The organism is Nesterenkonia haasae (assembly GCF_010119385.1).
In the GTDB taxonomy this organism is placed as follows: Bacteria; Actinomycetota; Actinomycetes; order Actinomycetales; family Micrococcaceae; genus Nesterenkonia; species Nesterenkonia haasae.
Genome location: NZ_VFIE01000026.1, coordinates 55,880 through 99,074, shown reverse-complemented (window position 1 = coordinate 99,074; position 43,195 = coordinate 55,880). Strand labels below are relative to the sequence as shown.

41 protein-coding genes and 1 tRNA gene (1 of these 42 only partly in view) are annotated in these 43,195 nt (G+C 61.3%); 14 read left to right on the top strand and 28 right to left on the bottom strand.

Annotated elements, in window-relative coordinates; translation table 11 throughout:
- Nucleotides 1–195: 195 nt before the first annotated feature.
- Nucleotides 196–1,419: a glycosyltransferase family 4 protein gene (locus tag FH975_RS13775; RefSeq protein WP_162321842.1), complete on the top strand. Its 1,224-nt coding sequence runs from the start codon at nucleotides 196–198 to the stop codon at nucleotides 1,417–1,419.
- A gap of 32 nt (nucleotides 1,420–1,451) precedes the next feature.
- Here the strand turns inward: FH975_RS13775 and FH975_RS13770 are convergent, their stop codons facing one another.
- From FH975_RS13770 to FH975_RS13755, 4 genes are all read right to left on the bottom strand, one after another.
- Entirely contained in the window at nucleotides 1,452–2,609 is a 1,158-nt protein-coding gene (locus tag FH975_RS13770) for an App1 family protein (RefSeq protein ID WP_153078405.1), read from the bottom strand.
- Nucleotides 2,610–2,677: 68 nt separating this feature from the next.
- Nucleotides 2,678–4,144, bottom strand: coding sequence for an MFS transporter (locus FH975_RS13765; RefSeq protein WP_162321841.1), 1,467 nt, complete (start codon nucleotides 4,142–4,144; stop codon nucleotides 2,678–2,680).
- Nucleotides 4,145–4,174: 30 nt separating this feature from the next.
- Nucleotides 4,175–5,287, bottom strand: coding sequence for a VIT1/CCC1 transporter family protein (locus tag FH975_RS13760; protein ID WP_162321840.1), 1,113 nt, complete (start codon nucleotides 5,285–5,287; stop codon nucleotides 4,175–4,177).
- Nucleotides 5,288–5,378: 91 nt separating this feature from the next.
- Nucleotides 5,379–6,254 (bottom strand): inositol monophosphatase family protein, encoded by an 876-nt coding sequence (locus tag FH975_RS13755; protein ID WP_162321839.1) that lies wholly within the window; start codon nucleotides 6,252–6,254, stop codon nucleotides 5,379–5,381.
- 139 nt (nucleotides 6,255–6,393) lie between these two features.
- Between FH975_RS13755 and FH975_RS13750 the strand changes: the two genes are divergently transcribed.
- Nucleotides 6,394–6,846, top strand: coding sequence for a pyridoxamine 5'-phosphate oxidase family protein (locus tag FH975_RS13750; protein ID WP_162321838.1), 453 nt, complete (start codon nucleotides 6,394–6,396; stop codon nucleotides 6,844–6,846).
- An 84-nt stretch (nucleotides 6,847–6,930) separates the two neighbouring features.
- On the opposite strand, the gene sucD is transcribed toward FH975_RS13750, so the two are convergent.
- The 5 genes from sucD to FH975_RS13725 form a co-directional block, all read right to left on the bottom strand.
- Nucleotides 6,931–7,935: a succinate--CoA ligase subunit alpha gene (gene sucD / locus FH975_RS13745; RefSeq protein ID WP_162321837.1), complete on the bottom strand. Its 1,005-nt coding sequence runs from the start codon at nucleotides 7,933–7,935 to the stop codon at nucleotides 6,931–6,933.
- 18 nt (nucleotides 7,936–7,953) lie between these two features.
- The gene (gene sucC / locus FH975_RS13740; protein ID WP_162321836.1) at nucleotides 7,954–9,117 is read right to left on the bottom strand and encodes an ADP-forming succinate--CoA ligase subunit beta; all 1,164 of its coding nucleotides are present in this window, start codon (nucleotides 9,115–9,117) and stop codon (nucleotides 7,954–7,956) included.
- 65 nt (nucleotides 9,118–9,182) lie between these two features.
- Entirely contained in the window at nucleotides 9,183–11,648 is a 2,466-nt protein-coding gene (pcrA, locus tag FH975_RS13735; RefSeq protein ID WP_162321835.1) for a DNA helicase PcrA, read from the bottom strand.
- 35 nt (nucleotides 11,649–11,683) lie between these two features.
- A complete protein-coding gene (locus FH975_RS13730; protein WP_162321834.1) occupies nucleotides 11,684–12,631 on the bottom strand; it encodes an epimerase in 948 nt (315 codons plus the stop codon).
- 9 nt (nucleotides 12,632–12,640) lie between these two features.
- Nucleotides 12,641–13,921, bottom strand: coding sequence for an endo-1,4-beta-xylanase (locus FH975_RS13725; RefSeq protein WP_162321833.1), 1,281 nt, complete (start codon nucleotides 13,919–13,921; stop codon nucleotides 12,641–12,643).
- A gap of 225 nt (nucleotides 13,922–14,146) precedes the next feature.
- Between FH975_RS13725 and FH975_RS13720 the strand changes: the two genes are divergently transcribed.
- Nucleotides 14,147–15,382 (top strand): MFS transporter, encoded by a 1,236-nt coding sequence (locus FH975_RS13720; RefSeq protein ID WP_162321832.1) that lies wholly within the window; start codon nucleotides 14,147–14,149, stop codon nucleotides 15,380–15,382.
- Here the strand turns inward: FH975_RS13720 and FH975_RS13715 are convergent.
- The 3 genes from FH975_RS13715 to FH975_RS13705 form a co-directional block, all read right to left on the bottom strand.
- A complete protein-coding gene (locus FH975_RS13715) occupies nucleotides 15,379–15,837 on the bottom strand; it encodes a hypothetical protein (RefSeq protein ID WP_162321831.1) in 459 nt (152 codons plus the stop codon). The genes FH975_RS13720 and FH975_RS13715 overlap by 4 nt on opposite strands.
- Complete coding sequence (locus tag FH975_RS13710; RefSeq protein ID WP_162321830.1) at nucleotides 15,834–16,037, bottom strand: hypothetical protein; 204 nt, start codon at nucleotides 16,035–16,037, stop codon at nucleotides 15,834–15,836. The genes FH975_RS13715 and FH975_RS13710 overlap by 4 nt, the downstream gene beginning before the upstream one ends.
- Before the next feature lie 265 nt (nucleotides 16,038–16,302).
- Complete coding sequence (locus FH975_RS13705; RefSeq protein ID WP_162321829.1) at nucleotides 16,303–16,557, bottom strand: hypothetical protein; 255 nt, start codon at nucleotides 16,555–16,557, stop codon at nucleotides 16,303–16,305.
- A gap of 67 nt (nucleotides 16,558–16,624) precedes the next feature.
- Here FH975_RS13705 and FH975_RS13700 point away from each other — a divergent pair, with 67 nt between their 5' ends.
- The 3 genes from FH975_RS13700 to FH975_RS13690 all read left to right on the top strand — a co-directional run bounded on the left by FH975_RS13700 (nucleotide 16,625) and on the right by FH975_RS13690 (nucleotide 18,168).
- Nucleotides 16,625–17,392 carry an aminoglycoside adenylyltransferase domain-containing protein gene (locus FH975_RS13700; RefSeq protein ID WP_162321828.1) on the top strand — a complete coding sequence of 256 codons (768 nt, stop codon included), beginning with the start codon at nucleotides 16,625–16,627 and terminating at the stop codon, nucleotides 17,390–17,392.
- 30 nt (nucleotides 17,393–17,422) lie between these two features.
- Nucleotides 17,423–18,058 (top strand): hypothetical protein, encoded by a 636-nt coding sequence (locus FH975_RS13695; RefSeq protein ID WP_162321827.1) that lies wholly within the window; start codon nucleotides 17,423–17,425, stop codon nucleotides 18,056–18,058.
- Nucleotides 18,059–18,095: 37 nt separating this feature from the next.
- Nucleotides 18,096–18,168, top strand: a tRNA-Arg gene (locus tag FH975_RS13690).
- 258 nt (nucleotides 18,169–18,426) lie between these two features.
- On the opposite strand, the gene FH975_RS13685 is transcribed toward FH975_RS13690, so the two are convergent.
- The 4 genes from FH975_RS13685 to FH975_RS13670 form a co-directional block, all read right to left on the bottom strand.
- Nucleotides 18,427–20,616, bottom strand: a complete 2,190-nt coding sequence (locus tag FH975_RS13685) for a DGQHR domain-containing protein (protein ID WP_162321826.1) — start codon at nucleotides 20,614–20,616, stop codon at nucleotides 18,427–18,429.
- Nucleotides 20,617–20,710: 94 nt separating this feature from the next.
- Nucleotides 20,711–21,577 (bottom strand): DNA adenine methylase, encoded by an 867-nt coding sequence (locus tag FH975_RS13680; protein ID WP_162321825.1) that lies wholly within the window; start codon nucleotides 21,575–21,577, stop codon nucleotides 20,711–20,713.
- A gap of 1,128 nt (nucleotides 21,578–22,705) precedes the next feature.
- Complete coding sequence (locus FH975_RS13675; protein WP_162321824.1) at nucleotides 22,706–23,503, bottom strand: SDR family oxidoreductase; 798 nt, start codon at nucleotides 23,501–23,503, stop codon at nucleotides 22,706–22,708.
- 41 nt (nucleotides 23,504–23,544) lie between these two features.
- Nucleotides 23,545–23,766 (bottom strand): hypothetical protein, encoded by a 222-nt coding sequence (locus FH975_RS13670; protein ID WP_162321823.1) that lies wholly within the window; start codon nucleotides 23,764–23,766, stop codon nucleotides 23,545–23,547.
- Here FH975_RS13670 and FH975_RS13665 point away from each other — a divergent pair.
- Nucleotides 23,765–24,220, top strand: coding sequence for a MerR family transcriptional regulator (locus tag FH975_RS13665; RefSeq protein ID WP_235928739.1), 456 nt, complete (start codon nucleotides 23,765–23,767; stop codon nucleotides 24,218–24,220). The two genes, FH975_RS13670 and FH975_RS13665, sit on opposite strands and share 2 nt — an antisense overlap.
- 26 nt (nucleotides 24,221–24,246) lie before the next feature.
- Here FH975_RS13665 and FH975_RS13660 read toward each other — a convergent pair whose 3' ends face one another.
- On the bottom strand, nucleotides 24,247–25,179 hold the full coding sequence (locus FH975_RS13660; RefSeq protein WP_162321822.1) for an SDR family NAD(P)-dependent oxidoreductase: 933 nt from the start codon (nucleotides 25,177–25,179) through the stop codon (nucleotides 24,247–24,249).
- A gap of 52 nt (nucleotides 25,180–25,231) precedes the next feature.
- Here FH975_RS13660 and FH975_RS13655 point away from each other — a divergent pair, with 52 nt between their 5' ends.
- The gene (locus FH975_RS13655; RefSeq protein ID WP_162321821.1) at nucleotides 25,232–25,576 is read left to right on the top strand and encodes a MerR family transcriptional regulator; all 345 of its coding nucleotides are present in this window, start codon (nucleotides 25,232–25,234) and stop codon (nucleotides 25,574–25,576) included.
- Between the two features lie 614 nt (nucleotides 25,577–26,190).
- On the opposite strand, the gene FH975_RS13650 is transcribed toward FH975_RS13655, so the two are convergent.
- From FH975_RS13650 to FH975_RS13640, 3 genes are read right to left on the bottom strand one after another with little or no spacing between them, the layout of a single operon-like run.
- Nucleotides 26,191–26,616 carry a CoA-binding protein gene (locus FH975_RS13650; protein WP_153078421.1) on the bottom strand — a complete coding sequence of 142 codons (426 nt, stop codon included), beginning with the start codon at nucleotides 26,614–26,616 and terminating at the stop codon, nucleotides 26,191–26,193.
- Nucleotides 26,617–26,663: 47 nt separating this feature from the next.
- The gene (locus FH975_RS13645; RefSeq protein ID WP_202923266.1) at nucleotides 26,664–27,269 is read right to left on the bottom strand and encodes a DUF1349 domain-containing protein; all 606 of its coding nucleotides are present in this window, start codon (nucleotides 27,267–27,269) and stop codon (nucleotides 26,664–26,666) included.
- Nucleotides 27,244–28,311, bottom strand: coding sequence for a LacI family DNA-binding transcriptional regulator (locus FH975_RS13640; protein ID WP_162321820.1), 1,068 nt, complete (start codon nucleotides 28,309–28,311; stop codon nucleotides 27,244–27,246). The genes FH975_RS13645 and FH975_RS13640 overlap by 26 nt, the downstream gene beginning before the upstream one ends.
- 29 nt (nucleotides 28,312–28,340) lie before the next feature.
- Between FH975_RS13640 and FH975_RS13635 the strand changes: the two genes are divergently transcribed.
- A complete protein-coding gene (locus FH975_RS13635) occupies nucleotides 28,341–29,630 on the top strand; it encodes an MFS transporter (RefSeq protein WP_162321819.1) in 1,290 nt (429 codons plus the stop codon).
- 587 nt (nucleotides 29,631–30,217) lie between these two features.
- Here the strand turns inward: FH975_RS13635 and FH975_RS13630 are convergent.
- Nucleotides 30,218–30,997: an SDR family NAD(P)-dependent oxidoreductase gene (locus tag FH975_RS13630; protein ID WP_162321818.1), complete on the bottom strand. Its 780-nt coding sequence runs from the start codon at nucleotides 30,995–30,997 to the stop codon at nucleotides 30,218–30,220.
- A gap of 102 nt (nucleotides 30,998–31,099) precedes the next feature.
- Here FH975_RS13630 and FH975_RS13625 point away from each other — a divergent pair, with 102 nt between their 5' ends.
- Nucleotides 31,100–31,696, top strand: a complete 597-nt coding sequence (locus tag FH975_RS13625) for a TetR/AcrR family transcriptional regulator (protein ID WP_162321817.1) — start codon at nucleotides 31,100–31,102, stop codon at nucleotides 31,694–31,696.
- 278 nt (nucleotides 31,697–31,974) lie between these two features.
- Here the strand turns inward: FH975_RS13625 and FH975_RS13620 are convergent, their stop codons facing one another.
- The 5 genes from FH975_RS13620 to FH975_RS13600 all read right to left on the bottom strand — a co-directional run bounded on the left by FH975_RS13620 (nucleotide 31,975) and on the right by FH975_RS13600 (nucleotide 38,774).
- Nucleotides 31,975–34,269, bottom strand: coding sequence for a GMC oxidoreductase (locus FH975_RS13620; protein ID WP_162321816.1), 2,295 nt, complete (start codon nucleotides 34,267–34,269; stop codon nucleotides 31,975–31,977).
- A 14-nt stretch (nucleotides 34,270–34,283) separates the two neighbouring features.
- Nucleotides 34,284–34,706: a Dabb family protein gene (locus tag FH975_RS13615; RefSeq protein ID WP_162321815.1), complete on the bottom strand. Its 423-nt coding sequence runs from the start codon at nucleotides 34,704–34,706 to the stop codon at nucleotides 34,284–34,286.
- Nucleotides 34,707–34,766: 60 nt separating this feature from the next.
- Entirely contained in the window at nucleotides 34,767–36,167 is a 1,401-nt protein-coding gene (locus FH975_RS13610; RefSeq protein ID WP_202923265.1) for an MFS transporter, read from the bottom strand.
- Nucleotides 36,168–36,314: 147 nt separating this feature from the next.
- Complete coding sequence (locus FH975_RS13605; protein ID WP_162321814.1) at nucleotides 36,315–36,878, bottom strand: TetR/AcrR family transcriptional regulator; 564 nt, start codon at nucleotides 36,876–36,878, stop codon at nucleotides 36,315–36,317.
- Between the two features lie 879 nt (nucleotides 36,879–37,757).
- Nucleotides 37,758–38,774, bottom strand: a complete 1,017-nt coding sequence (locus tag FH975_RS13600; protein ID WP_162321813.1) for an NADP-dependent oxidoreductase — start codon at nucleotides 38,772–38,774, stop codon at nucleotides 37,758–37,760.
- 418 nt (nucleotides 38,775–39,192) lie between these two features.
- On the opposite strand from FH975_RS13600, the gene FH975_RS13595 reads away from it, so the two are divergent.
- Together FH975_RS13595 and FH975_RS16345 are read left to right on the top strand one after the other, a co-directional pair.
- On the top strand, nucleotides 39,193–39,810 hold the full coding sequence (locus FH975_RS13595; RefSeq protein ID WP_162321812.1) for a TetR/AcrR family transcriptional regulator: 618 nt from the start codon (nucleotides 39,193–39,195) through the stop codon (nucleotides 39,808–39,810).
- A gap of 289 nt (nucleotides 39,811–40,099) precedes the next feature.
- Nucleotides 40,100–40,372 carry a hypothetical protein gene (locus FH975_RS16345; protein WP_202923264.1) on the top strand — a complete coding sequence of 91 codons (273 nt, stop codon included), beginning with the start codon at nucleotides 40,100–40,102 and terminating at the stop codon, nucleotides 40,370–40,372.
- Nucleotides 40,373–40,405: 33 nt separating this feature from the next.
- Here the strand turns inward: FH975_RS16345 and FH975_RS13585 are convergent, their stop codons facing one another.
- Entirely contained in the window at nucleotides 40,406–41,257 is an 852-nt protein-coding gene (locus tag FH975_RS13585; RefSeq protein ID WP_235928738.1) for a helix-turn-helix domain-containing protein, read from the bottom strand.
- 125 nt (nucleotides 41,258–41,382) lie between these two features.
- Between FH975_RS13585 and FH975_RS13580 the strand changes: the two genes are divergently transcribed.
- Complete coding sequence (locus FH975_RS13580) at nucleotides 41,383–42,066, top strand: SDR family NAD(P)-dependent oxidoreductase (RefSeq protein ID WP_162321810.1); 684 nt, start codon at nucleotides 41,383–41,385, stop codon at nucleotides 42,064–42,066.
- A 38-nt stretch (nucleotides 42,067–42,104) separates the two neighbouring features.
- Nucleotides 42,105–42,806, top strand: a complete 702-nt coding sequence (locus tag FH975_RS13575) for an NADPH-dependent F420 reductase (RefSeq protein WP_162321809.1) — start codon at nucleotides 42,105–42,107, stop codon at nucleotides 42,804–42,806.
- A gap of 71 nt (nucleotides 42,807–42,877) precedes the next feature.
- Here the strand turns inward: FH975_RS13575 and FH975_RS13570 are convergent, their stop codons facing one another.
- Nucleotides 42,878–43,195, bottom strand: partial view of an MFS transporter gene (locus FH975_RS13570; RefSeq protein ID WP_162321808.1) — the 3' end only. 1,293 nt of this gene lie beyond the right edge of the window; the window shows 318 of its 1,611 coding nt (coding positions 1,294–1,611); its start codon lies beyond the right edge, outside the window — the gene reads right to left on this strand; it ends in the stop codon at nucleotides 42,878–42,880.

The window sequence follows — 43,195 nt, the reverse complement described above, 5'->3', positions numbered from 1 at the left end:
GGGAAACCCCGCCCACCTCTCGGCCGTGTACAGAGTCCACGACCTTCACCCCGCTAGTCCCGGTGGCAGGGAAACCCTGCCCACCTTCCGCTGGGTGTGTGCGAACTGTCAGGGTCCATAAACGTTCACGGACTGTTTACCCAGTACGCACCCCCGCGTCGGTCCACGGCTACCGGCAGCCTCCACTATGAAGATGTGAAGGTTGTAGTAGTCGCAGAGTCGTTCTTGCCCCATATGAATGGAGTGACCAACTCCGTTCTCAAAGTCCTCGCCCATTTGCGTCGCCGCGGCGACGATGTGACAGTCATTGCGCCCTCTGATTCCTTTCTTGAGTCCAATCCGCTGGCAGAACACCTGCCGCAGCAGCCGCAGCTATGCTCAGGCTTCCCCGTCGTAAGGGTTCCTTCCATCCCACTTCCGGACTACCCGAAGGTCCGAGTCGCCGCCGGGTTCGTGATGCGCATCAGGCACCTCCTGGAGCAGCTTCAACCAGATGTGGTGCATGTGGCCTCACCTTTCGTACTTGGTTGGCGGGCGATCCAGGCTGCCGACGCCCTGGGCCTTCCTACAGTGTCGATCTATCAGACTGAGGTCCCCACGTATGCGGCCAGGTACCGGGTTCCCTGGGCTGAGCAGTTGATGTGGCAACACGTGGAGCGGATGCACAACGCCTCCACTCTGACCCTGGTGCCCAGCTCCTTCTGTAAAAGGCAGTTGCGCGAACGCGGCATCCACCGGCTCAAGACGTGGCGGCGCGGAGTGGACTTGGACCTCTTCGCTCCCGAACGCCGCTCTGAGCGACTCCGCAAGCGGATCGCCCCCGGTGGCCAGAAGCTCATCGGATTCGTCGGACGGCTCGCGGCAGAGAAACAGATTGAGGACCTCGCAGAACTGGACACTATGCCAGGAACGCGCCTGGTCATCATCGGCACTGGCCCAGAGGAGAAGATGCTGCGCCGGCGGCTGCCCAATGCCTACTTCGCAGGTTTCCAATCAGGAGACGGTCTCGGATCACACGTGGCTAGCCTAGATGTGTTCGTTCATCCGGGTGAAGCTGAAACCTTCTGTCAAACCATCCAGGAAGCTTTCGCCGCTGCGGTCCCCGTAGTCGCTGTAGGGCGAGGCGGCCCTGTGGACTTGGTGGACCCGGGCCGCACAGGGTGGCTCTACCAACCCGGAGACCTCGAAGGCATGCGTGCAGCCGTTGAGCATCTCATCAATGACGACGACGCCCGCTTCCGCGCCGGCGCTGAAGCTCACCAGGAAGTCCAAGGACGCACCTGGGAAGCGATCTGCAACCAACTGATCGGCCACTACGCCCGTGCTGTCGATGTCAATGACAGGCTGCAAGCCAACCGGGCACGGCAGTACATCACATCCAGCTGGGTCTCTCGCGCCCTATTGCCCGGCGTGAACTAGTCGAAAACTGATCCGACAGGGATCCTCTCCACCTATAGCAGCCCGTACTCGGCAAGAGTCGTTGCGATGTCTTTTCCGTCGGGCCCGTAGATCCAGGGGATGCGGTGCTCACCGACCTTTTGGATACCCGGCAGGTGTTCGCCATCCTCAGAGACGCTCATCAGCTGCTCACCAGTAGGATGCTCCGCACGGCCACCAGCCAACACAGCCTCCGAATAGGTGAGTTCACGAATAATGACAGCCCGGACAGATCCCGGGTACCGACGAGTGAAGTCTGCGTAGATGATCGGATCGTGCTGGCCGTCATCCCCCATAAGAATCCACTTCACCTGCGGGAATTCCTCAGCCAGTCTGGCCAGCTGCTCCACTTTGTGCTGCTTGCCGGATCGGAACCAACGGTCTTGGGTTGGACCCCAATCCGTCAGCAACAGCGGCCCGTGCGGATATAGGTTGCGCGTTAGGAACCGGGTCAGCGTCTGGGCAACATTCCACGCCCCCGTGGAAACGTAGATCACCGCTGCACCTGGATTCTTGGTCAGCAAACGCTCCATCATCACTGCCATACCGGGGGTCGGGGTCCTGGCGTGCTCGTCGAGCACAAACGAGTTCCACGCAGCGAGGAACGGACGCGGCAACTTGGTGACCACCACGGTGTCGTCGATGTCGCAGATGACACCGGTAGTGACATCGTCACCGACAATCTGCACCTCAGCCTTGGTCTGCTCGGCTCCGGCAGCATTAAGCGTCACCTGCTGCCACCCGGGCTCCAGATGAGCTCCCGCAGGCAACTCGAGCACCTGGTCCACGATCCCGCCACGGTCAGCCGACATCCGGAACGTATGTCCAGCAACCTTCGCGGTCACCTCGGCGAACGGGACCGGCGCGGAAACAAAGTTTCGCCACCCGCGCACCCCGTCGGCGATGACCTTGGCCACCCTGCGACCGTTCTCAAAGTCCGAACTTGGCGCCATAACAATGCGTGAGAAAACCCTCACCCAACGGGGCGACCCATAGCCGGCCAGCGAAAGCACCGTTACGTGCTGGCCCCGCTCCCTGGCAAGGTTCAACCGGAACTGGTGCCATCGGTCTTCAATCTTCATGGCGCGGTTACGCGCCGAATGCGAGTAGTGCTCCCGCACCGCTGCCAAGTCCTGACGGATCTCGGTGGGCTGGGGCTTATCAGTCCTCATCGTCTCCCATAGTAATGAAGATGAGCGCGGACTGAGTCACCCGAGCACCGCGGCGTCACACGAGAAGCTCATATGGTGGTGCGCAGGGCGGCTTCTTTGATGAGGAGGTTGGTGACCACTGCCGGCAGAGTCAGGCATGCTGCGACCAAGAACATGGTGCCAGTAGCATCAGCGTACGTCGGTGAAGGTGAAGAACCGTTGACTTCCGCCACGGAGACTCCCACCACCTGAAGGGCCATCACTGATCCCAGAATGGACGTCCCAGCCGCGCCTCCGAAAACACGGAAGAAAGCAATCAGCGCACTGGCCTGACCAACCCGGGTGACAGAGACCGTGTTCTGCACAATCAGCATCAGGTTCTGCATCTGTGCACCGAACCCGAGACCGACCACGAGCAAGTACGTCAGCACCAAGGCGTAGGGCGTGCCCTGACCCACTGTGGCAAGAGCGAACATCCCGGAGCTCATGATGAACGATCCGGAAACGATGTAGACCTTCCAACGGCCGTAACGGGTGATCAGCCGTCCAGTGATGAGAGAGCCGATGAGGTTGCCCAGCACCAGGGGCAGGATCATGAGTCCGGACTCCGTGGGGCTCAGCCCCCGTCCAATCTGGAAGTACTGACCCAAGAAGGCCGGCATGCCGAACAGACACACCGCAATTGAAGCAGAAGAGACCGCCGCCAAGAAGGTGGTGCGGTCCATCAGCATACGCAGCTGAACGATCGGGTTGCGCACTTTGCTCTCCACCAGGACAAACACGGAAAGCAGAACCAGAGCTGCCGTCAGAAAAGCCGCCGACTGCCAGGACAGCCAGGCGAAGAACTCCGGTGTACCAGCAAATGAGAGCCAGACCAGCAGCAGCCCAGATGCGATCACCAGCAATAACGCGCCCAGGTAGTCAATGCGACCCGGGCTCCGAAGGACGGGGACCCGAAGGGTTCTTGCCACCATGATGAGCACAAACACCGACAGTGGAATGCCCACAAAGAAACACCACCGCCAACCGAGCGTGTCAACGGTGATGCCGCCGATCAGGGGCCCCAGCGCAGTTGCCGATGCCAGGCACGCACCGATGTACCCGGCGTACTTCCCGCGCTCCCGCGGAGAGACGATCGAGGCCATAATCGCCATAGCAAGCGCAGCCAAACCACCCAATCCGATGCCCTGAACGAACCGTGCCGCGATGAGGGTCTCCATATTGGGTGCGAATCCGGCACCCAGGGAGGAGAGGAAGAAGATCACGTTCGCCACCTGGAAGAGGACCTTCTTGCTCATCATGTCAGCGAGCTTGCCCCACACGAGGGTCGACGACGCATTCGCCAGCAGAGTGGCGGTGACAACCCAGGAGTACTGAATCTGTGTGCCGCCCAATTCCTGGGAGATCACCGGCAACGCGGTGACCACCACGTTCATCGAGACCATGGCGGTAAAGAAAACAGCCAAGATGCCAGCAATGGCCCAACCGAGGTCTCGGCGGGTCATACCTTCCGGCAGGCTGCTCTGCGCAGCCCGAGAACGTGATTTTAGTTGCATTTGCGAACTAGTTTACGGTTTGTCTAACAGCTATGCAACACCCACGCCGAGCAACGTTCCCAACATGTATGTGATGGCAGCGGCTCCGAACCCAATGGCCAGCTGGCGCAGTGCTCGCGTCAGCGGAGAAGCACCCGATAACAGCCCGACAGTTGCGCCGGTACACAGCAGGGCGATGCCGACCATTGCCGTGGAGAGCCCGACCGCCCACCAGCCGGTGGCGCCGAATAAGTAGGGCAGAACGGGTATCAGGGCGCCCACGGCGAAGAAACAGAAGCTGGAGCCAGCGGCGGTCCATGCCGAACCTACAGCTCGGTGTTCGTCCACCTCTTCCTCGGGGTTGTAGGAGCGCTCCGGGCGGCAGTCACAGTCGAAGGCGCCCAACCGCTCCAGGGCACGGTGTTCGGCGTCTTCTGTGCTCAGTCCTCTGGCGCGGTAAACGAGCACCAGCTCGTTATGGTCGAAATCAAGGTCTGGTGCTGCACGGATCGTCGCCTGGGTAGGACGAGTCGCGTCAAGCAGCTCGCGTTGGCTGCGTACAGAGATGAACTCCCCCGCAGCCATGGACAGGGCCCCAGAAAGAAGCCCCGCAATACCGGTCAGAAGCACCACGGTCGCTCCGACACCAGTGCCTCCCATGCCCATAATCAGTGCAAAGTTGGACACCAATCCGTCATTTGCGCCGAATACGGCGGCCCTGAAACCTCCGGAGAGCTTCTCCCGCCCCCGGGCGGCGAGGGCGCGGACGACCTCTTCGTGGACCTCTTCATCAGCCGCCATCCGGCGGGTCGCGTCCTGATCACGTTCGTAGGGGGACTCTCCCTCGGCCCGCTGGGCGAGCGCCAAGACGAATACTGAACCGAAGATGCGCGCCAGCCAACCCAACATGACGCGGTGGGCTGAAGGTGAGGGGAGGTTCTCCGCATGCGGGCCCAGCAGATCTCGCCAGTGCGTCTGGTGCCGACGCTCAGCTGCTGATAGTCCCAGCAGGATCTGCCGTTCCTGCCCGGTCTTGCGGTGAGCCAGTTGTTCATACAGCCTGGCTTCTGCGATTTCGTCAGCAAGGTATTTCCGCCAGCGCCGGATCTGCTTGGGCCGCGGCTCACCCCTTGCGTGGTCGGCTTCAGTGTTCACACTGTCCATACTGCCGTGCTCCTCGGCAGGCCGAGCAAATGGGACGTGGTGTGACAATTGTTCAGCACGCCTAAGCGTTTGCTGTGCCTAACTTACAGGTTCAGGCCCCGCGGCGAACAAAGCGCGCGACGACGTCTGCTGAAGTGGGTGCCTGCACCCCGGGGCCGAGCCCCACATACCCAGGGGCCAGGTGAAGATCTTCGGTGACGGAACCGGCCCAGGCCCTGTCTCCGCGGGTGCCGTAGGGAAGGAAGCTTCCACCAGCCCGGCGCAGAATCAGTTGCGCAGCCGCAACATCCCACGGACTGGTGCGGCAGTTGATGACCGCATCGGACCATCCGGCGGCCAGGTGGCACAGCTCCAGCGCCCCGGAGACGATCCTGCGAACGGTGGCGTAGGTGGTCACCAGGGTTCCGAAGGCTTCAAGGGCCTCCGCGCCGTACTTCTCAACTCCCCAGGCGCCTGGGAAGTTGGTCAGCAGAGAGAGGTTCTCCTCTGCCACACCTTCCTTTGAGGCGGGGCTGAGCACAGTCTCCGTCCCATCGCGGTGCATGAGGTAGGCGGCGTCGTCGTCTGCGGAGAACGTCCATTCGTTGATGGGGTCATAGACGACCCCGGCCAGCACGACATTGTCAACGGCCGCCGCCACCGAGACGCTGAACATCGCGAACCCGTGCGCGAAATTGGAGGTGCCGTCGATCGGGTCGATGATCCATTCAACGCAGCCTTCTCCATGCGATCCCCCTTCTTCTCCGGTAAACCGAGAGTCGGGAACGGCACTGTTCAGCAGATCGATGAGCGTGGTCTCGGTCTGGGTATCCCACACCGTGACCAGGTCATGTGCGGAGGTCTTCAGCTCCACATCCATCTGCGAACGGAAGGCAGTCTTCAGAGGGGACCCGGCTGTGCGGGCAGCGGTGACGGCGATGCTGCGCAGTTCGGCCGCAGATGGGAGGTGGGCACGGGAGTGAGTCATGCGTCCACTCTAGAGCTGGAACTGTTGAGTGTGGAAACTCTTCTTCACGGCTCTCCTCTAGCGCGGTAATTCCCCGCGAGTAGACTGGCAGTACCGGGCAAGGCGGCCCGGCAGACGACTCAGAGGGAGCGACTCCGCGATGTTTGATCACCCCAACAACGATCCGGTGCTGAAGCTGACCGAGGAGCAGTCTTGGGCGCTTATAGAGGGAACTCAGCATGGACGGCTGGTCGGCGTCGTCGGGGGGCGCCCTGACATCTTCCCGGTAAACATCGCTGTCCGCGACCGCCGAGTCTTCTTTCGGACGGCCCCAGGGACCAAGTTGGCCGAAGTGGCGATCAATGACCATGTCCTCATTGAGGCTGACGGAATCCTCTCGGATCAGGCGTGGTCAGTGGTGGTGCGGGGCTCAGCGAGACTCCTGCAAACCTCACGTGAGCTGGCGGTGGCCGAGTCCCTGAACCTCCGTCCCTGGGTTCCGGGACCCAAGGAGCAGTTCGTGGAAGTGACTCCCGTCGAAATCACAGGTCGGCACTTCCGATTTGGCCCCTATCGCGACCCCGAGCTCGGCGAGGGCTCCGAGGGCGGTTAGGGGTAGGCGCTGGTTTGAGGGCTTAAACGGGGAAACGCCGCCGCCTGTGACAACACTGGGCAGCGGCGTTTCCTCAACCGTGAATTACTTTTTGAACGTGTCCTTCACTTTTTCCACGAGGGTTTCAGCCTTGTCCCTGACGGTCTCAGCAGCACCTGCGACCGGTGAAGAGCCGCTGCCCTTGTAGATCTCGCGCAGCAGCTGGGCGGTCTCGGAAGGAGTCTTGCCAACTTTCACGCCAGCAGCTTCCAGAGCTTCCTTCTTAGCTTCAGCGGTTCCGGAGGAACCGGAGACGATGGCACCTGCGTGGCCCATGGTCTTGCCCTCCGGCGCGGTGAAACCTGCGACGTAGCCGACAACAGGCTTGGTGACATGAGCCTTGATGTATTCGGCAGCTCGTTCTTCTGCATCGCCGCCGATTTCACCGATCATGACGATCGCCTCGGTGTCCGGGTCGGCCTCGAAAGCTTCCAATGCATCAATATGCGTGGTGCCGATGACCGGGTCACCGCCGATGCCGATGGACGTGGAGAATCCGATGTCACGCAGTTCGTACATCATCTGGTAGGTCAGCGTCCCGGACTTGGAGACCAAGCCGACGGGACCCTTGTTGGTGATGTTGGCCGGAGTGATACCGGCCAGCGACTCGCCTGGGGTGATGATGCCTGGGCAGTTGGGCCCGATGATCCGCGTCCGGGGCTTACCGTCGACCCCGGTTTTGGTGAGTGAGAGGTTGTACAGCTCGGCGGAGTCCTGCACGGGGATTCCCTCGGTGATGATCACCAGCAGGCCGATTTCAGCCTCAATGGCCTCCACTGCGGCGTCCTTGGCAAACTTCGGCGGCACAAACGCCACGGAGACATCTGCGCCGGTTTTCTGCATGGCCTCGGTGACGGACCCGAAGACGGGCAGTTCGACGTCATGGCCGGTCTTGTCCTTATGAGCAACTGTGGTGCCGGCTTTGCGTGCGTTGACACCGCCGACGATGTTGGTGCCTGCTTTGAGCATCAGTGCGGTGTGTTTGGTGCCCTCACCGCCGGTGATGCCCTGGACGATGACCTTAGAGTCCTTGTTCAGGTAGATAGACATGTGTGTGCGCCTCAGTCCTTACTTGTTAGCCAGCTCGGCGGCCTTGTCGGCGCCGCCGTCCATCGTGTCAGCGGTGATGACCAGCGGGTGGTTGGCCTCTTTGAGGATCCGGCGGCCTTCGTCTACGTTGTTGCCATCCAGCCGGACCACCAGTGGTTTGGTGGCCGTGTCGCCCAGGATCTCAAGGGCTTTGACGATGCCTGTGGCCACGGCGTCACACGAGGTGATGCCGCCAAAGACATTGACGAACACGGACTTGACCTGATCATCACCCAGGATGACGTCTAGGCCGTTGGCCATGACCTCTGCTGATGCTCCGCCCCCGATGTCCAGGAAGTTGGCCGGGGTGACTCCGTCGTGGGCCTCACCGGCATAGGCCACCACATCGAGAGTGGACATGACCAGTCCAGCGCCGTTGCCGATGATCCCTACCGAACCGTCGAGCTTGACGTAGTTGAGGTCATTTTCCTTCGCCTTGGCCTCCAGTGGGTCCTCAGCGGACTCGTCGACCAGATCCGCGTGAGCTGGCTGGCGGAAGGCGGCGTTTTCATCAATGGTGACTTTGCCGTCCAGGGCAATGATGGCGCCATCGCCGGTTTTCACCAGCGGGTTGACCTCCACCAGGGTGGCGTCTTCGGCGGCGAAGGCTCCCCACAGCTTCTGGAAGGCCTCCACCAGTGCGGGCACCTCATCGGAGGAAAAACCTGCTTGGGTGGCGATCTCCGCGGCGGCATCAGCGTCGATGCCGGTGTTGGGATCGAAGTTGTACCGGACCAGCTTCTCCGGGGATTCGACGGCGAGCTGTTCAATCTCCACGCCGCCTTCTTTGGAGCACATCGCCAGATAGTTGCGCTCAGCGCGGTCCAGCAGAATTGAGAAGTAGTACTCCTCGGCGATCTCAGCACCCTGGGCGATCATCACACGGTGCACAGTGTGCCCCTTGATGTCCATACCGAGGATGGATTTCGCGTGCTCGTAGGCCTCATCTGCAGTTTTGGCGAGCTTCACGCCGCCGGCTTTGCCGCGGCCACCCACCTTCACCTGAGCTTTGACGACGACGACGCCGCCAATCTGCTCTGCAGCTGCCTTTGCTTCTTCTGGGGTTTGCGCCACGATGCCGGCGAGCACGGGTACCCCGTGTGCCTCAAACAGATCGCGCGCCTGGTACTCATACAAGTCCACGTGTGGTGTCCTTCTGCGTCGAAGTCAACTTCACTTATCGAATGCCGCCAAGGCCGTAGTTGGCCCTAGCTGACCTTCTCAACTGGAGCATATCGCAGGAGAAGCCGCTTCTCGGAGCCAGCGAAGCTCACTTTAGCCACTGATTTGTCACCCGAGCCTTCCACGGAGAGCACTTCCCCACGGCCGAACTTGGCGTGCTGGACCTGGTCCCCGGGCACCAGGGAGGGGACTTCCCGTTCTGGGTTGACGTGGGACCGAGGAGCACGCTTGGCAACGGGGCTGAATGTTACGTCCCGGGGGGACCCCCCGGTCAGTGTGGGTTCCGATCCCCAGCCCGAATCAGGGGAGCGTCCTAGGCCCGCGGATCCGCGGCGGGACGCGCCACCTGAGCCCCAAGTGGTCGACCCTGAGCCGCTGACTTCGACCAGTTCTGCCGGGAGGTCGGCGAGGAATTGGCTGGGCGGATTGTGCTGCGTCTGACCCCATAGGCTGCGCGATTCTGCGCGGGTCAGATAGAGGCGTTGCTCGGCACGAGTGAGACCCACATACGCGAGCCGTCGTTCTTCTGACATCTGCTCTGAGTCACCCATGGAGCGCTGGTGGGGGAAGACTCCGTGTTCCATACCTGTGAGGAACACCACGGGAAATTCGAGTCCTTTTGCCGTGTGCAGCGTCATGAGGGTAACTTGCCCCTGCTCGGCGGCAAGCCGTCGGGACTCTGCGTCTGCGCTATCCGGGATGGCGTCAGCGTCGGCGATCAGGCTGACTTGTTCCAGGAAGTCGGGCAAGCCGGGCTCTTCTTGTTTGGCTTCGTATTCCTTGAGGACTGCGACGAGTTCGCCGAGGTTGTCGGCCCGGGATTCGTCCTGCAGGTCCTTGGACTCCCGCAGAACAGCCATCATGCCGGACTGCTCCAACACAGCTTCTAGGACCACAGAGGGCTTCTCAGTGGTGGCGAGCGAGGCGACGTCGTCCATCATCCGCACGAACGAGTCAATACTCTTCACTGCCCGGGGGCCCAGCCCGGTGTCGTCAACCCGGCGCAGCGCTTCGAAGAAGGGCGTACGGTCCCGTGCTGCGAGCGCAGCAATGGTGGACTCTGCTTTGTCCCCGATGCCCCGCTTGGGCTCATTGAGGATCCGGCGGAGGTTGACGTCATCATCCGGATTGTTGATCACATGGAGGTAGGCCAGCGCGTCTTTGATCTCTTTGCGGTCGTAGAAGCGGGTGCCACCGATCACACGGTAGGGGATGCCCCGGTTGATCAACCGCTCTTCGAGCGAACGGGACTGCGCGTTGGTTCGGTAGAACACCGCCACATCTGCCGGACGAACCCCGTGGTCATCGCCCAGCTGGTCGATGGTCCGGGCGATCCACTCGGCCTCATCAGATTCCGAGTAGGCGGTGTGGACCGTGACTTTGGCACCGGCGCCATTGTCTGTCCAGAGCTTCTTATCCACCCGGGCAGGGTTCTGACTGATGACGGCGTTGGCCGCGGAGAGAATGTTCTGCGTAGAGCGGTAGTTCTGCTCCAGTTTGATGGTGGATGCTGCCGGGTAGTCACGCTCGAATTCCACAATGTTACGAATGTCGGCACCGCGGAACGCGTAGATGGACTGGTCGGAATCGCCGACCACGGTCAGCTGCGCGGCCGGGGTGTCCACCTCTGCGTCAGTCCCCGTCAGCAGGCGGATCAACCGGTATTGGGCGTGGTTGGTGTCCTGGTACTCGTCGACCAAAACGTGCCGGAACCGCCGGCGATAGTTGTCCAGCACCGCGGGGAAGGCCTCCAGCATGTAAACCGTCTCACAGAGCAGGTCATCGAAGTCGTAGGCGTTGGCCGCGCGCAACCGCTGAGTGTATTCCCTGTAGACCGTGGCGACGGCCTCGCTGAACGGCTCGTTGGGGGCTTTGATGCCGAATTCTTCGGCGTCAACCAGTTCGTTCTTCAGCGCGGAGATTTTGTTTCGAAGCGCCCTCGGGTTGAATCGCTTGGGATCCAGCTGATGCTCTTTGCAGATCTGCGTGACCAGACGCAGCGCGTCGGCGGCGTCGTAGATGGTGAACGTGGACTTCCGGCCGATGGTGGGCGCCTCGGCCCTCAGGATGCGCACACAGGATGAGTGGAAGGTGGAGATCCACATGCGGTCAGCGGTGGGGCCGATCAGCTCCGCAACCCGGTCTTTCATCTCCCGGGCAGCCTTATTGGTGAAGGTGATGGCCAGGATTTCGTGTGGCCGCGCCTGGCCAGTCTGGATCAGGTGAGCGATCCGGCGCGTGAGCACCCTGGTCTTCCCAGAACCCGCGCCGGCGACAATGAGCAGCGGCGCGCCACTATGGAGTACCGCCTCCTGCTGCTGCGGGTTCAGACCTTCCGTCGCCTGGGCCGAGGACACCGCCCCACTGCCCTGCAGCGCCGCGGCATCGGCTTCATCCCAGGGGGCACCTTCGCCCGAGGCGGGTTGGGGCACGCGGGGTGCCGAGGGCGTCGTCGTACTTCTCTCAGAAGGAGGCGTGAAGAGGAATTCCATATCCCCACTAGTCTACTTGGGGGGCAGGAAGGCACCTATGACGTGGTGCCCACCGCTTGGCCCACCGTGGGGTAGTCAAAGGTGAATCCGGTCTCTGCCAACACCTCGGAGGTGCAGTGACGGCCCGTCAACCCTAGGGCAGGGTCAGTGCGCAGCATGATGGCACCGAGTCTGAGCACTGGGGATGGCGTGGGGAGACCCACGGGCATTCCGGAGGCCCTGCGGATAGTGCTCATCAGTTCAGCATTGCGTACCGGTTCTGGGGCCGCGCCGATGACTACTCCGGCGGGCAGATCCACGCCGGGTTCTATCCCGAGGCCCGCACGTACGATCGCCAGCCAGTCATCGAGGTGTATCCACGAAACCCACTGCCTGCCGTGAGCGACCTTGCCCCCGAGCCCGAGCTTGGCCAGGAAAAACAGGCGGTCCATAGCGGGGAAGTCGGCTCCGAGGACGATTGAGGTGCGCAGAATGCTCAGGTACTCAGTGTGCGCATCCTGCACAGCCTCCTCCCAGGGCTGGGCAACGCCCGTCATCTGCGGCAGACCGTCTGCGGGAATCGGCGTGGATTCGGTCACCCGCTCTTCTCCGGCATCGGACCAGATCGCGGTGGTGGAGGCCTGCACCCAGCGGGCCACCGGTGCGGAGGCGCTGCGGCTCGCCTCCACGAGAACCCGCGTGGCGTTGACCCGTGAGTCCCGCAGGGCGGCGATGTTGCGCACAGTGGGGCGGCAGTCCACCAGTTTCCCGGCAAGATTAATCACCGCAGTCCCGTGTGGGGTGGGCTCCAATTCGCGGGCCCAATCCCCCAGAGTCTCGCCATCCCAGCGGACCTCTCGCAACGAGGCTTCACGGCATTGGAGGCCATAGCGCACCGATCCCGGCGACCTGGTGAGCACGACGACGTCGTGCCCGCTGTCCACCAGGTCCTTGGTGACTTTCCGCCCGAGTGCACCGGAGCCGCCAGCGATCACAACTTTCATGCCACGACCCTACCTCTGGGGTGTGACCACCTGATGGTGCGCTTCCCCGGGGCTGCGAAGCTGAAGTTCCGTGGAGGTATCTGCCACCGAGAGCTCGTAGTCGCCCAGGAAGCCTGAGAATCTCACCTCACCGTTCGCATCGCTGCGCAGGGTGGTCTCTGGGGTCCACCATTGGTCCCGGATGAGGTCCCGCAGACGGTGGTAGGCGGGCTTGGGTGTGCCGTCACGGCGAATCAGGCCGCCGGGCGCATTGAGCCACATGTTGCGGTCAGGCAGACCCCAATAGGTGAGTGCCTCGACCGCGGGGTGAGCGAACAGACGGCTGTAGTGGGCCTCGACTTCCTGTGCCTGGATTTCTTCACCCTCTTCGGTGGAGGGCCACTGCTCCGCGGTGACCTGCCAATCGTTGAGGTCTGAGAGTCCCGGGGGCACGGGCGTGCCGGAGAGGATCGTGGTCTCTGTGAAGTGGATGGGGATGTTGTAGCGGGAGAACCTCTCCAGGACGCGCTCCGTCTTCTCAGCACCCCAGGTGCCCTGGTGCATATGGGATTGGAGGCCGAGCCGGTCAATGGTGATGCCCGCTTCCAGTGCGGCTTCTATCAGACATTCGTAGGCTGTCGACATGTCGAAGTCGTTGAGCAGGAGGGTGGCGTGAGGGTTTGCCGCCCGCGCCTCATCGAACGCGATCCGCATCATCTCGACCCGGCCTTTAATGTGTGCGATGCGCGTCACGGCGTTGTCCTCGGCGGTGAAAACCGGCATGATGACGACCTCGTTGATCGCATCCCAGGTGTCGATGAGACCGGAGAAGTCACTGACCTCGCGGCGGATCCGCTCCCTGAGGAGCCGCTCGGCTTCTGCGGGGGACTTCTCCAGCAGCCAGGGGGCGCAGACGGTGTGCCACACCAGCGGGTGGCCTTTGAGCCGGATTCCCTGGTCGGCGAACCACTGGGCGGTCCGGCGCAGCGCTTCAGTCTTCGGAGCACCCTGCTCCGGTTCAAAAGTCCCCCAGTAGAAGGGGAGGGTGGCAGTGTCGAACAAGCCCAGCCACTGCTCGGCGAGCGCGGCGTCGTACTCCGGGTCTGCTGAACGTCCGTTGACCCAGTCGATGAGTTCGAACCCGATGCAGCCGAACTTAAAGTCATGCCGCAGCTGCCGAACGGTGACCTCCTGGTGCGGCAGCGGCTCGCCGTGGTGATCGGCGAGGTTGACCACGGCGTGGGTCTGGCGGTGGGCGAAGGTGGGGTCAGAGGTGTAGGCCCCGGCCGGCGGTGTGAACAGTGAGGTCATCGCACCAGCCTAAGTGATTTCAGTCACGCTTTGGGCTGGCTTCTGGAGATGATTGTAGGGTGGTCACAACCGACCAGCACAGGCGGCTAGGGTTCCGCCGGCACTTGCCGGGACTGGGTCGAGCGCCGCGATGTGCCGCCCTAGGCGGCACGGATCTTACGGGATAGAAACCTCCAGGAGCAGTGTCGGCATGTTGCCATGCCGTCATCTGATTGAGAGGTTTTCATGAGCTCACCCCCTGTCCCTTCCGTTTCTCCGCCTTTCCGCCGTCTGGTCTTCGCTCTGGCGTTCAGTGTGGGGGTCAGCTTCGGAGCCATTCTCTATGGCACCTCAGTGCTGATCACATCTGGCGCGGCAGGTGCCGATTTCTCTGTGGGGCTGCTTTCCGCGGCGTTCTCTGGCTCCGTGCTGACCGGAGCTGCCGTGGCGGTGCATGTGGGGCGTCGCGCTGATCGGCATGGGATTCGCGGAATGGTAGCCCTGGGCGGAATCCTGGTGTTTCTGGGGTTCTTAGGTTTCGCAGACAGCACTGCTGGGTGGCAGGTTCTTGCCGCATGGTGGCTCTTGGTGGGTCCGGGCAGTGCCATGGTGTTGTTCGAACCGGCATTCGTGGCGATCCAGCAGTGGTTCGACCGCGAACGCCGTAACCGTGCGGCGGGCACACTGACGTTGATCACGGGTCTTGCCGGGCCAATTTTCATTCCGTCCACGTCGTACATGACCGACCTTGTGGGGTGGCGTGTCACGGCGGGCCTGTTGGGCACATGCGTGCTGCTGGCCGCTTGGTTGACCGCAGGGTGGGCGTTGCGCACAGCGCCTGCGCCTGCACGCGCGCCACTCCAGGCGACAACTCCGATGTCCTCCGCCGAGCCTTCCAACGCTGCCACCTCCCGATGGCGGAAGACTCCGGCAGGTTTTATTTCACTGACTCTCGCAGTGGCACTTACCATGGCGGTGCTGGAGGCATTCAATGTGCACCGCATTGCCCGGTTTGAGGCGACGGGTTTCGACCCCACTGTGGTCGCGTGGTGGGCTGCGGCCGTCGGGTTGTTGAGCCTTCCGGCTCGGTTCCTGTTGCCATTGCTGGCCAATCGATTCGATTCGGCAAAGCTCTACATGACATTGACGGTGCTGATCATGCCTGCCATCTGGCTTGCCATCCGCGGAACCGAGGCCTGGGAGATGCATGGGCACTTCATCATTTTCGGGCTGCTGTTCGGGGCGTTCATCCCGCTGCGCGCGGTCATCATGAGTGACTGGTACGCCGGGGCCAGGTTCGGTGCTCTGATGGGAGTTCAGGCTGTGGCAATTGCGCTGGGTCGTGCAGCCGGGCCAGCTGTGGTGGGATGGCTGGCAGAGACCCCATTGGGCTATTCCGGTGGCATCACCCTGCTAGCGGTGCTCTTGGTCGTGACCCTGGTCCTGCTGCTGGTGGCCGTGGCGGGACGGCGGCGGGTTTAGCCCGAAGACAGCAGCGCAGCCCTGTCGTCGCGGCCGAGCAGGAGGTAGGCGACTCTCCATTCCTGAGCGCGTGCCATCCTGAGACCGCGCCACATACCGCCGCTCCGCGCAGGGATACTCACGATCCCCTCCGCCGATTCCACGGCGAATCTGACCAGCACGTCGATCTCGTGGTCCTCCGCCGACACTTTGAAGAGTGCTTCAGTACGGAAGATCCCGGACGCCTTGGCCTTTCCATAGCTGAGTCCAAGGTCATCGAGCACCTCTTGAACCGCCGCAGGCTCAGCGTCGGTGGCCAGATCCCAGTCGTTGACCATGTCCACCAGGCCAAGCGAGGCAAGCAGACCAGACCCTCCCACAACACTCGGGATGCCAGCTATGAACAGCCGCTCCTGCAAAAGTTTGACCACCTCCAACGGAGGCACTGTCACGGCTCCACTGTTGGAGCTGCTCATCCGACTTTGCGGTACTTGCGGTGGATGGTCTGCTTGGTCACCCCGAGGAGGAAGCCGATCTCACCCCAGGCAAGGCCGGCATGACGCGCTTTTCGCACCGCAACCTCCTCGCGGCGGGCGAGTTCTTTCTTGGTTTCAGCAACGGCCATCAGCTCCCGCAACACATTGTCGCCATCCTCAGTTCCCACCGCTGTCTTCATAATGTCAGCATATGCTGACTTCCGCCCCATTGCCAGGTCCGTATGCTCTCAGCAGAGATACCTGCAGTAGGCTCCGATGAAGCGGACGGATCTGGCCACCCTGCTCAAGTACCTGGAGCCATCACTACCCCATGGGCCGGGTTTAGGACGAGGACAACACCAGTGTTGTTACTGAGGGGTCCCGATCACCCAACGCTTTGTCCAGAGTGACAAGGGTGAACTTCCCGGACTGGCCGCCAACCAAACATTGACATCTGGGGATAGCTCATAGGCACAAGTGGTCGGCATCGTCAGCATCAAGGATCTCAGCAATATCGCCGTTGCTGAGATCTACTGAGGGTCTCAGTGTTTCACCGAGAAGGGGAAGCTGCATGCGGTGCTGCCCTCCCCGGGAGACCTGCATATTGACTTCCCTTTCCAGGACGCGGGCGAACATTTCTTTCAGCGACTCGCCTCGCTCGGCCGAACGCGCCTTTGCCTTTCGCATCAGCTCATCGGGCAGATCCACTGTGATGCGCATAAGACCATATTAGTGACTCTTGTTAGTGCACGATGGGCAGCAAGGGCATCTGCAGTAGGCTCCGAATGTGCGAACGGATCCAGCCACTCTGCTCAAGAACTTGGAGCCGTCACTGCCCCATGGGATCCTCGGTCTCTATCTGTGCGGATCGGCAGCTCGCGGGGCGCAGGGCCCGCATAGCGACGTTGACCTGCTGGCCGTGCTGCAGGAATCGATGACCCGCCAACAGCGCCAACAGTTGATCTCCAGCCTGTTGATCATCTCCGGCTGGCCCGGCCACGCCACGCTGTTCCCCGAAGCCGCAACGAGGCAACCACTTGAGTTCACTGCTGTGGTGCGTGGCGACGTCGCCGGTTGGCCTTATCCGCCACGAATGGACTTCCAGTTCGGAGAATGGTTGCGCGCCGACCTGACCACTGGGGACGTGCCGGAGTCTCGGCAGGAGCCGGATCTGGTGATCTTCATCGCCGATGCTTGGCAGAATCATGTCACCTTATTCGGGGAGCCACTGCCCAGATTGGTGGATCCCCCGCCCGCAGACATGATCCGTTTGGCCTGCCGGGAAGGTGCACCGGGACTGCTGCAGGAGCTCTCCGGGGACGAACGGAACGTCCTGCTCACCTTGGCCCGGATGGTCGCCACTCTGGAGACTGGAGGGATCACCCCCAAGGACCGGGCGGCACACCGACTCGCTGCAGAACTTCCACCAGGGGACGCCGCTGTCATGGAAGCCGCCGCGGCAGAGTACCTGGGCGAAACAGTTGTGGACTGGCCCGCCCACCGGGACCGGGTCGAGTCTCTCGCTCAGCGACTGGTGTCGGCAATCTGCAGCTGACGATTCTGCCGCGTCTGGGAAGATGGAGGTATGTCCAAGCGGCGGAAGAAGAACCGGGGAAACCCGCAGCGCAGCAGTAACGGCGGATCGGTGCCTCCGAGGCCCAACCGTGCCGCACCCAAGTCCCCTCCGCAGGATGAAGGGTCACCCCGGATTCTGGTGTACGCGCTGCTGGGCATCACGGTATTCATGGGGCTCTACCTCTACGCCTATGCGATGCCGCAACTGACCTATTTCGCGGATGGGCTCTCCATGCCAGGCACCCGGATCACTGGGTACGACGCCGCCGATATAGCAGCACTTCAAGCGGCCTTTGAGGACGATGCGGAAGGGCAGCTAAATTTCTTGCACAAGACCGCTGGGATCATCTTCCCTGTGGTCGTCTTCTTGGCAGCATGGGCGACACTTGGGCTGTTGGTCCGTGGCTGGTGGCGTTGGGTTGTGGTGGCTGGGGCGGCAGTCTTCGCCGCAATAGATATCACCGAAAACTTCCTTATCGATGGGATCGTCACCCAGCATCCGGTGGATGCGGAGGCCGTGGCGGTCAGCTCCGCGATGACCACACTCAGTTGGGCGCTTCTCACGGTGATCGGCGCGGCGGTTCTTGCGGTGATCCTGCGAGATTTCATTGTCACCGGCAAACAACCGCGCCGGAACGGCGCATAGCGGCTACCATAGACGGGTGCCGTTTCTGGCACGCCAAGCCTCAGTAGCTCAGGGGATAGAGCACCACTCTCCTAAAGTGGGTGTCGCAGGTTCGAATCCTGCCTGGGGCACAAGTTAATCCGCATCCTAAACTCGTGTCTTTCCCGGTTTGATCCGCCCCGTTCTACCCGTTGCCTGGCCGGCCAGAGCTAATATGGGGACTATTCGCCCAGTTTGCGGCTCTGCCTCAGCCACGGCGCCTTTCTCCTTATTTTCGGGCCCCACCACACAGGTCGCTCATGAGCGTACGGCCGAGGAGATGCAGTCCCTCTATGCCAAGCCGAAACAGCACCTCTGCACAAAGCGGTGGACACCAACAGCCACAGCTTTCAGAGATTCCCCCCGGTTCCGCTCAGCTGGAAGTGCTCGAAGATGTCAATGAGCTTCGCATACTGCTCTTCTGAGACACTACGAGAGTGCATGACGTCGTTCCTTACATTGATGAGAGAGCTGACCCACTCAACGCCTTCTTTCCAGCTCGACTTCTTAGTCCCCGCTGGAAACTCGAACTCGGCCGCGAAAACCTCGTTCCAGCGTTTTGCACCACCATGGCGAAGGACCTGGTCATAGTGACTCACTTGAAGACCTTCGGTCCACCAATCGCCCGGTGACTGGTTAGTGGAATCGTACTCACGTTCCGCCGTACGCAGAACCGCATCTTGGTAAACTTTTCGAGGTACACCTTCCTTGAACCACGTATCGCCGAAGTGGTCCATTAGGATCTCGCGGATCCGGGTATTCAGATACTTCTCAATGGCTGTGATCATAGTGAAGGACTCGCTGTTATAGCGGAGGGCCTGGTTTTCTACCCATTCTTCATACCCGGGCGGGTCAAAGGACGGATACCGCTTCTTCACCGCGCCCTGAAACTTCCGCAGGTAGGCATTTGGGGCACTCGAACCGTGCCTGTTGTGCAGGTCCTCGCGTTCTTCGTCATCAAGCTTTTCGACAAACTCGATGTATTCGTCCAGATACGGGCGTGCAAGTTGGAATACGACCTCAGGAGGGTCAGACCGAGAGTCGCACTTGTTCTCGTAATTCAGATGGTCGACGATGTCGCCGATAAGCCTTACAAGTGCCTCGAAACCTGGATTGTTGGCCACGATACCCCGCCTGCCAAGATTCCACTGCGTTGCTAGACCTTCGCGGACATAGGCGATGCATGAGGAGAGAAAATCAGTCACCGGGGGCAGGGTATCGTCGTTGGACGTTCGATAGAACGACCCCACCTTCTTTACGGCCGAGGCCGTGAAGTCGCCAATGAACCTTCCTCTCTCGATACCCCGCTGGATTGAGTCGAGGGTGATACACCGCGTCGGAGTAGATTTCTCTTCCCCGAGGATTACTCGATTGTAAAGCGGGGATCCCTTGCTTTCTCCGAGCGACTGAGAGATCTTGAGTTTGAGCGCCTTGGCACGCTGTCTAAGGTTCTCACTAGTCCAGAGCAAGTCAGCGTTCAGAGTATTCTGTAGGTTCTTAGGCACTGACTTCTGATTCTCGTTGATCTGCATGAAGAGCTTGAGTTGCTCTTCCCCTTTGAGATTGTGGAAGGCGATCACGGGGACGGCTTCAGTGGCGGCGCGCGGTGAATGAGAGAAACCGTAGAGTCGATGCTGCCCGTCAATGACATACGCGGAACGGTAGCGACGTGGCAATTGAAGCGTACCTAGGGTAGTGCCTCCTGCGTTCTTCTGTGACGCCGCAGGACTGAAATTCGGTGACCGTTTACCCGAATCAATGTTAATTATAATCGAATTCGGAAAGAATCCACCGTTATCAATAAATGATGATATATTTTTCAAGCGAGGAGCTTTGATGAGCCGCTGATAAGTAGGCATCCAGCGACTGTTGGCTGAATTTCTGTGCAGAACATAGGATATTTTGAGTAGTTTCTCCGGCTCGATAGAAAAGGAGTAATAGGTCTTCCCGCCCATCTTGCCTCGAATAGCAGGGACTGTGACGTCGAGGCCTTCGATGCGCTTCCCGTCTAGGATATTTCCAAGCAGTTGGTACTTGGATGCGGAGCCCAGGTGACGGCTTAGTTCCAGATAATATTCAACGGCAGTCTCGTCGAGGTAGGCCATATCTGCAGCCCGAATGCGCTCCTGAGCCCCTTCGCTGACGTGGACATTGTTGGCCGCGAGAATGAAACAGACTTTTCGTCCAGGGAACTCCTTCTTAATCCAGCTAATCATGCCGGAACGATAACCCTGGATTGCCTCAACTTCCTTCTTGAATGTCATGTGAGGTGGTTGCTCTGCAGCCGAAGACTTGCATTCAAAAACTAGCGCGATCTCGTCATCGACAGCAAACACATCGACTTGTTTCGTCGCTGTCTCATGCTTCCCGTAGGGGATGTGCATCTGGCGATCGTTATTGAGCGTTGAGAACCCGAGACTCGCACACATGGCCCACACTCGATCTTCGAATGAGGCGTCGTGTGACTTTGGCCTCTGAATCCAGTAGTGGTACGTGAGGGTCTTCGCATGTTCCCAACCTGCTTCAACGTACTCCTCCAAGCGATTCTTTGGGATCTTCTTGCGCTCGTGCGAATTGAGGCGGTTCTTGATCTGAGACTTGGCCTGCTGGGGAGTATAGGTACGGTGCATCGAATCAGTTCGTCGCCAGGTTAGTGAATAGGTATTCGTCTGCGCGGCCGCGGCTTGCACTGCGACCACCGATAGCGTTCTTCCGGTTAATCGTAAACCGGTTTCCTAAAGGGGAGAAGAGCGCCTCAATTGACTCGTGTGCGGCATTGGTCAATATGAAGTTAGCCCCCCTCAATAGCAATCGGTCAATGCATGATGCAAGGCGCTTCTGATCTGCCCAGCCGAATAGGTGCTGATTGTACTTAACAAAGCCGTTGTGGTTGTGGGCTACTGTATAAGGGGGGTCTAGAAACACCAAGTCGCCGACTTTTGCTTCGTTAATTGCCTCTTCAAAGTCTCTTGCTAATAATGAGCAGTTATTTAGTCTTTTACTAACAAGTCTAAGACTTTTTTGATTAGGAATATTGATTGATTTTCTGCGGCCATATGGAACGTTATATTTTCCATTTAAATTTACACGAAATATTCCATTGTAAGAAGTGTGGTTTAGATATATGAATCGGGCGGCGCGTTCAGTTGCGGTGTCGGGTTCCGTCTCTCGCTCTTGGTAGTAGTACGCCTCGGTGTTTTCTTTCCCCTCAAGGAGTTGTGCAATTTGGTCCGGCCGCCTCTTGACTTCTGAGTAGACTTCGATGAGTTCAGAGTTTAGGTCTGACAAGGAGCTTGGCCCCGGATTGAGACCTAGGAAGACGGAGCCTCCCCCGACGAAAGGCTCATGATACCTGCTTATGGGCGTGCCCTTCGCGAGCTCATGGATCGTGGGCAACAGCCAGCGTTTGCCGCCGGCCCAGCGAAGAAACGGGGCACATGTAGCATCCGTCGCCCGCGGGGCCTTGTCCTGAGCCCTTATACTGTTTGCCGTGACCGTCATATTCCACCCTGCATGTGTTGTGTTGACCCCGATTTTAGGTTTCAGTATTTCATCCTAGTGTGGTCCGAAGGTTTTGTGACGGTGCGCCACCTTGTAGTTTGAGGTGCCCAGGATTCGCAAAGGGCCTTCATGCGCCGGGTTCCGGCAACTTTTGGATTTCTTTGGTTGTAGTTTCTTGAACTGGGAATACCACAGGGAGCGAAAGGTTCAGTCGTGTCGATGTTTGGTTTATAGATGATGCACCCACAGCGGTAGGACACTAGTTGCCGCATACCCTTGGCTAGTAGTACCGCCGCCAGCCAGCAAAGCGTGACTCATCGGGGCGTTTGTTCTTGCCACTTCTCGCAAGATTAGTCCTTCAAGATAGCCATGCGGCCTCTGTTTCTCTTTCTGAGGCAGACATTACACAACGAAATTGAAGCCCTGCCTGGGTTACAACCCGGGTGGCTTTGGCTCTGTGGACTCCGAACCGCTCAGCAAGCTCCTTGACCGACCTGCGAGGTTTGAGTGAGACGGCCTGGGTACGTTTACCGGCAACTGGGATAGAACGCGTTCAATTCATGACAGCGGGCGACGTCGTCTCGACGATGCCGGGCGCAGCTATGGGCCCGGCAATTGGTGCACTTGAATCGCTGGGATCCAGCAGCAGTCTTCTCGCTCCGCTTCAACGCCCCACCTCAGAGATCATATAATCCAGAAGATCCAAGCATCCTTTATGGATGTACGGCTCCAGAGTATGCAGACCCCGATCCTGCCGCACCAGTACTGGCATGCAGGCCGACTCAGCACCGCGTTTATGACCTACAACCGAAACATCCGACTGCGTGCTCGGCGGCGAGCTGGCCCGCCATCATCTCCGCTCTGACCTCACTCGAGACCGGGGACGCCAACGAGATGCTCGCCCTCCGCGACACCTTCTGCTCCCGCACCGCGAACGGCGACTACGGCTTGGACCTCGACGCGAACATCGCCGTACGCTGCCTGGACGGGCCCCGTCTGACGCCCGAGGAGACCGCCGCGCTGGCAACCAAGATCGGAGAGGTCGCGCCGTTGTTCGCCCTCGAAGCACCGCCCACCAGGTTCAAATTTCGTTGCGCCGTGCTACAGGCCGATGTTCGATGTGGTCGTTTACGCAGCTGGGAATGAGCCGCCGTCGATGCGGAAGTCCGATCCGGTGATCCAAGCGGCTTGGTCGGAAACCAGGAAAGCGATCAGGTCAGCGACTTCGACAGGTTGTCCGGGACGGCCTAGGGGAATGCCGGCGACCCACTTTTCGAGCATCTGTGTCGCGGGGCCCGCTGGGCCGGTGTCGGAGGATTGCCCCAGCAGCGCGGAGATTGCGTCATTGGCGATCAGACCGGGGGAAATCCTGTTGACCCGGATGCCGCGGCTGGCGAACTCGTTCGCCAGCGCCTTGCTGTATGTGGAGAGTGCGGCCTTGGCCGCCGAATAGGGGGCGTCGGGGCCGATCGGCAGATGGGCGCCTACCGAGGTGACGTGGATGATCGCGCCGCCGCCTCGTGCGATCATCTCGGGGAGTATCGCGCGGTCCAAGCGCACCGAAGCGAGCAGGTTTAGCTGGAGTGTCTGTTCCCAGATGTCGTCCGATGCCGATAATAACCCGTCGGGTGGCGGGGTTCCGGCACCGACGTTGTTGATCAGTATGTCGATGCCGCCGACTAGATCGGTCGCGGTTGTTACCAGCTCGGCGCAGCCCTCTGCCGTGCCGAGGTCGGCTGCGACAAAATGCACCCCGGGGGGCAAGTTATCAGCATTTTTTCTGGCTGCCGTGACGACTGTCGCGCCGGCGGCGGCGAGCCGGGTGGCGACCGCACGCCCGATTCCTTTGCTGCCACCGGTGACAAGAACGCGGCGGCCGCGCAGGCCGCTCAACTCGATAGGGGTCGTCGTGATCGGTTCGGGCATGGCATTCCTTTTTCGTGGAGGGATAGGGTGGGGCTCGCGGGTCAGCGGTGGAGAATTGTGAGTTCGATGATTTGTTTCCCGGCACGGGCGGCGATCTCAGTCGGCAACAGACTGAGGGGGCCCAGTTCGCGGGCGGCGGTGTTGTTGACCAGCATCTCCACTTCGATCTCTGCCTTGACGGGTTGGTCCGCGATCTTGGCTGCGATGCTGGCCGTGGCACCGATCACGACCGTCGTGCGGCTCACGTGCGCTGCGGAGGTCATGTCCAGAACGCTAAACTATGAAATCAGTGTCAAGGTCAACATCGGAGATGTTCGGAGAAGCGTGATGCGGATCGGGGAACTCAGCGAAGCCACCGGCGTGAGCACACGCGCCCTGCGCTACTACGAGCATCAGGGCCTGCTGCGAAGCCACCGCAGAGCCAATACTTATCGGGAGTACGCGCCCAACGCGATAGAGCGGGTCGCGTTCATCCAGGACCTATTCAGCGCGGGCCTGTCCTCGCAGGTCATTCGGAACACCCTTCCGCTGGCCGGAGACACGGGCCCGGAGGCGGACTGCTCAGCGCTTCTGGCTCGTGTCCGTGAGGTTCGTGACGAACTCGCCCAGCAGGAACGGCGCCTGGCACAACGCCGGAAAACCCTCGACAGCTATCTCGCCGGTGAAGCTACACCCCGTGGCATGATGGCCACGCCTTCCCGGCAAATCGCGAACTGAGACGGAGGGTGCGCGTCCGTGTCAACTCAACTGAGGAAGCGGATGCCGGTCAGCCGCTCGGACGTGTTCCAGAGGGCCGTCGCAGTAGATAGGTCGGTAGCGATGGGCTTGAACGGTTCACCGAGCGCATCGGGCGCCGTCTTGGATCCGGCAGGTCCCCAGAACAGATGAGGGTCAGCTTTCGGGTGCAGGGCTGCGGTCAGGACGCCGATATTGGCGGGGTCGGGCTCACGGCCAATGGCGCGAGCGATGGCGCCGGTCAGGATTCGGGTGGCGGCTGAAGGGTAGGTCGCATGCAGGGGTGTGCGTGCCATGCCGGGATGAGCGGCAAAGCTGCGGATGGGACTTCCGGATGCAGTGAGGCGACGGTTGAGTTCGATCGCGAAAATTGTGTTGGCTAGTTTAGACCGGCTGTAGGCCCGACCGGGTGAGTAGCGGTGAGTGCTGGCCAGGTCTTCAAGATCCAGTGTGGCCCCTTTATAGAGGGCAGAGGACACCGTCACGACTCGGGCGTCTGTGCCCTGCGTGAGGGCGGGAAGGAGGAGTCCAGTAAGAGCGAAATGGCCCAGGTGGTTGGTGGCGAACTGACTCTCTGTTCCCGCGTGATCATGCCGGAGAGGAACGCTGCTGATCCCCGCGTTGAGCACAAGGAGGTCCACGGGGCGATCTGCCGCCCCGAGGGCGAATTGGTGAATAGAATCGGGGTCGATGAGGTCCAAGGCGGCAACGGTGATCCTCTCGGCGGGTAGACGATTCTCTTCAAGGAGGCGAACGCGGACAGCCTCAGCTCGCTCCACGTCGCGGGCACCGATCAGGACAGTGGAACCGCGGAGCGCGAGGAGACGCGTGGTGGCCAGCCCGAGGCCGCTTGTACCGCCGGTCACGATTGCGTGGCGCCCGGTGAGGTCCGGTGCAGCGGCGAGGGGATCGGTGAGTCGTATGCGTGTCGAATTCGTCATGCCACGAAGCGTATAGTTTGACATCAGTGTCAAGGTCAAGAAGGGATAAGCGATGCGCATCGGTGAACTGAGCGCTCGAACCGGGGCTAGCCCTAGATCGTTGCGATACTACGAGCAGCAGGGACTGCTGTCTTCGGAGCGCCAGTCGAACGGTTACCGGGAATACGGGGCCAATGCGGTGGCCATAGTCGAGACGATCCGGTCACTGCTCGACATAGGTCTGCCGACCACGTTGGTGCAGCAGGTGCTGCCATGCACCGTGGGAGAGAAGGACGACGCAGCGTGCCCGGAGCTCCTCGAACAGATCGCCGTTCTTCGTGACGACGTGGGGTCCCGAGCAGAACGCTTCAAGACGATCGAGGCATCACTGACCTCGTACCTGAGCGCCAACGCCTAGGCGCCTCCGACAGTCTTCGGGCACCAGTGCGGGCCTACGCGACGAACAAGAACCACCCACCGAAAACGAGCCCGAGACACGCTCTCGACCGCGTGAGCGGACGATCCCACCACATGCAGCGACCGGTAAATGCACCGTCTCATCGCCGGCCCCCAACTCGGCCGCGACCTATTCCAACGTCATGCCCTCTCGTACAGCCGAACCACCTCCGCACCAGCTCATCAACCGGCACTCCCTTGGCGTACTCCTCGGCCAGCGCAGCCCGATTCGGGACACTCAAACGGGTTTGAGGACGGGGCGAATTCTCCGCGACCGGGCCGCGCACATCCTCGATAGGCTGACGCTCAGGACGCGACACCGAGCGCCGCGATCCCCGCAGAACCCTGCGAATCAGCGTCATGAGGGGCTTGCGCGGGTTTGAGAACCACCCAGCAAGGTGCACAGTGTGAAGTGCCAAGAAGTCGTTCCGTCGTCGGGCTTCTGTTGCGTTGGTTCTGCTGCTTAATCGTGGTCTTCCACAGCTTGGGAGCACGGATCATGAGGTTGCTCGGTGAGGCGATTGAGCAGCCCGTCCACAGCTTTACGCGGCGGTCGTGGCCGGAGACTCCACCGGGTCACAAACCAAATTTGGGGGCTTCAATGACAGGACAGGTGTCCATCACCACGTCGAGCCCGGCCTCCCGGGCGCGGGCGGCCGCCTCATGATCTACCACTCCAACTTGCAACCACACAGCCTTGGCTCCGGCGTCGATGGCCTGGTCCACCACCGCCCCGACCTTCTGCGAGTTCACGAAACAGTCGACGACGTCCAGCTCTCCATCGATCTCATCCAGCTTTCGGTAGCCGGTTTCTCCGTGCACGCCTTGACCGGCTAGATTCACCGGAATGATCTCCATGCCGAGGCGGTCGCGAATCATCAGGGAGACGCCGTGCGCTGGACGGCGGGTGTTAGCGCTTAGGCCCACGATTGCCCAGCGGCCTCTGGTGGTCAGCAGGCGGCGAATGGTCGCCGGGTCCTGGTAGTCGTTGGTGGAAACCATCGTCCCACGATAGCCGAGAACACCCTCAACCCATCGGCTGCTCTGGATTAGTGGAGGGCGTTGTCGGCCGGTGTGAGGTCCCAGGAATGGAACCGGACGCTGAGCCCTTTCCGGGTGGGAGAGCACAGGTAGGGACCTGCCTGGGTCGGGCATTCAGGGTCGAGTGGGGTCACTCGGACGAACTGTTTGGACTGGCCAGCTAGGCCTGCGCGGATGATCAGCGCATCGCGGGTACGACTGATCCGAATAGTGACTCGATGACCGGCCCAATCATCAACGGGTGCGACAGACCAGTCGGAGTGCCCGCGCGTCACCACCGCTCCAAGTTGGAGACGTCCATCAGAACGTTCGAGGCCTGACTTGATCCAACGCTCGTGATCGATACTGACAAAGATGCCGGCTTGGTCGAACTGTTCGGGAAGTTCGGCGGTGAAGGTCACCTCGATGGCGGCACCGACCGGGAATGCTGCGAGCAGCGCGTGTTCGGAGTCGTGGGTAAACCCGTAGTAGGTCGTGCGCCATGCGTCGGAGAACTCCGCGGCGGTGACGATGAGAGCTCCTCCTTCGTTGGTCACCGCAGAGATGGGAGGGTTGGTCCACCGCCCTACCGACCAGGGCAGTCGCTTATCAATCGATGGGTGTTGTGTAGTCATTGCGGGTTCTCTCCTGTGGGGGCTCGATGATGTTCCAGGCGATCTCGGGTTGCGCTGTAGAGGGGTCGAGAGCGGTGCGAGCGCAGAGCCGTCCCTGCTCCCGCAGAGGGTTAGTCACCGTGATGATCCCTGCCGCTAGCGCTGCCGGTGAGGCATCCCACCCGCTCACCGTGACGTAGTCTCCTTGGGCGCCGAGGGCATCGCGCGCGCCGAGTGCGAGTTCGTCGCTCATGGCAAGCACCACCACTGAAGCTTCTGCTGGTATCGACGGGAGAAGTGCGCGTACTGCTGCTGCGCCGTGCTCGCGATGGTTGCGTTCTGTCACTGCAATGAGGGTCTGGTGCCAGTCGTAGCCGGCGGCTGTGACGCTGGCACGGTACCCTGCGAGCCGGTGACGGGTAACGGGGAACGGGATACTCTGAGGCAGCTCACTGCCGTGGGTCAAACCTGGTTCCCGTCGTCGATCCAGTGGCAGGCTTAGGATGACGGGGAAATCACCTCGAGGTAGCGCAGCCGCAGCGACAGCTCGTGCTGCTGCCTGGTCGTCTGAGCCGATGCGGGTAATCCCCTCGATGTCGGGGCCCCCCTGGATGGCGGCGGGCCTGCCGCTGCGAACGACGGCGTCGAGCACAGGGTCATCATCCGTGGTGGTCCACAACACGTACCCGTCGACTGCCGCACCAAGGATGCGCTCAACGTCTGTGACTTCTCCGCGGGTGGGGATCAGCACCATACCCAGATCCTCTTCAACACAGACATCAGCGACCCCCGCAAGGAACAGTGCGGCTTGGGGGTCGTCAAAGGCATAGGAGAGGTGCTCGCCGAATACGACGCCGAGCTGCCCTGTACGTCCTGAACGCAGGGCTCGAGCGGTGCTGTCGGGAAGGTGGTAGCCCAACTTTTCGGCCGCTGCGCGCACGCGGTCGCGTGTCCTCTTGGCTACACGCTCAGGTTTGTTGAACGTGTAGGACACGGTCATGACTCCCACGCCGGCTTCGGCGGCGACATCCTTCACAGTGGGTCGCTTGCTCGCAGATGACATGCAACAAGTATATGTGTAACGTTAAAAATATGCGTAACGTTACACACGTTGACTCCCACACCTCATCCTCACAATCACGAGTCTCCTATGCGGCGTTTGCAGCATTCGGTATGTTCTGGGGCGCTTGGGGTGCGGCCCTGCCCTCGATCCGCTCCCAGGCCGACCTCAACGATGGCCAACTTGGTACCGCGCTGTTGTTCGTGGGCGCCGGTGCCCTGCCAGCCATGTTCCTGACCGGACGGCTGCTGGATCGTTTCGGCACCCGGCCGGCAGCACTTTTTCTGGGGTTCTTGGGCGGTACTGGAGTGGGAGTCGCGGTGGGAGCGCAGGGATTCATCTCTGTCGTGGTGAGCATGCTCTTGGTCGGGGCGGCATCGGGGACCGCAGACGTTGCGATCAACACCCTCGCCGGCCAGGCCGAAAATCAGACCTCCCGGGCTGTACTCACCCGCTCCCACGGTATGTTCTCCTTAGCCGTCGTCGTCTCCAGCCTGGGGGCCGGCGCACTTCTGACACTGAATCTCGGCTTGACGGTTACATTCACCGTTGTCGCATTTGTGATGCTGGTTCTGGCGGCGGTCGTCTGGCTCAAAGCCCCTGGACGAGAACATTCTTCGCACTCGGACGCTCCTGTGCGCTCCGCAGCGGCGCCTCTAATGCGTGGTACGACCAGCGTGTGTGCGTTGCTGCTGCTGGGGGCGGTCGGGGCACTGGCGTATGCCACAGAGAACGCCCACCAAAGCTGGGGTGCGGTGTTCATGACCGACAACTTCGAGGCCTCCCCACAACTCGCCGCACTAGCACCAGCAAGCTTCGCGACCGCCGCCACGCTGGCCAGGTTCGCGCTTGCCCCACTGTCTCGCAGCCATCCGATCGCTCTCCTAGTCACCGGTGGAGCCGTCGCGACTGTGGGCAGCATCATTCTCGCTGCTGCACCCAACGCTCCCGCGGGTCTCCTTGGACTGGCGATCGCGGCGGCTGGAACAGCTGTCTTATTTCCCACCCTGCTCAGTCACAGTCTGCGTCACGTCGAGCCTGTGCAACGAGGAGGAGCCACCTCGGTGATCACCACCTCCGCCTACCTCGGATTCCTCCTTGGTCCGGCCTACGTAGGGCTGCTGGCTAACCTCGCCGGGCTGCGCCTCGCAATCGTCGCAGTGGCCGCCCTGGCACTCATCTTCACCATCGTCGCCGTCCCCGTGAGCCGCAACACACCACGCCTCCTCTCACCGCGTGATGGGGCTCGAGGCCGTCTCCCCGATAGCAACAACTACATGGTCCGGCGTGATGGCATTACCCCGCAGTCGATGCCGGAATAAAGACAGTGCACGAGCCTCGGCAGAAGTACCTGCCCGGCGCTTGTCCGGTCTACCTGTGCGCCTGATCGATCTGCTCTCGTCGTCTCCAGCAATTACCCTGAGGCAGTCGACCTCGTCACGGACTTCTACGACTGCCTTGGGTTCGACTCCGTGGACACCAGACACTGCCTGGGGCGCCAGAGCATCGTTTGTTCACACCAGCGACTCTTCCGATTCGGCCCGCCCCGTTTCGGGTCGTCTCGTCACGGTGACTATTCGCGGAAGGCCTGGTTGGAAACCCGAAGCAGCGCGCCATCTACGCCGTGCAAAATCGCGTGGGCGATGTGGTCCTGCGCGGTCTCCAAAAGATCCAGTGGCCAGCCCCGGTGGCCACAGACGCGGTGCCCTTGAGATGGTCCTAGTAGGCGCCGCCGAACTCCGACACGTGGGCTCAGTCACCTAGCTCGCCGCGGTCCTGCACAATCGCGCGAATCCTTGAGCACACAGCTTCCGGGGACCCCGGGCCGACGAAAACGCCGCCGTAACCTCACGAATCCGTAACGCGTCCCTACGTTTTTCGCCAAGGCGGGGGCGAGACTCGTACAGGTTCACACTGCCGGTCGGGCCTCCGCAAGTTTAAGTGTCGCCCGCGTCGGCAGCAATGACACCAGCAATCGGATGAATTGATTAGCACGACCGGAGACGATGCTGACTGGTGGGCGTCGCTTATCTAGGGCTCTCAGGGCAGTGGTAACGACCTGATCAGGAGTCTGGAAGTGGGTCCGCTGTGAACTAGTGCCGCTGCGCGCGAAGAACTCGGTGCGGGTCGGACCGGGAGAAACTGCCATCACCGTTAATCCTGCGGAACGCAGCTCGTGCGCGATAGCCGCGGTGAACCGGATCGTGAAAGCTTTCGCCGCAGAATAAACAGCCATACCCGCTACCGGCATGTAGCCAGTCAGGCTCCCGATGTTCACTAGCGCTCCACGGCCGGAGGCTACCAACTCCGGCAGGAACGCATGACAGATGTCCACTAGGGCCACATTGTTGAGTTGAATCTGGGCGCGAATCTCTTGAGGGGTGGAGTCCATGAACGGCTTAGTCAATCCTGCCCCTGCGCAATTGATCACCGTATCGATACTGAGGCCAAACCCATCCAGCCGCTTTTTGAGCAACGCTCCGCTGTTTTCATCGCCGAGGTCGGATGCCACCACGTATGTTTGTCGCCCCGTTCGGGAGGTGATCTCTGCTGCCAGCTCTTGTAGCGCGTCTTCTCTCCGCCCTACCAACACCACCTCTGCCCCACGATGAGCCACCTGCCGGGCGAACTCAGCTCCGATTCCCGAACTCGCCCCCGTCACCAAAACCGTGGTTTCTGCGTATTGCATCGCTCTCACTTTCCTTCGCTGTTCGTCTCTCATTAGATATGTAATAGGTCCTTACATTGAGAATAGCCTAAAATGTGAGAGGCTCCAACATAGAGAGAATTTATGATTCAACGAGACAAGTACCACCACGGCGACCTCAGGAACGCGCTCTTAAGCGCCACCCTGGAGCTGGTCCGCGAGCAGGGCACACGCGGCTTCAGTGTTTCCGAAGCGGCCCGCCGCGCCGGGGTCTCCATCTCGGCGCCTTATCGGCACTTTGCTGACCGCGAAGCGCTGCTCGCAGCCGCCGCTCAGCACGCATTCGGCCAGATGGAGCTTCGTTTCGCAACGCTCGATTTAGGGGAGACGCTTACATCTCGCGCGGAGCGGATCTGTACGGCCTACTTAGCGTTCGCGCAAGAAGACCCCGCACGGTTCGACGTGATGTTCGCAGCAGGGATCGACAAGGCCCGGCATCCCAGCCTGCTGGAACAAACAAGCGGAATCCAAACACAACTCGAAGAGGCGCTTGCACCGTATGTGGCCCAGGCGGAGGTGGCCGAGCGCGCTGCCGAACTATGGTCGATCGCACACGGTGTCGCGACCCTCACCCTCGGTGGACATCTTCACCACGTCGTCGATCGTTCGCGGATCGTGACCATGGCTGCATCCGCGGCACGCACGTGGGTGGCCGGCGTGCCAGGTGTGCATATGCACTAGCGCGGGGGCGGGTCTGATCACCGGATGTTTGTCTCCGACTCTTGAGGGCATTGAGTCCCAAGTAATCGTGCTGCTAGCTGTCAATTGGCCAGCTGACGGTCCCCTGGTTGCAGGTCTTCATTACGCGGCATGAGTAACTGTGATCCACCTGCCAGACTGCCCCCAGCCACGCCTATGCCACACCTTCGGGCTGCAGGGCGGCGCCACAGGTATCTCGCAAGCACGTCTCCTTCGAGGCTACCTGGAGTTCACCGGTGGAAACTGAGCTCGAAAGACCGCTAAGCCAGGGACCGCGGATTTTCACTCGTTTGTGGTCTGATACGGCTTGGGGCCGGGGTTCGTAACGCGGAGCGGGCGAAGAAGTCGGCGAACCGTCCAACTGCTCGTATTCGTCTTAGCTGCGTGAACCCCAGGCCGCGCAACGAGGCTCCCAACCGAGCCAGATCCATCGTGCTGATCCGCAGAACCAGTTGCTCGGCCTCTTCGTCGTGCTCCGAATAATCTGGCCTATTCGTACCCAGCGATGGCGCAGACGGGTCCGGCGCCTCTGAACTGCCCTTGTTCACCGGTGAGATACGTGTCTGCAAGGTCGTCAACCCGCGCAGCAGGGCATCCGGCCGGCGCGACTCAACCCTCTTGACCCCGGTGAGATGCCAAGGAACGCCGCGGTCGTCGTCGAACTTGAGATCGTAGCGCATGGCCTCGGCTGAGCCCTCCGGGAAGAGGCTCAATATGCCGGCGATGCTGGCGCGGCGGGCGACGCCCTCGACATCGATGGTCCCCTGTATCGTGACAGGGTGGACGGGGTTGGCAAAGAAAGCAGTCAGGCTGGAGACCTCCGCGGCCAACGTCATACTCAGTTGCCGCGGACGATCTCCACGGTCCGCGCTTCGGTAGCTGGTGCTGTACGTGCCCATGCGCTCGCAGAAGGTCACGCCATTGCCCTCTGTGGCGCGCTGCTGTTCGGCTGCGGCTTGAAAAGCCGCGTCCTCCGGCGCCTCCATAGGCCGGACGTCTTCCCACTCCGGGGCGCGCCAGTTCGAATGGCCACTGCGGCGAATCATCGCCTCCACTGAGCGTTCGGTGGAGGCCAGAATTGTGGCGGAAGGGTTCACGCCAGTTGCGGCGGGCAAGACCGAGCCATCCATGACCCACAACCCTGGATAGCCGTACACCTCACCGGCGGAATCAACCACTCCGGAGGCAGCTTCTGGGCCAGGGCGCACCCCACCCAGCGGGTGCACGGTGGTCGTGCGGCGCAGGAGCGACCAGGTAATCGGATTGTACTGGCGGGCGCCCAGCAGTTTGGCGACCAGCGGACCTACCCGGCGTTGGGACCTGTAGAGGTGTCGCTGCCACCTATTGGCCCAGGTCAGTACCGCCTGACCTTTGGCATCCAGGCGCAGAGTGCCACGGGCCGAATCCTGGCCCATCGCTAGTAAGGCAAAGGTCCGGTTGGGATGCGTTTTGCGCAGGCGCTGCCATCGCTGGCGGGCATTTCGCGCTGGGGCAAGCGTGTCATAGAGCGCCTGAAGCGGCGGGGGAATTGCACCATCCTGAACCTGGTACCACACGGTGCTGCGACCCTCGGGCACCGAAAGCACGGTCGATGTCGTGATAGTGGGCCCAGTGCTCATATTTGCACCTTCGCCGCGCAGCTGAGTCAGCGTCACAAAATCCCCGTTTCCGGAGAACCCACGGCCCAACTGGGGGGAGAGACCGGGGAGGGTGGCGTGACGGTCTCGAGAGCGTAGCAACAGCTCGTTGGTTGCCACCGCACCGGCGGCTAGCACCACCTGGGAAGCCGTGAACCTGCGCACCGGGGCTCGAGGGTCTGAGGGGGTCGTCACAGTCACCGTATACGTGGGGTCATCCTCATCGGAGTCAGGTTCGATGCGAGTCGCCTCTGCATCGGTGAGACTGAAGGCACCGTGGGCCTCCGCCACGGCCAAGTAGGTCGCATCTAGGGTGTTCTTCGCACCGTGGTTGCACCCGATGATGCACTCCCCCACATACGCGCAGCCGCGTCGGGGTACGCCGTGCATGTTCTCCCGCCATGTCTCCGGGTCTCCGAACGTCACCGCCAAGTTCGGCCTCACGGTGGAATCAGGTATGGCCATGTTGCGGACCATATTCTCAATCGCCGTGGTGCGGGCTGGCGAGGACCCCGTGGCCGGATCGTCTCCGGCCGGACTGAGGCCCATCATGTGAGCGGCCAGGTCATAATAGCGATCCAGTTCCTCGCGTCGAAGATGCGCCGGCCAGCGTTGATCCATCGCGCCCTCAAAGGGTCGTGAGAAGACATTGGCATACACCAGTGATCCTCCACCCCACCCGGCACCCTGGACCGCGGCCATGGTGCCCAACCAACGGATGTCGTACAGGCCCCGGTCCACGTCCCACAGCCAGCCGTCCTCCAAAACGGGCCGGCGGGGGAACTCTCCAAGCGCCCACCGCCGACCGCGTTCCAGCACGATCACAGAGAAACCGGCTTGAGCCAGCCGAGCGGCAGCCACGGCGCCGCCGAAGCCGCTGCCAATGACGATAACGTCAGCCTGAGTGGGAATCTCCATGAGAGTGTCCTTGCTTAGGAGGTAGGCTCAGCGCCAGCTGGTGCGGCGCTGCCAGTGTAGTCTTCAAGTCCGCCAACCAGGTCAGCGATATCCGGCTCGTTCTCATACCGACGCTGGTGGATTGCCGCGATCTTAGCAGCGACCGCCGGGTCCGGGTCATCAGTGACGTCGTAGGAAACGAACTTGTCCACAAGAGGAAGGCCAATTCGGTCTACCTCTAGGTGGGCCGGGTGATTCATCATGGTTTCGTATTCCTCGAGGGTCTCCACTGTGGAGATCCCAGCGTAGTCGTATTCTCCGCCGATGTCCGGGCCAAAGACCAAGGGGGTGGCTGTAGTGATCTGGCTGGTGGCCTCAGCCATACGCCCCAGCGCGGTGGCGACCTCCTGCGGGTCAGCGTCGGGCTTCACGGAGAATCGAATGCAGTGGTAGATCATGGTGTGTTCCTTTCAGGGTGTGTACTTCCGGGGGTTGTTCATTTGAACAGGGTGGAACCCTCAGCGCTGGTTTCGGCTAAGGGGGATTAGGGAGACCGTCAAAGCGATCAGTACTAGTGCGGCGCCGCCCAGGAATGCTGCCGTGAACGACATTTCGGTGTGGCTACCGGCCGCGGCAATGGCGATCCCAGCCAGTGCTGCGAGCCCTAGCGCACCACCGAGTGCCTGTGCCGCGTTGACCAGTCCGCTGAGCAGGCCCGACTCGTCATCGTCCGAGTCCCGAACAGCCATGGCTATGGTGTTGACCATGCCCATGCCTATGCCAGAGCCCAGCAGCAGGAAAGCGCCCAGAAGGTGGAGTGAGAACCCGTCGGTTTCGGGGTTTAGGGTGAGCCACATGAGCCCAGCGATCATCAGAACTAGCGCCAAACGGATGGCTGGCCGAATCCCCATCCGTTGAGCGACCACGGGAGCCAGTGCCGAGGATGCGATAGTCATCACCGCGAGGGGAATCTGGGTCAGACCGGTGGTGATGCCATCCATCCCCAGTACCTCCTGCTGATACAGCGGCAGGAAGAAGAACATGCTGGTCATGGTGGCGCCGATGGCCAGCACCATCACACTGGCCACGACCACTGGAATTCGCGTGAACACGCTCAGTGGCACCAGCGGATGACTGGAGCGCGCTTCGACTCTGATGAATGCGCCGAGGCTGATCACACCGATGAGGAGTCCGAGCCAGCTAGCCGGTGCCACCCAGCCGGACTCGGCCGCGGAGACGAAGCCCAGGGCCAGGGCGGCGATACTGAGCGTGATGGTGGCCGCCCCCACGCCGTCGAAACGACCAGGCGTGCCGGGGAACCGCGGCAGAGTGCGCCAGATCAGGAAACCGACGACGACGCCCACCGGCACTGGCGCCCAGAAGACGGCCGGCCAGCCGAAGACCTCGGTGATGGTACCGCCCAGGAAAACCCCGGTCAGGCTGCCTAGGCCGGTGACCGCACCCCAGATACCCAGCGCTTTGGTTCGTTCGGTCCGGGTGCGATACAGCGCGAGAACCAGTGCCAGTGCGGCTGGAATGACAACGGCGGCGCCGATGCCTTGGCCCACACGCCCGACAATGAGCATAGGAGCGTTCACCGCCACGGCACAAAAGGCCGAGGCGGCCACGTAGATGGCCATGCCAATCAGGAAGATGCGGCGTCCGCCGAAGACATCGGCTAGTCGGCCGCCCAACAGCAGGAGCCCGGCGAAGGCAATCAGGTAGGCATCGACCACCACTGTGAGTTCGGTTGCGGAGAGGTTGAGGCCATCCCGGATCGCAAACCCGGCCAAATTGACCATCGAGGTATCTAGCACCACGACGAACATGGCGGTGGACAGCAGGGCCAGGGCGGCCATGCGGGGTATGCGTAGACCAGTGCGGGCAGGAGCGTCTGCTACAACAGCAGAGTCGTTCATGAGGTGCGCCTTTCAGGATGAAAGTGAGTGATCACTATCTTTGGATTAAATTGGACGTTGTTAGTTCGGCGGTGGCGAGCTTCGCATCAGCGTGGGGAAATCCCTGGGCTGGGTGAGTTCGGGCTCAAAGCAGAGCGAGGAAGACCTTTACGCGGTGGGCGGCATTCCCCCAGAGCTCATGAAACGTTCAGCCCAGGGTTCAGCGTCGAGATGGGCCGGTAGGTCCATCGCGGCGGCAGCCAAGTAGAGCATGCCGCTGGCGAAGAAGAAGTGGGCCTCATCAGTGGTGACACCGGGAAGTCCTTCACTTCGTTCGAAGACGTCGCCGGTCCAGCTGCGCATCAGGTCGCTGATCTCCGGGTCCGCACTGGCGGCGAAACCCTGCAGCAAAATGAGCATCAGCTCCCGGTTCTCCATGAGCCGGCTCCACCCGTGGGCCATAGTCCACAGGTGATGATTCTCCGCCCGCTCCCCCGGGACGATCATCTCGCGCTCGATGGTCTCGAATGCGCGCTGCAAAACCGCCATGAATAGACCCTTCTTAGTGGAAAAGACGCGGAAGAGGTTCGGATGCGAGATGCCGATCGCCTTCGCGAGATGGACAGTTGAGCCCCCATGCAGGCCTTTGTGCCCGAACTCGATCAACGCTGCGTCAAGGATTTGCTCGCGGCGCTCTTCGATGCTGACACGGGGTTGGCGAGGTGAACTCATACTTGATAGTGAACACTCACTACATACATCTTGTCAAGCGGGGCCGGTCTTGCAAGTGGCACCAAGGGGGACTCCCGCGCAAAGACAAGCTTTTGCCGAATCGAGGGCTCTGCGCGGCAAGATGCGGGGCGTCATTCTGCCGACTCTTCCCACTCTCCGAGCCTCCTAATGCTTTGACAAGACGCGCCAGGCCGAGCGGATCCACAAATGTGCCCTTGCCCGCGGAGCTCATGGATTCCCGCCTGCATCATTGAGTTCGATACATCCTCGAGTGTGGCCCCGTGGAGCCTTGCGAGGGTTGAATGCGCCCACTATGAGGTCGATGCGTCCGGCGCCTCAACGCCTTCGGCCTTCATTCCCGCGACTTCAAGGAGTGTGGTTTGCACACACGCGTCCCAGTTCTCCTGTTCGTTTGCGCGCCAAAGTTCCCGTAGAGCTTCCAGGACAGCCGAAGCATCTTCAACTTCGAGGGACTACATGGCTGTAAGGGCCCCGACGGGTGGCGGTTGAGGAGGTCGAGATGATAGGTACCGCCGACTCGTCAAGCTCTCCCCAGTTCTTCGCCGAAGCGAGAGCGACCTACAGGACAACTTCACGGCCGACCAACGAGCTGGGCGAGTCGCATCGACTCTCGTTCTCCCAGCTGCGCCGGTGCTCGTGCGGAACACAACCTGCTGATTCAGCCGAGCCCACCTCAGAATAGAAGTGAAATCCTAGTGACACCCAGCGCCCAAATTGCGTGCCTATGCGGAACCAAGGAAGGCTTTGTCCCGGAGTGGACAACTAGTGGGCATGTCGACAAATCCATCGACGCTTAGCCTGGAGCTGCCAAAACTAGTCGCGACGCCTCCGGGACATGCACCTTCGCCCCGTCGACCTTTAGTGCAGTCGGACAAGCAACTTGCCGGTGTTGGCGCCGCGGAACAAGCTTAGGAAAGCCTCCGGTGCGTTTTCCAGCCCATTCACGACAGTTGTTTCAGTGCGCAGGGAGCCATCGGCTACCCAAGCCGCGGCTTTCGGAACGTATTCGGAGAAGCGGTGCAAGTGGTCAGTGACGATCATGCCTCGCAACGTCAATCGTTTGGCGATGGCATTGTATAAGTTGGACGGCCCCTTAGGGGCGTCGATCGCGTTGTAGCCGCTGATCGCACCTACCAGCGCGATGCGTCCCCCCGTTCGCATGGCACCTATCGCGGCCTCAAGATGTTCGGCTCCGACCATGTCTAGGTAAACGTCAATCCCATCCGGTGCCGCCTCAGCGAGTTGCTCTGCGACACTTCCTGCCTTGTAGTCGATCGCTGCATCAAAGCCAAAATCTTCTACCACTCGACGCGCCTTCTCAGTTCCTCCCGCAGAGCCGATCACGCGCGTGGCACCGAGCAGGGAGGCGAGTTGGCCCGCAACACTGCCGACGGCTCCGGCTGCCGCGGAGATGAACACGATGTCTCCAGCGCGCACCGGGGCTATCTCGGTGAGGGATGCATAGGCAGTCAGGCCCGTGGTGCCCAAAACGCCCAGATGGTCCTCAGGAGATGCCAGGGCGGTATCGACTGACGTGACTTCTGCGGCATCGAGTACGGCATGTGTTCGCCAGCCAGCGAAGTGATTCACAGTCGTCCCGACAGGAAATGAAGGAGCCTCAGAAGCTATGACCTCTCCGAGTGCGCTCCCTTCCAGGGGCTTGCCCAACGCGAAGGGAGGTATGTAGGACTCAACGTCATCCATCCGCCCCCGCATATACGGGTCAACAGACATCCACGTGTTTCGCACGAGTATTTGCCCCGGCGAGAGCGATGGCAGATCAACCTCGGCGAATTCAAAGTTCGCCACAACGGGATCGCCGTTGGGTCGCGACCGCAGTCGCACTTCGAGACTTGTGAGTGATTCTGGTGTCATTGGTTTTTCCTTCTATTGATGTGCGTGGAACTCTATCCAGCAGGGTGCGTACTCGACACCACTTGCAGTCCATAGCCGGTGGCGAACAGCCGAGACTCAATTAAGGGTCCGTGCCAGGACTCGCCATGCCGTGTCACGGCGAATGACGTCTCTTGTGGCGGCGAACTCATCGGGTCGTGCTGAGGTTTCACGTTATGTGTGACATTTTCGTGTCCTGCGATGATAGTTACTAATAGTAGGTTACTAATAGTAGAAAGTACAGCGGGCTGAGGGTCCCATTGATTCCAAGACTCCGACACGAGTCATCAGGGCCTGCCTGCCGCTGGCCAGCAATTGATCAGAGGAGCGCCACCAGGGAACCCACAGTGAGACATGTAGAGTGATCTACCAATGGTAAGTTCGGCGACGGGCGGCATGTATGAAGAACGAATCCAAGACTGCAGACTCCGCGGCTGCATCACGCAGACTCCCAAAAGCAGCGCGTCGACAGCAGCTCCTGGATACTGCACTTCTGATTGTCCGAGAGGAAGGCGCAGATCAACTGACGCTGGGGCATCTCGCTGCCAGGGCTGGGGTTTCGAAACCGATCGCCTACGATCACTTTGGTACCCGATCGGGATTGCTGGTCGAGCTTTTCAAATCCATCGACATTGAGCAGACCACTCGGCTCCGGAAAGAACTGGCTGGTAAACGCACCCTGACAGACGCAGTCGAGGTTTTGGCTGCGGCATACATTCAATGCGCCTCCGATACCGGCGGCGAATGGCAAGCAGTCGGCGCTGCGTTGGCGGGCAGCCCGGACAAAGATGCGGTTTTACAAGAGCTACTTGACGGATACGTCCAGTTGTTCGTTTCAGCCCTGGGACCGCACAGTCGCCTATCTTCGGACGAACTGGAGCGGTACTGTGTCGGACTGGTGGGCGCTGGCGAGGCGCTGTCGGCCGCGACGGTGCGCGGAAATTGTACGGAGGAAGAAGCTGCGCAAACACTCGCCTCGTTAATACCGGGTGGACTGTGTGCCCCTGACCTGGGCTGACTCGGTGTGTTCTACCTTCCCATAAAGGCCCGACAAGTGACGTCGGCGAATGCGAAACGCGTAGGTAAATCGCCGAATCAGTCACGTCCTAAAGCTTGCGGTGAGGGTTTTTTTGTACCTCTGTGCTCGGGTCTGGGTGCGGCGAACGATTCATCGACAATGTCAAGGAGCCCAGGTCGACCTTCACCCTCTAGCCAGGCTCCGATCGCGACCGCTAGACACTCGAGCGCAGCGGCGACGCACGTGGACAAAGTGAAAAGGCTCGCCCGCCGAGACTCCGCTCGTGCCGATGATTGCTCGATCATCTGCGGCGGCCATGATGGACGTCATGCCCGGCGGTGGCGGAACGCAATACATGGTCTCCGTGGTTGGTCGCGCCCGCGCCCTTGAGCTGATCCTGGGTGGTCAGCTCATGGGGCCGAGCTTGCCGAGAAGTATGGGCGTGGAAAACGCGGCCCCCACGAGCCTCTTTACTGAGGAGGAAGCCACAGTCGCCCATACGCAGCTTGCGGACGGCGCGCAGACTCGCGAGGCCGAACGAGAGGGGCGCGTGGCCCACTAGGTCCCCGGAGGAAAGGGCACATTGCAGGGACCCCTATGCCGTCCGGACGAGCGCCGAGTCAAGCCGGGCGAGTTTGTCGGCATCGTCGGAACTGGGATCTGCGTGGAGGACCACGAGCGTCAGACCCTCGGTGCCAGTTACGGCCAACCGCTCACGATGAAGCGTCATCTCCCCCACTTGAGGATGATCGATCCGCAGTGCGGCACCACGCTGGCTTCGAACGTCGTGCTGGCCCCACAATTCCCGGAACCGGGGGCTCTTGCGGATCAGCTCGGCAATGAGTTCCCCAAGGCGGGGCTCGTCGAGCGCGTGGGCTGCAGCCTGCCGGACACCTGCGACCAGGCATCCGGTCACGACGTCCCAGTCAGGGTAAAGCGGCACCTCGTGAGGGTCCAGGAATATGTCTTCCAACTGATTTCTACCTTCGGCGAGCCTGGGCGACAGCGCTCGGGCCTTCGCGTTGGAGGCCACGATGTCAAATGAGCGGTCCTCAATGAAGGCCGGTTGCGGTAGAGCCTCCAGGAGGGAGAGGGTGCCCGCCGGTGGGGCCTCGTTGCGTGGCGGCCGTGGACGGGAGCGAGGCTCTTGCCCTGTGAGGGATCGTAGATGAGCCAGGTGCTCCTCGTCGAGCAGAAGAACACGAGCGATCGACTCCAATACCTCCTGGGAAGGGTTTCGGTCCCTGCCTCTTTCGAGGCGAAGGTAGTAGTCGAGACTGATGTTAGCGAGCATGGCAACTTCCTCCCGCCTCAGCCCGGGCACGCGCCGTCGGCCCCTGGCTGGCAGGCCTGCCTGCTGAGGGCTCACCCGCGCGCGTCGGGCCTGCAGGTAAGTGCCGAGAGCGTTGGCCCGCTCTCGCGCGATATCTGCGTAAGACGCAGACAACGATGCGGTCTTATGGAGAGGGGGCTCTGACAAACCCCTGGATGACGGGGGCGCTGGTTGCGGGGTGTTTTCGAACATACCGTCTTCAACATCGCACTCCCGCGAAACATTTCGGAAGGAAATCTATGACAGTCACACTCATCACCGGAGCCAACAAAGGCATCGGGTTCGAAACTGCCAAGCAGCTCGTAGCCCAGGGCAACGTCGTCTACATCGGTGCGCGCAGCGCAGAACGTGGCGAGGCAGCTGCAGCCGCAATCGGCGGACGGTTCGTGCAGCTCGACGTGACCGACGATGCCTCGGTGACCGCAGCACTTGCCGCCGTGGACCAAGCAGAGGGTAGGCTGGACACGCTGGTGCACAACGCGGGCATCCTCGAGACTGAATTGAGCGGACCAGCAGCCCTGCGCGCGTTCGATACCAACGCCGTAGGATTCGTACGTGTCACCGAACAGGCTCTTCCGCTGTTGCGGAAGTCGACCCATCCTAGCGTGCTCACTATCTCCAGCAGTGCTGGCTCTTTCTGGGCAGTGACCACCCCGCAGCGGCCGGAGTACGGACTGGGCGCGCCGCTCTACTCGGCGTCGAAGGCCGCGGCGACGATGCTCACGCTTCAGTACGCCAAGGCCCATCCTGACATCAGGTTCAACGCCCTGGAGCCTGGCGTCACAGCCACGGACCTCACCGCCGGTCTTGGTATCGGTCGACCGGCAGCGGAGAGCGCTCAAGTCGTCGCCCGCATGGCGACCCTGGGAGCGGACGCTCCGTCCGGGACGCTTCAAGACGAATTCGGTCCGCTCCCTTGGTAAGACCCAGTTCCACGCAACACTACGAGAATGAGAGACCCGTGACTATCATCGGAATTCTAGGCGCCGGCCAAGCCGGCAGCACCCTTGCCCGTGCGGCCATTGCCGCAGAATATGACGTCCTCATCGCGAACTCCCGGTCACCGGAGACGCTCGACGTTCTGGTGCGGGCCCTGGGTCCGCGCGCCCGCGCTACCTGGGCGGCAGACGCCGCTGCGGCGGCCGACTTCGCGGTAGTCGCCTTCCCTTACGCGCCTGGGCACGCTTTGCCAGTCGCGGAGTTGGCCGGCAAGGTAGTCCTCGACAACAACAATTACATGGTCTGGCGGGACGGCCACTTCCCTGATGTCGATGCCGGCGTCACAACGGTGCACGAGCTCCGGCAGGAGCAACTGCCAGGCGCAAAACTCGCAAAGGCGTTCAGCCACATCCAGTTCCACGGCCGTCCGGAAGTGCGGGTGCCAGGTGACGAGGTTCCAGCGCTGATGCGACTCGCCCGTCCAGCCGGCGCCCCGGATCGCTCTGCCCTAGCCGTCTCGAGCGACTATCCCGAGGCGGTCGAACTCGTCACGGACTTCTACGACCGGCTCGGGTTCGACACGGTCGACAACAGCCCGTTGCGTGAATCCTGGCGAAGCACCCCCGGCACACCCATGTGGCAGGCGTCCTTCGAGGGTCAAACACGCGAGGAACTCCGTCGCAACCTGCAGCGCGCCGAACGCAGGATGCTGCGCCCAACCTGACACCGGACCACATAGTGGTGTGGGACTCACCTCAGATGTGAAGGATCAGTGCTTGAACGCTGGCGCTGGTCTCACACATCGTGTGGGACAGCCGCGGCGGTCTTCCCGCTCTCATCGGCGACGGCCTCATCCGTTATCAGAACGGCCGGAACGCGCTTGGGGCCGCGCAGAAGAGTGAAGAGGACGAGTACCGTCATGACGGCAACGCCGACCCACATGGCCTGCTGCCAGCCGACGATGAATGCCTCCTGCCCGGCAATGAGAATCTGCTTTGTATGCTCACCCGCGCCCTGGGAGGCTGCAGCCGCATTGGCGACACCTTCACTGGCCATCTCTGCAAGCTCCTCCGGCACACCAACCAGACGTTCGGCAATGTCAGCCTGGTAGCC

What these genes read in the sequence shown, in the direction of transcription:
- FH975_RS13770 (WP_153078405.1), bottom strand. Translation starts at nt 2,609, where the DNA reads ATGAGGACTGATAAGCCCCAGCCCACCGAGATCCGTCAGGACTTGGCA.
- FH975_RS13765 (WP_162321841.1), bottom strand. Translation starts at nt 4,144, where the DNA reads ATGCAACTAAAATCACGTTCTCGGGCTGCGCAGAGCAGCCTGCCGGAA.
- FH975_RS13760 (WP_162321840.1), bottom strand. Translation starts at nt 5,287, where the DNA reads ATGGACAGTGTGAACACTGAAGCCGACCACGCAAGGGGTGAGCCGCGG.
- FH975_RS13755 (WP_162321839.1), bottom strand. Translation starts at nt 6,254, where the DNA reads ATGACTCACTCCCGTGCCCACCTCCCATCTGCGGCCGAACTGCGCAGC.
- FH975_RS13750 (WP_162321838.1), top strand. Translation starts at nt 6,394, where the DNA reads ATGTTTGATCACCCCAACAACGATCCGGTGCTGAAGCTGACCGAGGAG.
- sucD (WP_162321837.1), bottom strand. Translation starts at nt 7,935, where the DNA reads ATGTCTATCTACCTGAACAAGGACTCTAAGGTCATCGTCCAGGGCATC.
- pcrA (WP_162321835.1), bottom strand. Translation starts at nt 11,648, where the DNA reads ATGGAATTCCTCTTCACGCCTCCTTCTGAGAGAAGTACGACGACGCCC.
- FH975_RS13730 (WP_162321834.1), bottom strand. Translation starts at nt 12,631, where the DNA reads ATGAAAGTTGTGATCGCTGGCGGCTCCGGTGCACTCGGGCGGAAAGTC.
- FH975_RS13725 (WP_162321833.1), bottom strand. Translation starts at nt 13,921, where the DNA reads ATGACCTCACTGTTCACACCGCCGGCCGGGGCCTACACCTCTGACCCC.
- FH975_RS13720 (WP_162321832.1), top strand. Translation starts at nt 14,147, where the DNA reads ATGAGCTCACCCCCTGTCCCTTCCGTTTCTCCGCCTTTCCGCCGTCTG.
- FH975_RS13715 (WP_162321831.1), bottom strand. Translation starts at nt 15,837, where the DNA reads ATGAGCAGCTCCAACAGTGGAGCCGTGACAGTGCCTCCGTTGGAGGTG.
- FH975_RS13710 (WP_162321830.1), bottom strand. Translation starts at nt 16,037, where the DNA reads ATGAAGACAGCGGTGGGAACTGAGGATGGCGACAATGTGTTGCGGGAG.
- FH975_RS13705 (WP_162321829.1), bottom strand. Translation starts at nt 16,557, where the DNA reads ATGCGCATCACAGTGGATCTGCCCGATGAGCTGATGCGAAAGGCAAAG.
- FH975_RS13695 (WP_162321827.1), top strand. Translation starts at nt 17,423, where the DNA reads ATGTCCAAGCGGCGGAAGAAGAACCGGGGAAACCCGCAGCGCAGCAGT.
- FH975_RS13680 (WP_162321825.1), bottom strand. Translation starts at nt 21,577, where the DNA reads ATGACGGTCACGGCAAACAGTATAAGGGCTCAGGACAAGGCCCCGCGG.
- FH975_RS13675 (WP_162321824.1), bottom strand. Translation starts at nt 23,503, where the DNA reads ATGCCCGAACCGATCACGACGACCCCTATCGAGTTGAGCGGCCTGCGC.
- FH975_RS13665 (WP_235928739.1), top strand. Translation starts at nt 23,765, where the DNA reads ATGTCCAGAACGCTAAACTATGAAATCAGTGTCAAGGTCAACATCGGA.
- FH975_RS13670 (WP_162321823.1), bottom strand. Translation starts at nt 23,766, where the DNA reads ATGACCTCCGCAGCGCACGTGAGCCGCACGACGGTCGTGATCGGTGCC.
- FH975_RS13660 (WP_162321822.1), bottom strand. Translation starts at nt 25,179, where the DNA reads ATGACGAATTCGACACGCATACGACTCACCGATCCCCTCGCCGCTGCA.
- FH975_RS13655 (WP_162321821.1), top strand. Translation starts at nt 25,232, where the DNA reads ATGCGCATCGGTGAACTGAGCGCTCGAACCGGGGCTAGCCCTAGATCG.
- FH975_RS13650 (WP_153078421.1), bottom strand. Translation starts at nt 26,616, where the DNA reads ATGGTTTCCACCAACGACTACCAGGACCCGGCGACCATTCGCCGCCTG.
- FH975_RS13645 (WP_202923266.1), bottom strand. Translation starts at nt 27,269, where the DNA reads ATGACTACACAACACCCATCGATTGATAAGCGACTGCCCTGGTCGGTA.
- FH975_RS13640 (WP_162321820.1), bottom strand. Translation starts at nt 28,311, where the DNA reads ATGTCATCTGCGAGCAAGCGACCCACTGTGAAGGATGTCGCCGCCGAA.
- FH975_RS13635 (WP_162321819.1), top strand. Translation starts at nt 28,341, where the DNA reads ATGCGTAACGTTACACACGTTGACTCCCACACCTCATCCTCACAATCA.
- FH975_RS13630 (WP_162321818.1), bottom strand. Translation starts at nt 30,997, where the DNA reads ATGCAATACGCAGAAACCACGGTTTTGGTGACGGGGGCGAGTTCGGGA.
- FH975_RS13625 (WP_162321817.1), top strand. Translation starts at nt 31,100, where the DNA reads ATGATTCAACGAGACAAGTACCACCACGGCGACCTCAGGAACGCGCTC.
- FH975_RS13620 (WP_162321816.1), bottom strand. Translation starts at nt 34,269, where the DNA reads ATGGAGATTCCCACTCAGGCTGACGTTATCGTCATTGGCAGCGGCTTC.
- FH975_RS13615 (WP_162321815.1), bottom strand. Translation starts at nt 34,706, where the DNA reads ATGATCTACCACTGCATTCGATTCTCCGTGAAGCCCGACGCTGACCCG.
- FH975_RS13610 (WP_202923265.1), bottom strand. Translation starts at nt 36,167, where the DNA reads ATGAACGACTCTGCTGTTGTAGCAGACGCTCCTGCCCGCACTGGTCTA.
- FH975_RS13605 (WP_162321814.1), bottom strand. Translation starts at nt 36,878, where the DNA reads ATGAGTTCACCTCGCCAACCCCGTGTCAGCATCGAAGAGCGCCGCGAG.
- FH975_RS13600 (WP_162321813.1), bottom strand. Translation starts at nt 38,774, where the DNA reads ATGACACCAGAATCACTCACAAGTCTCGAAGTGCGACTGCGGTCGCGA.
- FH975_RS13595 (WP_162321812.1), top strand. Translation starts at nt 39,193, where the DNA reads ATGAAGAACGAATCCAAGACTGCAGACTCCGCGGCTGCATCACGCAGA.
- FH975_RS16345 (WP_202923264.1), top strand. Translation starts at nt 40,100, where the DNA reads ATGATTGCTCGATCATCTGCGGCGGCCATGATGGACGTCATGCCCGGC.
- FH975_RS13580 (WP_162321810.1), top strand. Translation starts at nt 41,383, where the DNA reads ATGACAGTCACACTCATCACCGGAGCCAACAAAGGCATCGGGTTCGAA.